51 protein-coding genes and 3 pseudogenes (2 of these 54 running past the window's edge) are annotated in these 55,714 nt (G+C 69.1%); 25 read left to right on the top strand and 29 right to left on the bottom strand.

Annotation, left to right across the window (positions count from 1 at the left end; translation table 11 throughout):
• On the top strand, window positions 1-812 hold the 3' end of the coding sequence (locus tag ACFZDL_RS05610) for an N-6 DNA methylase (RefSeq protein ID WP_353592086.1). Its footprint begins 844 nt before the window's first position; 812 of the gene's 1,656 nt are visible here — the last part of the coding sequence; the start codon falls outside the window, past its left edge; it ends in the stop codon at window positions 810-812.
• Window positions 813-980: 168 nt separating this feature from the next.
• Here the strand turns inward: ACFZDL_RS05610 and ACFZDL_RS05605 are convergent, their stop codons facing one another.
• From ACFZDL_RS05605 to ACFZDL_RS05580, 6 genes are all read right to left on the bottom strand, one after another.
• Window positions 981-2,276, bottom strand: a complete 1,296-nt coding sequence (locus ACFZDL_RS05605) for an McrC family protein (RefSeq protein WP_391190459.1) — start codon at window positions 2,274-2,276, stop codon at window positions 981-983.
• A complete protein-coding gene (locus ACFZDL_RS05600; RefSeq protein WP_353592085.1) occupies window positions 2,273-4,084 on the bottom strand; it encodes an AAA family ATPase in 1,812 nt (603 codons plus the stop codon). The genes ACFZDL_RS05605 and ACFZDL_RS05600 overlap by 4 nt, the downstream gene beginning before the upstream one ends.
• Window positions 4,085-4,672: 588 nt before the next feature.
• On the bottom strand, window positions 4,673-5,419 hold the full coding sequence (locus ACFZDL_RS05595; protein ID WP_353592084.1) for a serine/threonine-protein kinase: 747 nt from the start codon (window positions 5,417-5,419) through the stop codon (window positions 4,673-4,675).
• A 153-nt stretch (window positions 5,420-5,572) separates the two neighbouring features.
• Window positions 5,573-5,869 (bottom strand): hypothetical protein, encoded by a 297-nt coding sequence (locus tag ACFZDL_RS05590; protein WP_391190456.1) that lies wholly within the window; start codon window positions 5,867-5,869, stop codon window positions 5,573-5,575.
• A gap of 398 nt (window positions 5,870-6,267) precedes the next feature.
• The gene (locus ACFZDL_RS05585) at window positions 6,268-7,776 is read right to left on the bottom strand and encodes a DUF4246 domain-containing protein (RefSeq protein WP_353592081.1); all 1,509 of its coding nucleotides are present in this window, start codon (window positions 7,774-7,776) and stop codon (window positions 6,268-6,270) included.
• A gap of 252 nt (window positions 7,777-8,028) precedes the next feature.
• Window positions 8,029-8,427: a RidA family protein gene (locus tag ACFZDL_RS05580; protein WP_353592080.1), complete on the bottom strand. Its 399-nt coding sequence runs from the start codon at window positions 8,425-8,427 to the stop codon at window positions 8,029-8,031.
• A 102-nt stretch (window positions 8,428-8,529) separates the two neighbouring features.
• Here ACFZDL_RS05580 and ACFZDL_RS05575 point away from each other — a divergent pair, with 102 nt between their 5' ends.
• Window positions 8,530-8,913, top strand: coding sequence for a helix-turn-helix domain-containing protein (locus tag ACFZDL_RS05575; protein ID WP_353592079.1), 384 nt, complete (start codon window positions 8,530-8,532; stop codon window positions 8,911-8,913).
• Window positions 8,914-9,074: 161 nt separating this feature from the next.
• On the opposite strand, the gene ACFZDL_RS05570 is transcribed toward ACFZDL_RS05575, so the two are convergent.
• Window positions 9,075-9,377 (bottom strand): helix-turn-helix transcriptional regulator, encoded by a 303-nt coding sequence (locus ACFZDL_RS05570; RefSeq protein WP_353592078.1) that lies wholly within the window; start codon window positions 9,375-9,377, stop codon window positions 9,075-9,077.
• Between the two features lie 66 nt (window positions 9,378-9,443).
• On the opposite strand from ACFZDL_RS05570, the gene map reads away from it, so the two are divergent.
• Complete coding sequence (gene map, locus ACFZDL_RS05565) at window positions 9,444-10,226, top strand: type I methionyl aminopeptidase (RefSeq protein WP_353592077.1); 783 nt, start codon at window positions 9,444-9,446, stop codon at window positions 10,224-10,226.
• Window positions 10,227-10,488: 262 nt separating this feature from the next.
• Here the strand turns inward: map and ACFZDL_RS05560 are convergent, their stop codons facing one another.
• Window positions 10,489-11,505, bottom strand: coding sequence for a WYL domain-containing protein (locus ACFZDL_RS05560; protein ID WP_353592076.1), 1,017 nt, complete (start codon window positions 11,503-11,505; stop codon window positions 10,489-10,491).
• A 159-nt stretch (window positions 11,506-11,664) separates the two neighbouring features.
• Between ACFZDL_RS05560 and ACFZDL_RS05555 the strand changes: the two genes are divergently transcribed.
• The 4 genes from ACFZDL_RS05555 (at window position 11,665) to ACFZDL_RS05540 (ending at window position 15,564) form a co-directional block, all read left to right on the top strand.
• Window positions 11,665-12,087, top strand: a complete 423-nt coding sequence (locus tag ACFZDL_RS05555) for a VOC family protein (RefSeq protein ID WP_353592075.1) — start codon at window positions 11,665-11,667, stop codon at window positions 12,085-12,087.
• Between the two features lie 111 nt (window positions 12,088-12,198).
• Window positions 12,199-13,230: an aldo/keto reductase gene (locus tag ACFZDL_RS05550; RefSeq protein ID WP_353592074.1), complete on the top strand. Its 1,032-nt coding sequence runs from the start codon at window positions 12,199-12,201 to the stop codon at window positions 13,228-13,230.
• Between the two features lie 7 nt (window positions 13,231-13,237).
• On the top strand, window positions 13,238-14,332 hold the full coding sequence (locus ACFZDL_RS05545) for a winged helix DNA-binding domain-containing protein (protein WP_353592073.1): 1,095 nt from the start codon (window positions 13,238-13,240) through the stop codon (window positions 14,330-14,332).
• Between the two features lie 332 nt (window positions 14,333-14,664).
• Window positions 14,665-15,564, top strand: coding sequence for a helix-turn-helix transcriptional regulator (locus ACFZDL_RS05540; protein WP_353592072.1), 900 nt, complete (start codon window positions 14,665-14,667; stop codon window positions 15,562-15,564).
• Window positions 15,565-15,586: 22 nt separating this feature from the next.
• Here ACFZDL_RS05540 and ACFZDL_RS05535 read toward each other — a convergent pair.
• Together ACFZDL_RS05535 and ACFZDL_RS05530 are read right to left on the bottom strand one after the other, a co-directional pair.
• Window positions 15,587-15,679: pseudogene (locus ACFZDL_RS05535) on the bottom strand (ABC transporter ATP-binding protein); the annotation flags it as partial.
• A 187-nt stretch (window positions 15,680-15,866) separates the two neighbouring features.
• A complete protein-coding gene (locus ACFZDL_RS05530; RefSeq protein ID WP_353592071.1) occupies window positions 15,867-16,442 on the bottom strand; it encodes a CGNR zinc finger domain-containing protein in 576 nt (191 codons plus the stop codon).
• An 82-nt stretch (window positions 16,443-16,524) separates the two neighbouring features.
• On the opposite strand from ACFZDL_RS05530, the gene ACFZDL_RS05525 reads away from it, so the two are divergent.
• Complete coding sequence (locus ACFZDL_RS05525) at window positions 16,525-17,697, top strand: epoxide hydrolase family protein (RefSeq protein WP_353592070.1); 1,173 nt, start codon at window positions 16,525-16,527, stop codon at window positions 17,695-17,697.
• Between the two features lie 65 nt (window positions 17,698-17,762).
• Here the strand turns inward: ACFZDL_RS05525 and ACFZDL_RS05520 are convergent, their stop codons facing one another.
• Window positions 17,763-18,800, bottom strand: coding sequence for a YihY/virulence factor BrkB family protein (locus ACFZDL_RS05520; RefSeq protein WP_353592069.1), 1,038 nt, complete (start codon window positions 18,798-18,800; stop codon window positions 17,763-17,765).
• 197 nt (window positions 18,801-18,997) lie between these two features.
• Window positions 18,998-20,128 carry an aromatic acid exporter family protein gene (locus ACFZDL_RS05515; RefSeq protein ID WP_391190449.1) on the bottom strand — a complete coding sequence of 377 codons (1,131 nt, stop codon included), beginning with the start codon at window positions 20,126-20,128 and terminating at the stop codon, window positions 18,998-19,000.
• Window positions 20,129-20,230: 102 nt separating this feature from the next.
• Between ACFZDL_RS05515 and ACFZDL_RS05510 the strand changes: the two genes are divergently transcribed.
• Complete coding sequence (locus tag ACFZDL_RS05510; RefSeq protein WP_353592068.1) at window positions 20,231-21,025, top strand: SigB/SigF/SigG family RNA polymerase sigma factor; 795 nt, start codon at window positions 20,231-20,233, stop codon at window positions 21,023-21,025.
• Between the two features lie 25 nt (window positions 21,026-21,050).
• Here the strand turns inward: ACFZDL_RS05510 and ACFZDL_RS05505 are convergent.
• Window positions 21,051-21,599 (bottom strand): annotated as a pseudogene (locus ACFZDL_RS05505) (CocE/NonD family hydrolase C-terminal non-catalytic domain-containing protein); the annotation flags it as partial.
• A 14-nt stretch (window positions 21,600-21,613) separates the two neighbouring features.
• Entirely contained in the window at window positions 21,614-22,291 is a 678-nt protein-coding gene (locus ACFZDL_RS05500) for a GntR family transcriptional regulator (RefSeq protein WP_353592067.1), read from the bottom strand.
• A gap of 132 nt (window positions 22,292-22,423) precedes the next feature.
• Between ACFZDL_RS05500 and ACFZDL_RS05495 the strand changes: the two genes are divergently transcribed.
• From ACFZDL_RS05495 to ACFZDL_RS05475, 5 genes are all read left to right on the top strand, one after another.
• Entirely contained in the window at window positions 22,424-25,372 is a 2,949-nt protein-coding gene (locus ACFZDL_RS05495) for an AMP-binding protein (RefSeq protein WP_353592066.1), read from the top strand.
• 110 nt (window positions 25,373-25,482) lie between these two features.
• Window positions 25,483-25,902 (top strand): malonate transporter subunit MadL, encoded by a 420-nt coding sequence (gene madL, locus ACFZDL_RS05490; protein ID WP_353592065.1) that lies wholly within the window; start codon window positions 25,483-25,485, stop codon window positions 25,900-25,902.
• A gap of 1 nt (window position 25,903) precedes the next feature.
• Entirely contained in the window at window positions 25,904-26,668 is a 765-nt protein-coding gene (gene madM, locus ACFZDL_RS05485) for a malonate transporter subunit MadM (RefSeq protein WP_353592064.1), read from the top strand.
• A 165-nt stretch (window positions 26,669-26,833) separates the two neighbouring features.
• Window positions 26,834-27,118 (top strand): CBS domain-containing protein, encoded by a 285-nt coding sequence (locus tag ACFZDL_RS05480; protein ID WP_353592063.1) that lies wholly within the window; start codon window positions 26,834-26,836, stop codon window positions 27,116-27,118.
• Window positions 27,115-28,413 (top strand): ArsB/NhaD family transporter, encoded by a 1,299-nt coding sequence (locus ACFZDL_RS05475; RefSeq protein WP_353592062.1) that lies wholly within the window; start codon window positions 27,115-27,117, stop codon window positions 28,411-28,413. The genes ACFZDL_RS05480 and ACFZDL_RS05475 overlap by 4 nt, the downstream gene beginning before the upstream one ends.
• A 141-nt stretch (window positions 28,414-28,554) precedes the next feature.
• Here ACFZDL_RS05475 and ACFZDL_RS05470 read toward each other — a convergent pair whose 3' ends face one another.
• The 3 genes from ACFZDL_RS05470 to ACFZDL_RS05460 all read right to left on the bottom strand — a co-directional run bounded on the left by ACFZDL_RS05470 (window position 28,555) and on the right by ACFZDL_RS05460 (window position 30,805).
• Window positions 28,555-29,220 (bottom strand): DUF4142 domain-containing protein, encoded by a 666-nt coding sequence (locus ACFZDL_RS05470; RefSeq protein ID WP_353592061.1) that lies wholly within the window; start codon window positions 29,218-29,220, stop codon window positions 28,555-28,557.
• Between the two features lie 312 nt (window positions 29,221-29,532).
• Window positions 29,533-30,024, bottom strand: coding sequence for a MarR family transcriptional regulator (locus ACFZDL_RS05465; RefSeq protein ID WP_353592060.1), 492 nt, complete (start codon window positions 30,022-30,024; stop codon window positions 29,533-29,535).
• Window positions 30,025-30,082: 58 nt separating this feature from the next.
• Window positions 30,083-30,805: a glycosyltransferase family 2 protein gene (locus tag ACFZDL_RS05460; protein WP_353592059.1), complete on the bottom strand. Its 723-nt coding sequence runs from the start codon at window positions 30,803-30,805 to the stop codon at window positions 30,083-30,085.
• On the opposite strand from ACFZDL_RS05460, the gene ACFZDL_RS05455 reads away from it, so the two are divergent.
• Window positions 30,713-31,180, top strand: coding sequence for a winged helix-turn-helix domain-containing protein (locus tag ACFZDL_RS05455; protein ID WP_391190444.1), 468 nt, complete (start codon window positions 30,713-30,715; stop codon window positions 31,178-31,180). The genes ACFZDL_RS05460 and ACFZDL_RS05455 overlap by 93 nt on opposite strands.
• Before the next feature lie 71 nt (window positions 31,181-31,251).
• Here the strand turns inward: ACFZDL_RS05455 and ACFZDL_RS05450 are convergent, their stop codons facing one another.
• Window positions 31,252-31,833 carry a TetR family transcriptional regulator gene (locus ACFZDL_RS05450; protein ID WP_353592058.1) on the bottom strand — a complete coding sequence of 194 codons (582 nt, stop codon included), beginning with the start codon at window positions 31,831-31,833 and terminating at the stop codon, window positions 31,252-31,254.
• Window positions 31,834-32,084: 251 nt separating this feature from the next.
• On the opposite strand from ACFZDL_RS05450, the gene ACFZDL_RS05445 reads away from it, so the two are divergent.
• The 3 genes from ACFZDL_RS05445 to ACFZDL_RS05435 all read left to right on the top strand — a co-directional run bounded on the left by ACFZDL_RS05445 (window position 32,085) and on the right by ACFZDL_RS05435 (window position 35,242).
• The gene (locus ACFZDL_RS05445; RefSeq protein WP_353592057.1) at window positions 32,085-32,435 is read left to right on the top strand and encodes an antibiotic biosynthesis monooxygenase family protein; all 351 of its coding nucleotides are present in this window, start codon (window positions 32,085-32,087) and stop codon (window positions 32,433-32,435) included.
• 293 nt (window positions 32,436-32,728) lie between these two features.
• A complete protein-coding gene (locus tag ACFZDL_RS05440) occupies window positions 32,729-33,157 on the top strand; it encodes a DUF4267 domain-containing protein (protein ID WP_353592056.1) in 429 nt (142 codons plus the stop codon).
• 573 nt (window positions 33,158-33,730) lie between these two features.
• The gene (locus ACFZDL_RS05435) at window positions 33,731-35,242 is read left to right on the top strand and encodes a carotenoid oxygenase family protein (RefSeq protein WP_353592151.1); all 1,512 of its coding nucleotides are present in this window, start codon (window positions 33,731-33,733) and stop codon (window positions 35,240-35,242) included.
• 113 nt (window positions 35,243-35,355) lie between these two features.
• Here the strand turns inward: ACFZDL_RS05435 and ACFZDL_RS05430 are convergent, their stop codons facing one another.
• The 5 genes from ACFZDL_RS05430 to ACFZDL_RS05410 form a co-directional block, all read right to left on the bottom strand.
• Window positions 35,356-35,964 (bottom strand): SUKH-4 family immunity protein, encoded by a 609-nt coding sequence (locus ACFZDL_RS05430; protein WP_353592055.1) that lies wholly within the window; start codon window positions 35,962-35,964, stop codon window positions 35,356-35,358.
• A 168-nt stretch (window positions 35,965-36,132) separates the two neighbouring features.
• Window positions 36,133-38,883, bottom strand: a complete 2,751-nt coding sequence (locus ACFZDL_RS05425) for a bifunctional YncE family protein/alkaline phosphatase family protein (protein ID WP_353592054.1) — start codon at window positions 38,881-38,883, stop codon at window positions 36,133-36,135.
• 6 nt (window positions 38,884-38,889) lie between these two features.
• Window positions 38,890-40,266, bottom strand: coding sequence for an ABC transporter permease (locus ACFZDL_RS05420; protein ID WP_353592053.1), 1,377 nt, complete (start codon window positions 40,264-40,266; stop codon window positions 38,890-38,892).
• Window positions 40,263-41,204 (bottom strand): ABC transporter ATP-binding protein, encoded by a 942-nt coding sequence (locus ACFZDL_RS05415; RefSeq protein ID WP_353592052.1) that lies wholly within the window; start codon window positions 41,202-41,204, stop codon window positions 40,263-40,265. The genes ACFZDL_RS05420 and ACFZDL_RS05415 overlap by 4 nt, the downstream gene beginning before the upstream one ends.
• A 380-nt stretch (window positions 41,205-41,584) precedes the next feature.
• Window positions 41,585-42,478, bottom strand: a complete 894-nt coding sequence (locus ACFZDL_RS05410) for an NAD-dependent protein deacetylase (RefSeq protein WP_353592051.1) — start codon at window positions 42,476-42,478, stop codon at window positions 41,585-41,587.
• Between the two features lie 667 nt (window positions 42,479-43,145).
• On the opposite strand from ACFZDL_RS05410, the gene ACFZDL_RS05405 reads away from it, so the two are divergent.
• Window positions 43,146-45,593: an FHA domain-containing protein gene (locus ACFZDL_RS05405; RefSeq protein ID WP_353592050.1), complete on the top strand. Its 2,448-nt coding sequence runs from the start codon at window positions 43,146-43,148 to the stop codon at window positions 45,591-45,593.
• A 254-nt stretch (window positions 45,594-45,847) separates the two neighbouring features.
• Entirely contained in the window at window positions 45,848-46,009 is a 162-nt protein-coding gene (locus tag ACFZDL_RS05400) for a hypothetical protein (RefSeq protein WP_353592049.1), read from the top strand.
• A gap of 152 nt (window positions 46,010-46,161) precedes the next feature.
• Here ACFZDL_RS05400 and ACFZDL_RS05395 read toward each other — a convergent pair whose 3' ends face one another.
• Both ACFZDL_RS05395 and ACFZDL_RS05390 read right to left on the bottom strand, forming a co-directional pair.
• A complete protein-coding gene (locus ACFZDL_RS05395) occupies window positions 46,162-46,791 on the bottom strand; it encodes a flavin reductase family protein (protein WP_353592048.1) in 630 nt (209 codons plus the stop codon).
• Window positions 46,792-47,141: 350 nt separating this feature from the next.
• Complete coding sequence (locus ACFZDL_RS05390; protein WP_353592047.1) at window positions 47,142-47,726, bottom strand: XRE family transcriptional regulator; 585 nt, start codon at window positions 47,724-47,726, stop codon at window positions 47,142-47,144.
• Window positions 47,727-47,848: 122 nt separating this feature from the next.
• On the opposite strand from ACFZDL_RS05390, the gene ACFZDL_RS05385 reads away from it, so the two are divergent.
• The 4 genes and pseudogenes from ACFZDL_RS05385 (at window position 47,849) to ACFZDL_RS05370 (ending at window position 50,220) form a co-directional block, all read left to right on the top strand.
• On the top strand, window positions 47,849-48,685 hold the full coding sequence (locus ACFZDL_RS05385; protein ID WP_353592046.1) for an EamA family transporter: 837 nt from the start codon (window positions 47,849-47,851) through the stop codon (window positions 48,683-48,685).
• Between the two features lie 103 nt (window positions 48,686-48,788).
• Window positions 48,789-49,496 (top strand): phenylalanine--tRNA ligase beta subunit-related protein, encoded by a 708-nt coding sequence (locus ACFZDL_RS05380; RefSeq protein ID WP_353592045.1) that lies wholly within the window; start codon window positions 48,789-48,791, stop codon window positions 49,494-49,496.
• 54 nt (window positions 49,497-49,550) lie between these two features.
• Window positions 49,551-49,937, top strand: a pseudogene (locus ACFZDL_RS05375) (hypothetical protein); the annotation flags it as partial.
• On the top strand, window positions 49,903-50,220 hold the full coding sequence (locus tag ACFZDL_RS05370; RefSeq protein WP_353592044.1) for a DUF1080 domain-containing protein: 318 nt from the start codon (window positions 49,903-49,905) through the stop codon (window positions 50,218-50,220). The pseudogene ACFZDL_RS05375 and the gene ACFZDL_RS05370, both read left to right, overlap by 35 nt.
• Before the next feature lie 6 nt (window positions 50,221-50,226).
• Here ACFZDL_RS05370 and ACFZDL_RS05365 read toward each other — a convergent pair whose 3' ends face one another.
• Genes ACFZDL_RS05365 through ACFZDL_RS05355 form a run of 3 tightly spaced genes read right to left on the bottom strand, consistent with a single transcriptional unit; the run spans window position 50,227 to window position 53,388 of the window.
• Window positions 50,227-51,477: a sugar ABC transporter permease gene (locus tag ACFZDL_RS05365; RefSeq protein WP_391190438.1), complete on the bottom strand. Its 1,251-nt coding sequence runs from the start codon at window positions 51,475-51,477 to the stop codon at window positions 50,227-50,229.
• Complete coding sequence (locus tag ACFZDL_RS05360; protein ID WP_353592043.1) at window positions 51,474-52,295, bottom strand: ATP-binding cassette domain-containing protein; 822 nt, start codon at window positions 52,293-52,295, stop codon at window positions 51,474-51,476. The genes ACFZDL_RS05365 and ACFZDL_RS05360 overlap by 4 nt, the downstream gene beginning before the upstream one ends.
• Before the next feature lie 28 nt (window positions 52,296-52,323).
• Window positions 52,324-53,388, bottom strand: coding sequence for a sugar ABC transporter substrate-binding protein (locus ACFZDL_RS05355; protein WP_353592042.1), 1,065 nt, complete (start codon window positions 53,386-53,388; stop codon window positions 52,324-52,326).
• 311 nt (window positions 53,389-53,699) lie between these two features.
• On the opposite strand from ACFZDL_RS05355, the gene ACFZDL_RS05350 reads away from it, so the two are divergent.
• Window positions 53,700-54,515 carry a DeoR/GlpR family DNA-binding transcription regulator gene (locus ACFZDL_RS05350; protein WP_353592041.1) on the top strand — a complete coding sequence of 272 codons (816 nt, stop codon included), beginning with the start codon at window positions 53,700-53,702 and terminating at the stop codon, window positions 54,513-54,515.
• Here ACFZDL_RS05350 and ACFZDL_RS05345 read toward each other — a convergent pair.
• On the bottom strand, window positions 54,512-55,714 hold the 3' portion of the coding sequence (locus tag ACFZDL_RS05345) for a PQQ-binding-like beta-propeller repeat protein (RefSeq protein WP_353592040.1). Its footprint extends 909 nt past the window's final position; the window shows 1,203 of its 2,112 coding nt (coding positions 910-2,112); its start codon lies off the right edge, out of view; it ends in the stop codon at window positions 54,512-54,514. The two genes, ACFZDL_RS05350 and ACFZDL_RS05345, sit on opposite strands and share 4 nt — an antisense overlap.

Here is a 55,714-nt window from a genome sequence, read left to right as displayed (position 1 = left end):
AGCCCGGCGGGCAGGTCGTCATGGTCATGCCGGCCTCGGTCGCCTACCGCAAGGCAGGCCGCCGCATCCGGTCAGAACTCGTACGCCGGGGCATCGTGCGCCAAGTGGTCGCCCTGCCGCCGGGGACGGCGACCTCTCACGCTCTGCCCATCCACCTGTGGTGCCTGCGGCGTCCCGAGAGCACAGCACATGCGGATACGAACCACACCGTGCGCATGGTCGACCTGACCGACAACAGCCCCGACGGCCCCCTGGAACCACGCCCCGACCAGGTCGCCGACGTGCCCCTGATCGAGCTCCTCGACGACACCGTCGACCTGACCCCCGGCAGCCATCTCCGGTCCCGGCACCGTGACTATCCCGGTGAGTACGCCGCCCTGCGCAAGGAGCTGGAGGACCAGATCCGCCGGCTGGCCGCACTCCTGCCCGAGCTCACGGCGGGCGGCGGACCGGGCTCACTGGACACCTCCACCACCAGTGTCGCGGAGCTCGCCCGCGCCGGACTCGTCGCGTACGACGGTCAAGAACCGATCTCGGCCAGCGAACAGCTCGACACGGACTATCTGCAGGGATTCCTGCGCAGCTCCGTCAACGCCCGCCGATCCACCAGCGCCAGCGGGACCTACCGTCTTGACGGCAGAGGTTCACGCATCCCCCGCATGGGCATCGACGAACAGCGTCGGTACGGCTCTGCCTTCCGGGCCCTGTCGGCGTTCGAGGAAGGCATGCGCAAGGTCGACGACCTGAGCCGACGGCTCGCCGAGGTCGCCCGTGACGGCCTCGCCACGGGGGCCCTGGCGCCGGAGGGGTGAGACCTGCGCGCGGCACCCCGGGTGCCGTGCACTGGCGCGGACACCGCGCGGAACTCCAGATCTCGTGGGGCGCGAGACCTTCGGCGAGCAACGCACGGACCCGGCCCACCAGGGCCTCGGTCAGGCGAGCCGGGGCATGAGGCCTCTCCCTTTCCGCCTGACGGCGTTTCATGACCGTGAACGCGGGGCGGCCGCGGCCAGCCGTCCCGCGACGTCCTGGACGGACGCCAGGATGTGTCCGGGGTCGCGGGACAGATCGAGGCTGTGCTGGTACAGCCGCATTCCCCGGCCGTCCGCACGTGTCGTGGTTCCGCGCACCTCGTGGAAGCGTTCCGGCTGCCGTCCGGCCGCGTACACCAGGTGTGCCTCGCGCAGGCCGAGGACGGTGGCGTAGGCGAGCGCCTGGTACAGGTCGGCGTTCAGGAGTCCGTCGGCCTTCTCGACCTTGTACTTGGCGTCCACGACGGCGACCGGAGTGCGGCCGTCACCGGTGCGGACGACCAGGTCCGGGCGCATCCGTATGAGACCGGCGGTGTCGAGGTGGTGGGGGTCCTGGAGGCGCGCGGTCAGGGCGTGCGCCCGAAGGGCCTCACGCAGGGCAACCGTGACGAAGTCCTCGAACAGCTTGTTCATGTCGAGCAGGAAGCCGTCCACGGCGAGCGGGGCGGCCCCGGGTGGCCGGTGCTCCGGCGAGGTGCCGCGCAGGACGGCCTCGGCCAGCCGCAGCGCGGGCTGGTAGCGGGAGTTCAGGCGTGACGGCTGCCAGCGCGGCAGTTCCTGCCCCCGTATCAGCGGCAGGGCGTCGGCCAGGCGTACGCGCTGATGGGCGAGGCGCCGCCGGACGGGACCGGGAACGCCTGGCAGCCGCAGCAACCGTTCGGCGGCGGTGCGCAGGATGCGGTTCTCGGCGGTGTCGGCGGTGTACGCGTCGTAGGCGATCTCCACGGGCGGCGTTCGGCCGAAGTGCCGCCGGATCTGCTCGGCCTCGCGCAGCCGCCCGCGCACGACCAGCGCGGACTCCTCCACCTCCCGGTAGCCCTGGAGGACCCCCTGCCGCAGTGCCGCGTCGATCTGTCGTTCCACCGCGTGCGCGAGCGCGGGGACGACGTCGTCATGCGCGCCGGTGTCGACGGTGCCCTCCCGGCGCTCGCGCCAGGCGCGGGCCGGGTCGAGGCTGAAGCCGAGGAGGAAGAACAGCCGGCTCACGGGGGTCTTGGGCATGATCCGTACTACCGGGCCGCCGGGCGTGCGGACGGCGCCGACCCGGCTGCCCGCCCGCAGCAGCCAGTGCCCGCCGCGGTCGGGGTCGGGGACCGCGCTCTGCAGGATGCCGGAGGCGGCCAGGGCCCGCCCGGCCTCGGCGCCCAGCGGAACGGAGACGGCGGGCCCGTACTCGCGCAGCGTCACCTCGGGCATGGCTATGGGCATGGGCATGGGCATGGGCATGGGCATGGGCACGGTCATGGGCGCTGCTCGCGCAGCGAGTCGAGGCCGTAGCGCGCGGTGACGTCGAGGCCCTCGCCGTAGTGGTGCTCCTGGAGCAGCGGCAGGATCTTCGTGCGCCAGGTCCGTTCGAGCCCGCCGTCGCGGTACACGCCTGGCTTCATCAGGTACGAGGGGCCGATGGCGAAATCGGCGTCGTCGATGCGGGCGTTGAGGGCGTCGAGGAGCCGGGCGGGCTCCGGGTCCCTGCCCTCGCGCCTCAGCCAGCGCGCGAGCAGCCCGGCGGTCGGCTCGCTGCGCGGGGACAGCTCCACGAACGCGAAACGGCGCCGCATCGCCGCGTCCACCAGCGCGATCGACCGGTCGGCGGTGTTCATCGTGCCGATCACGAAGAGGTTGGGCGGTAGGGGGAAGTCGTCTCCGGAGTAGGTGAGACGGACGGACCGGTCCCGGTACTCCAGGAGGAAGTACAGCTCGCCGAACACCTTCGCCAGATTGGCGCGGTTGATCTCGTCAATGATCAGGAAGTGGGGGATGTGCCGGTTGCCCTCGCGGGAGGCGAGGTCGGCGAGCTCCCGCAGCGGGCCGGCCGTCAGCCGGAACGCCACCTCCCGCGTCTCGGGATCCTCCATGGGCCGGAACCCCTCGAAGAAGTCCTCGTAGGAGTACGAGGGGTGGAACTGCACGATCTTGACCTGCTCCGGGCCGCCGCCGAAGTGTTCGGCCAGCTTCATCGCCAGATACGTCTTGCCGGTGCCCGGCGGACCGTAGAACACCAACTGCTTCTCGTCGATGAGGAGTTCCCGCATCTCCTCCAGCCAGGCGCGGTCGTGGACCAGGAGGTCGGCGGCGAGTTCCCCGCTGACCTCCGGCAGCGTCAGCTCACGCTGCGTCGGCCGCTCGCCAGTGTCCCCGGTCTCCGCCGGGTCCGTGCGCTCCGACTGCCCGGTGAGCCCGTCCAGCGCGTCCAGGACACCGGTCAGATCGACGACGTCGTGCTGCACGGACAGTTTCTGCTGCACTTCCCCCGGCAGCTCCTCGTACGCGTGGCTGTCCGCCCGCCAGGCGACGGCCCGGCGCAGATTGGACAGCCCACCCGGCGAGGCGCTCTGCGCGGCCTCCCCGGTGATCCGCCCGACATGCAGTCGGCCGTCGTCGAAGGTGGCGACCGTGTCGCCGACGCGCATCTGGGTCAGAAAGGCGTGCAACTCGTCGATGAGACCCTGCTTCTGGTTGTACGAGGCCGCCCCCTCGTACCCCTCCTCCACGAAGCGGCGCAGCGTGCTCTTGGTTGGATCGGTCTCCTCCAGGGGCGGCAGATGTGCGGCCGCGAGCGAGACGAAGTCCTCCTTCAGCCACAGCTGCCGCACCAGGTTGTGCCCGGAGACATTGGAGCCGCGCACCAGCCAGGCCTTGCGCGGGGCGCGCCAGCCGGTGGTCAGGTAGTCGGCGAGCGGGTGGCCCTCCGCGGTGCGCCAGGACTCCGGGCCGGAGGCGTCGTAGCCGTACACCAGCGCGGCGGCGGCCGAGGACGAGTTGCACTCGATGTCCCGGGCCGCCACCCAGCGCGCCGGTGCCTCGGGCCGGGCGGGGTCGGCGGGGGCGTCGGCGAACCCGCCGCTCGCGCGCAGTTCCGCACGCAGTCGGCGCGCGTGGTCGCCGAGCCCGGGCCATGCCTGGGCGGCCACGGTCGAACCCGCCAGCAGAAGGAACTTGTGTGTGCCGTTGCCGCCGAACTCGGTGAGCAGGTGTCCGTGTGCTTCGCCGCCGTCCTTGGGGAGCCTGATGCGGAAGTCGGGCGTGCCAGGGAGGCGGTCGAGCTGCGGCATGGGTCACCTTCCGAGTGCTGCGAGGCCTGCACGGACGCCGCATAGCTTACCTGTTGACGGTGTCAAGTGACCCTTCAATGTCAATAAGCAACGCGGAACAGTGTGTTGACGATGTAAACAGGTAGGTCTTAGGGTGTGGAATGTGTCGGGCCGGACCTCTTGGGTCGAACCGGCGCTTGAACGCTGATTTGGGGGGGGCGTTATGGGTGGGGAGCCGATGGCCGAGGCCAAACGGCGCGCGATCGAAGCGGAGCTGCCTTCCGTCATCGAGAGACTGAAACGGTGCGCGTCTCCTGCGGGCGTTGTCAGCCGCCGGGTCTTCGCGGTGGAGGCGGACCGGCTCGGGCTCACGAGCGACGAGCAGCAGCGAAGGCTCCGCACCGGGCTCGCCGCCGTCGGCATTCACGTGAAGCCCCCGCGCCGCCAAGGGTGTCGGACGTCCGCCACGAGATCTGCCGTCATGTCCGGGCCGGCATCCGCCGCGGGCGAAGGTCCGGCGGGCGCACAGCGGCGCGCGGCCCCGGGACCCGGGCCCGTCCCCTCCGAGGCGGCGGGATGCCTGGCCCAGGCCCGGCGGATGCTGGCCCGCTACGCCGATGCCGCAGGCACCGTCAGCAGGCTCGCCCACGACGTTCTGGCGGCGAACGGCGGCCGTCCGATCAGCAGCTCGTACAGGATGCAGCCGAGCGCGTAGAGGTCGGCCGACGCGGAGACCCGCTCGGCACGGAACTGCTCGGGCGCCATGTAGCGCGCCGTGCCGACGCTGACGCCCGTGCTGGTCAGCCTCGTCTGGTCGGGATCGTCGACGACCGAGCCCATGCCGAAGTCGAGGACCTTGACGGTGCCGTCGCGGGTCAGCATCGCATTGGCCGGCTTCAGATCGCGGTGGACTACCCCGGCGGTGTGAGCGGCGGCGAGACCGGCGGCGATCTGCGCCCCGATGGCGGCGACCCAGGAGACGGGCAGCTGAGGCTCCTCGTCGATGAGGTCCGCGAGCGGATGGCCATCCAGCAGTTCCATGGCCAGGTAGGGCAGGCCACTGCCGCCCGGCGCCCGGTCCACGCCGCCGTCGATCAGCAGGGTGAGGTTGGGATGCCCCTGGGAGAGCATGCGCATGATCCGCACTTCGCGCAGGAAACGGTCGATCTCTTTGCTCGGCCCCGACGCGTCGACGGCGACTCCGGTCCGGGCACGGAGCACGGTCTTGACCGCGACTTCCTGGTGCGGGGAGTCCGGGGCGGCCTGAAGGTCCTGGGCCCGGTGCACCTCGCCCATGTTCCCGCGCCCCAGAATCCCCGTGATCCGGAACCGTCCGTCGACCGTCTCCAGGTTCACTGGCCCTCCCACTTCACCCGTCGCATACAAGGTGGGTACATTCCGTAGGGAGCGTATACCTTCACCTGTTGACGAGAGTCACACACTCACGTTGACGTTGTCAACGCATCCTCTTGGGGGTTCCCCGGCGGCGCCGCCGAAACAACACCCGCTCTACTCCGCCGGGAAGAGCCGCAGCTTCGCGGTGTCCCCCACGATGGCGAGAACGGCGATCGACAGCTCGTTGACGGTGGAGGGCCCGCCCTGGTCGGGGCGCTGCCCGAGCAGGTTGGAGGTGAATCCGCTCGCGTCGACCGAGCTCAGGTCCACGCCCTCGGCGCCGACGGCGCTCACCGTGAACGGTCCCGCCCGAAGGCCGGCGACGCGCGGGATCTCGGTGCCCTTCGTCACGACGACCGTGCAGCTTCCGTCTGCGCATGCCCGCAGCTCGGCCGGGGTTGACGGCTTCATCGGCTTCATCGGCTTCACTGCGGTCGGCGACGGCGATGGGGAGGGCTTCGTGGGCGTTGGCGAGGCGGGCGACGGTTCGGCCGAACGCGAGGGGGCGGCTGGCGCGGGCGCCCCCGCGTCGTCGCCCGAGTCGGAGCCGCAGCCGCTCAGCGCGGCGGCGAGGGCCAGGGCGCAGACGGTCCCCGCCGCGCCGCGCGCCGCAGACAGCCTGGCCCTACGGCGGCGGGCCGATGATTCAGATGTGGTCATGGGGCCGTTCTATACGCGGGTGCCCGGGACGGGTCCCGCGCGCCCGTCCCCTCGGCTGCGGCGGGCCAGATGCTCCACCCGCCGCAGCGGCGCCCTCGTTCAGGCCGTCCGCACCCTCCTGGCCCGCGCGTATTCAGGACAGAAGAGGTTCAGTGCTCGCAGAGGGAGAATTCTCGTTCGTAGAGCTGCTCGTTGTGTTCGTCGACGAAGAACTTGCGTTCCTGCATGAGTTGTTCGCGGTAGTTCTTGGCCTGTTCAAGCGTCATGGTGGAGGTGTCGGACCATGGTTGCTGCGGTGGCACATCGGATGTCGAGACGATCTGTTCCGACGGGTCGACCAGGAAGAACGCGAGAATTTTGCGATATCCCGGGCGGGTGGGGTCCGCGAGGCGGAATGAGCCGACGCGGTGTTGCAGGATGTTCGGGAACGCCAGGCAGCGGCCCGCTGGGGTAGGTGCCGATCCCAGCATCTGGTTCAGTGCGTCTTCGTTCTCCAGGCCGTAGACCTCGCGCAGGCCGTTGTCGTCGTTCTGTTCGTAGTCCGGGTCGTCGAGTGCCGCCCGGAAACTCAGCCGGCTTTCGGTGATGTTCTCGCTGTCCCAGTAGTAGATGCCGGTCGAGACGATCCGCTCGTTCATCATCCCCTCGACATGCCAGGAACCGCCGGGGTACTCGGGCTTGTCCGGGGTGAGATGAATGGTGGCGAGCTTGACGATGACCTGGAGACGGCGACCGCGAAGGTCGACTCGGGCGGATTCATCGGGCAACTCGGGCGGGGTGAAGGCCGGGGCGTCCGGGATGGTCGGGCAGCGGTCTTCCCACCAGGTGTCCTGGGCCACTTCCCATGCTTCGACGGCTTCTGCGTAAGCCTCATCATCACTGTAGGAGGACTTGTCCGGGTACTCCGGCTTCGAGTCGTACCACCCGTAAGGATCGGCCTCGATACGCAGGGGCCGCGGATGGCGCAGATCGGTGAGCACGTTCTCCAGCAGCGGGCGAAAGCGCGCGAACAAGTCGGGGAGGACGGAGACCAGTTCGCGATGAGTCTCGGGGTGGACGTTGTTGACGTACGAACGGAAGGCGACATCGCCGTCGTCACTGATGTCGACGTCCGTGGGCAGCCACTGGAATTTCTCCGAGAATTCGTACTTCGAGTAGCGGTCCGTCGGGTTCTGCCAGGCCCGCTCGGGCCCACCGCTCACCTCTCTCACCAGGCAGAACAGTGAGGGATGAACCAGATCCAGTACCTGGCCGTCGGATCCGGGATGCCAGTCCTGTTCTGATTCGGGGACCTGTTCCAGAACCCGAACCGCCTCGCGCAGCCGAGTTCTGAGCTTGTCGTCGACCAGTGTGTCCGACTGCCACACCCCGTCGACGGCGGACACCTCGACGCCGGTTCGTCCGTCCCGCAGCGCGGCGTAATGCTGGAGTTCGGCAAGCACGTAACGAACCTGCGCTTCGGTGAGGCCCTGGGCGACCGCTTCCTGTGTCCACCTGGCGACGATGTCGGCGTCGTTCATCTTGTCGAACCACCCCGGCTTCGCCCGAATGTGGGCACTGCACTGCATCATCTGGAGTTCCCGCAGCGTTCGGGGTGTCGCGAACGATATGGAACGGGAAGCATGAAAGGGCAGCGGGAAAGCAGACAGGCCAGTCAATTCTCTTGGTCCTCCCAGTCGGTGTGCGGTGGCCGGAAGGATACTTCAGCGGACTGACAGCAAGTTCACCGCCGCGTTCGGCTGTGAGCCCCCGACGACGGCCCGAACGTCATCCCCCTGCCCGCTGCCGGGGTCAGGCGTCGCCAGGTACGTGGCGGACTGCTCAGCGAGTACCACCACACGTCGCCCCGGCTGCCTCACCATCCACGGGAAACGCCCGCCTCAGCAGCCCCAACGGGGTATGGACACCCGTCAGGGCAGTTTCGTGTCGACGACGAAGCTGATCTCGATGACCTGGCCGGGGAAGGTCAGTTCGGTGACACCGACGACCGTGCTGGCCGGGCGGTGGTCGCCGAAGTAACCCAGGTTGCTCTCCGCCGTCGCCGCGGCGTTTTGCCGCAGGTTGACCACGTACAGGGTCTGCGAGACGACCTGGTTGCGGGTGACGCCGTAGTGGTCCAGGACCTTGTCCATGTTGACGTAGGTCTGCTTGAGCTGGGCGGCGAAGTCGTACGCGTATCGGAACTCGCCCCCCTCGTCGAGCGAGAGCTGTCCGGAGGCGTGGATCAGATCGCCGGACTTGATCGCCTGCGAGTAGCCGAAGTCGCTCTCGGCCGGCACGTTGTGGTTGAAGACATCGATGGTGGCCAACGGTGCTCGCCCTTCTCGTTTGCTCTCTTGCGGTTACTCAGAAACCGTAGGAGAGTGACAGCCGACCTGCAAGAACGCACTTTTCCGTTACTGAGGAACCCAATGGTTACCAAGCAGCAGCTCAAGGGCCTGCCCGAGAACGCAGACCTGAGGCGCGTGGACTCGCTGGCGCGGGAGATCTTTTCGGACGTCGCCAACAAGTGGGCGCTCCTGATCATCGAGGCGCTCGGCGAGCGCACCCTGCGCTTCAGTGAGCTGCGAAACGAGGTCGAGGGCGTCAGCCACAAGATGCTCACGCAGAACCTGCGCATGCTGGAGCACAACGGCCTGGTCGATCGGAGGGTGCACCCCACCGTGCCGCCGCGGGTCGAGTACACCCTTACCGAGCCGGGCCGGGCCCTGCGCACCGCGGTCGACACCATCTGCGGCTGGACCCACCAGTACCTCGGTCACATCGAGGACGCGCGCCGTCGCTTCGGCGTCTGACGGGCACGCAGCACCACGCCGTCGCACCGTGCGGAGGAGGTCCTGCGGCTGTTCTCCGCTACCGGCATCCGCTGCCGGTGTACCGATCGGGGGCAGTGGGCGAGAGCGGGACCGGGGCGTTCTCTCGTGTCGACGCTCCGGCGCAGCTTTGGGATGGAGGCTTACGCGGTCAGCTGCTCACGTGCGCTGTGACCGGCGTTCGCCGGTCTGGCGTCGCACTCGGACTGGCTGATCTCGGCCCACACGGCATCGAGGGAGAGGCCGAGGACGTCGGCGATCGCCGCGATGGTCGGGAAGGCAGGGGTGGCCACGCGGCCTGACTCGATCTTCCTGAGTGTCTCAGGTGAGACACGTGCGTCGAGCGCGATCTCGAGCATCGAGCGTTCCCCCCGGGCCCGACGCAGGAGGGCGCCGAGGCGCTGTCCGCGTGCGACCTCTGCGGGAGTGAGCGGCAGTCTGACCATGACCCCGATTCTAGTACCGGTATAGTATGGCCGGTATAGTTATTGGTTCCATGAGGAAAGCGGCGCATGATCGAGATCCTGAACCCCACCCAGCTGGCCCGAGCAAAGGACACCGGTGCCCTGGTCGCCGACATCCTGCAGACACTGAAGGGCCGTAGCACGGTCGGCACGAACCTTCTGGACATCGACCGGTGGGCCAAGGCCATGATCGTCGAGGCGGGAGCGCTGTCCTGTTACGTCGACTACGCGCCATCCTTCGGACGCGGCCCGTTCGGCCACTACATCTGCACGGCCGTCAACGACGCCGTGCTCCATGGACGGCCCTTCGACTACACGCTCGCCAACGGCGACCTGCTTACACTTGACCTTGCCGTCTCCCAAGGCGGAGTCGCCGCAGACGCCGCCATCAGCTTCATCGTGGGCGACGCTCAACCCCCGGAGAGTGTCGCGATGATCAGTGCAACCGAACGCGCACTGGCCGCAGGGATCGCCGCCGCCGGCCCCGGAGCTCGCATTGGCGACATCTCCCATGCCATCGGCACAGTCCTCAGCCAGGCCGGATACGCGATCAACACCGAGTTCGGAGGACATGGCATCGGATCAACGATGCACCAGGACCCGCACGTTGCGAACACCGGACGGCCCGGCCGCGGATACAAACTGCGTCCCGGGCTGCTGCTGGCGCTGGAGCCGTGGATCATGGCGGACACCGCCAAACTCATCATCGACGCCGACGGGTGGACGCTCCGAAGCGCGACGGGCTGCCGGACGGCACACAGTGAGCACACGATCGCCATCACCGAGGACGGAGCCGAAATCCTCACGTTGCCGAAGCCATCGCGGCCGTAAGGTCGAAACCGCGTCACTCGCGCTCCGATGCCGTGCAGGGTCTCGCCTCAGGTGGTGGAGGGCAGCGGCCCCGTCCAGCCTCGGGTTCGCCGGCGGCCACAGGATCGGCACCCCCGCAGGGATGCACACCAGCATCGCCCGCCATGCCTGGGCGGCGTCGGAGTCCAACGGTGGCGTCAGCTCCAACAGCCAGGCGATCGCGGTGGCCGGCTCATGACGGGCCACCACCTGCTCGAACTCCACCCCGCGTTGAGTTTCGTTCTCACGGCGTCGGACCGATCTCTGGTCCTGTGGTGCGTGCGGCGCGAGCGTAGCGGGCGGCGAGGTCTGCGAACGCGGTGGCCAGTTGAGGTGGACCGATGACTTCGATATCGGTGTCGAAGCGGCCGATGGTTGCGGCGAGTCCGGTCCATGACCAGGAGCCGAGGGTGAGTCGGCAGTGGTGAGGGCTGAGTTCCTCCACGACTCCTTCCTCAGCGAAGGGCGCGACATCGGCAGCCGGGAGGTGGAGGATGACTTCACCTTGGCAGGGCCACTCGGTGGTGGTGCCGTCGTTGCCGCGGAATCGGCTGGTGATGAAGGTGGAGACGTCGCCGCCGGGGAGCTCGCGAGGGGTGAAGCGGGGGCCGGTGGGTGTGCGGGGCCGGACGCGGTCGACGCGGAAGGTGCGCCAGTCCTCGCGGTCGAGGTCCCAGGCCACGAGGTACCAGCGATGACGCCAGGTGACCAGGTGGTGAGGCTGTACTCGTCGGGGGGCATCGGCTGAGGTGCTTGGGCCTGGCCCGTAGTCGAAGCGCAGTTCCTCGCGGGCATGGATGACGCGGCCCAGGTCTGTCAGGACCTCAGAATCGACCTGGTGGGTGTCGCCGACCGCAGGCGGTTGGACGGCGGTGATGCGCAGCAGGTCGATGCGGTGACGTAGGCGGGATGGCAGGACCTGGCGCAGGGCGGCCAGGGCGCGGGAAGCGTCCTCGGCGACGGTGGTGCCGGTGGTGCGGGTGGTGCCGGTGGCCACGGTCTGCAGCGCGACGGCCAAGGCGACGACCTGGCCGTCGTCGAACAGCATGGGCGGCATGTGAGTGCCCGCCTCCAGTCGGTAGCCGCCGGCAGGTCCTTTGACGGTTGTGATCGGGTAGCCGAGTTCGCGCAGGCGGTCGATGTCACGGCGCACCGTGCGCGAGGTGATGCCGAGACGCTCGGCGAGGTCCTGGCCGGACCAGTCACGGTGCGACTGCAGCAGCGAGAGCAGCGCGAGCAGCCGTGAGGACGTCTTATGCATGACATCAGTCTCCCCGCAGTAAAGGACACAACCTGTCCTTTACCTGGGTCATAGTGGCATGCGAGCCGTTCGGGAGGCATCGCCCCTGGTCACGGCTGCCGCCACGGGGGCTTTGGCCGGTCGGCGGCATATTCGTCACATCGAAGCGAGGAGCAGGCCGTGTCCGTCACGACCACCACTCACCTGAACTTCCGGGGCACCGCACGTGAGGCGCTGGACTTCTACCAGTCCGTTTTCGGCGGACGTACTGTCGCGGTCACCTACAAGGACGCGGGCGCCGTGCAGAACGAGAGCGAGGCGGACTGGGTGATGTGGGGCGAGGTGGCCGGCGACAACGGCTTCCACGTCATGGCCTACGACGTGCCCTCGCAGCTGCCCTGGAACCAGGGCGAGAACCCGTTCTTCGTCTCCGTACGCGGGGATGACACCGAGGAGATCAGCGCCCTGTGGGGCAGGCTCGCCGAGGGTTCGACCATCGCGCGTCCGCTGGAGCCTGCGCAGTGGGCGCCGCTGTACGGCATGCTCACCGACCGCTTCGGCGTCACCTGGGTCCTGGACGTCACCGCCCCGTACAACGGCTGAACCGGCCGAACCGACATGCCTGCGCCGCCCGCGCCGCCGCAGCCACAAGGGCGGCCCGGGCGGCCCAGGCACGCACCGAACACGTACAGCAGCGGAAGGAAACACGTCACCGTGCGGATGCGGAAGCTGGGACGGACCGGCATCGAAGTCAGCGCCTACTGCCTGGGCACCATGGTGTTCGGCAAGATGGGCAACCCGGATCACGACGACTGCGTGGGCATGATCCACCGGGCGCTCGACGCGGGCATCAATTTCGTCGACACCGCCGACGTCTACGGCTACAGCGAGACCGAGGAGATCGTCGGAAAGGCACTCAAAGGACGCCGCGACGAGGTCGTGCTGGCGACCAAGTTCAACGGTCCGATGGGCGAGGGCCCCAACCGCAGCGGCAGCTCCCGGCGCTGGATCATCCAGGCGGTCGAGGGCTCGCTGAAGCGGCTGCAGACCGACTACATCGACCTTTACCAGATCCACCACCCCGACCCGCACACCGACATCGAGGAGACCCTCTCCGCGCTCACCGACCTCGTGCGCGCCGGGAAGGTCCGCGCGATCGGCTCCTCCAACCTGCCGGCCTCGGAAATCGTCGAAGCTCAGTGGGTGTCCCAACAGCGCGGCCTGCACCGCCTGCGAACCGAGCAGCCCCCCTACTCCATCCTCAACCGCGGCATCGAGCGCGAGGTCCTGCCCGCCTGTCGCCGCTACGGGATGGGCGTTCTGGTGTGGAGCCCGCTGGCCATGGGCCTGCTCACCGGCCGCTACCGCAAGAACACCCCACGGCCCGCAGGCGCCCGCATGCACTGGGTCCCCCGGCACCTCACCGACGAACGCAAGCTTGATGCCGTCGAGCAGCTGCTCATCGTCGCCGAAGAAGCCGGCCACTCCCTCACGCACGTGGCCATGGCCTTCGCCACCAGCCACCCCGACGTCACCGCCGCCATCATCGGCCCACGCACCATGGACCAGCTTGACGACCTGCTCGCCGGCGCCACCCTCACCCTCGGCGACGACATCCTCGACACGATCGACACCATCGTCCCGCCCGGCACCGACATCAGCCCTCTGGACGTCTCCTACACACCCCCCTCCCTCACCCGTACGGACCTACGCCGCCGCCCGACCCACGAGCGAGCCGCAGGCTGAGAGCGCCATGACCGTCCTCGACAGCCGCGCCCTCAACCGCGCCGCCCTCGCCCGCCAGCACCTGCTCACACGCAGCGACACATCCGTGGCCGAGGCGGTGGCCCACCTGTGCGGCCTGCAGGCGCAAGAGCCCCAGGAACCCTTCATCGGGCTGTGGTCCCGCCTGGTCGGCTTCAAACCCGAGCACCTGGACCATGCGCTTACCGGTCGCACGGTGGTGCGCACCCACCTGATGCGCCGCACCGTCCACCTCGTCACCTCCGACGACGCACTCGCCTGGCGAGCCCGCCACGACACCATGCTGCGCCAGCGAGTGCTGGGCACCTACCGGCGCGAACTGGCCGGCCTCGACGTGGAGGAAGTCGCCGCCGCCGGCCGCGCGGCCATGGCCGACCAGCAGCCCCGCACCATGAGAGAGCTCGTACAAGCCCTCGAAGACCGCTGGCCCGGCCCACCACGCCGGGCCCTGGGCGAGCTGCTCGTCGCAGCCATCATCCCCATGGCCCAACTCCCGCCCCGCGGCCTGTGGCGCCAGACCGCCGGCGTACGCAACCTGCGGTTGGCCACCTGGCTGGAACGGGACATCGACCCCCTGCCCGCGGGGGACAGCGATCCCGTCGGGCAGCAGCTGCTGCGCCGCTACCTCGCCGCTTACGGGCCCGCCGCCAGCGCGGACCTACGCGCCTGGTGCGGCCTCGCCGGGCTTCCCGCCGCCATCAAAGCCGCCCGGGAAGAACTCGTCGTGTTCCACGACGAACGCGGCCGAGAACTGCTCGATCTGCCCGATGCTCCTCGCCCCCACCCCGATACCCCGGCCCCCGTCCGGTTCCTCCCGGCCTTCGACAACGCCATCCTCGGCTACCACGATCGCAGCCGCATCATCGACGCTCCCCACCTCGGCCTGTCCGTCGCGGGCCACCGCACCGTCCTCGTCGACGGGCGCGTCACCGCCACCTGGACCGTGCGCGACCACCGACTCCACATCAGCCCCCTCCGGCCCCTCACCGCCCCGGAACAAGAAGCCGTCCACGCCGAAGCACAGGACCTGAGCGCCTTCCTGGACGAAGACATCGAGCACATTCAACTCGACACCGAGAGCTGAGCCGTACGGGGATTTCTCGACTCCCCGGTGCCAGGGCCCACGGCCCTGACGAGGAGAACCACCAGCACTATGCCGGCCCAGGTCAGCCGAGCTCAGTGGGAACGACCGGCGCTGTCCGCCTCGTCGAACGGCGCTCCGAGCATCACCCCCGCGTTGGCGACGACCAGGTCGGGCCGGCCCAGGGTGGCGCGGATCGTCGACGCGGCGGCGGTTAATGCGGCGGGGTCTCATGAGGCCGAGCATGTTCGTCGGGCCACAGGTCAACCAGGGCGGGCTTGTCCAGGGTGCGCCACACCCAGGTAACCAAGCGCATGCGCGCCTATCGTTGCGGTATGGACAGTGGCAACCCGCTGGGCGAGTACCTCCGCGCCCGGCGAGAGATGACCAGCCCGGCCCAGGCCGGGCAGCCCTGGTCGGGTCGGCGCAGGACGCCGGGCCTGCGCCGGGAGGAGGTCGCCCAGTCGTCCGGAGTCAGCACCGACTACTACGCCCGGCTGGAACAGGGACGGGAAAAGCACCCTTCCGCACAGGTGGTGCACGCCCTGGCCCGCGCCCTCGGACTGAATCCCGAGGAAACGGCGCACCTGCACCGGCTGGCACGAACGGCTCGTGGCCCCGTCCGGCGAGGTGGTGGTGTGCCCGTCGGGCCGAGTCTGCTGCGCTTGATGGACGGCTGGCTGCACACCCCCGCGCTGATCCTCGACCGACGGCTGGATGTGCTGGCCGGCAACCGCCTCGGATGCGCCCTCTTCGCCAGAATGCTGGAGGCGGGCGAGACCAACCTGGTCCGGTTCACCTTCCTGGACCCGGCCGCCCGGGACTTCTACCCCGAGTGGGAGCGGGTCGCCAGGTCCGGGCTCGCGGCCCTGCGCGCGGGCAGCGGCGACCTGATGAACGATCCCCGGCTCACCGAGCTGGTCGGCGAACTGTCGCTGAAAAGCCCGGAGTTCCGCGCTCTGTGGGCCCGGCACGATGTACGGGGCAAGGCTCATGAGGCCAAGTCCTTCAACCATCACCAGGTGGGCGAGCTGACCTTGGCCTACGACTCGTTCACCGTCGACAGCGCGACGGACCAGCAGCTCATCGTGTACCAGGCCGAGCCCGGCAGCGCTTCCCAGCAGGCCCTCGCACTACTCGGCACGGTGGCCGCCGACCTGCCCGCCCGAGGACCCGGCTGGAGGACCACCCCAGGATCCGGCACGAGTTCATCCCGGTCGGCGCCTGCCGGCTGAACATCCAGGCCGGGCCGTCGCCCGCAAAGTGCGTCAGCAGCTCGGCGACCTGCCAGCGGCGGTGGTCGTGCCAGGACTGCAGGGCCAGTCCGATCCGGCCGCGCCAGGCGTCGTCGCGCCACGGGTGGCCCCGTCGACCCCGGGAGTGATGGTGGGCGGGCGGTGGAGCATCTTCGGTGCCCGGGCGTACGGAGACCTGAGGGCTGTCCTGAAGGGTGTCTTTGTCACTGGTGCGTTGGGGTGCACCCAACGCACCAGCTGTCTCGCAGGCGTGGGCCCACTTGGATGTACCGAGGTAACGATCACACCGCTGATCTGGGGTTTTTGCGCTGGTTGGCATTGAAGCGCGCTTTCTTCTGGCGATTCCCACACGTGTTCATGTCACACCATCTGCGCGTGCGACTTTGGCTGGTGTCGAAGAAGGCGGCTTGGCAGGTTGATGATGCGCACAAGGCCAATTTTCCGTCTCGTTCGCCTGCGAGGATGCTGATCGCGTCGGCGGCGATCACGCTGAGGGCGTCTTCCACGCCGGAAGCCGAGCTGAGCTGCCATCGCCGCTTGCCCTCGGGCGTCAGGATCGCCGCGGCCCGACCCTGAGCGCTGCAGTCATTGATGACCTGGACGGCAGACGCAGGGAGGGCGTCCTGGAGCGCGGCCGCTGTCGCGGCGGCGTGAATCGACTCCCTCAGTTCCCGGGCGAGGTCGAGCTGGGCAGTGGTGCAGGAGTCCACGGCAAGGTCGTTCACTGCCAGCCAGTCGATGAGCCGGTGGGGCGTGGGAATGCGCTCCACGGCGGTGCCGTGACGCTCCGACAGAGTCCCCGTGAAGCTGGTGGCCAGCACCTTGCCGAGGCGGAAGTCAGGGAACCCAGCGCGCATGGAACCACCTTAGCAGGTTGCGGCGCGGCCCGGAGGGCTGCTAGAACCGTCTTAGCCGGTTCCGCGATGGCCAGGAGGTCTCATGCCCCGTCCAACCAGCGACGTGCAAGCATTCGAAGCCCGTGCGACTGACGCTGATCTCGACGAGCTGCGCGCGCGACTAGCCGCGGCGCGACTCCCCGAGGCTGAGACGGTCTATCGCGCCGCGCCCGACCCTCGCCGATGGGAACAGGGCGTACCTCTCGCCGACCTCGTCGAGGTCGTGAACTACTGGCGCACCGGGTACAACTGGCGGTCGTTCGAAGAGCGCCTTGACCGTATCGGCCAGTTCCGCACGACCATTGATGGTCTGGGAATCCACTTCCTGCACCGTCGATCCACGCGCGCGGATGCCACTCCTCTGATCTTGACGCACGGCTGGCCGGACAGCATTGCTCGGTTCATCGATGTAGTAGACGAGCTGGCAGATCCGAAAGACGCAGACGCGCCGGCGTTCCACGTCGTGATCCCGTCGCTACCAGGCTTTGGTTACAGCGACAAGCCGGCCACCACCGGGTGGGGAACCGAAAAGATCGCGGCCGCATGGGTGGAACTGATGGGAAGGCTCGGCTACAGCACGTTCGCAGCCCACGGCGGCGACTGGGGAGGCAATATCACCACGGTTCTCGGCGGCAGGTTCCCGGCGCACGTTCTCGGCATCCACAGCACGTTCGCGGAGGGACCGCCCGGGTTGACAACGGACGGGCTGACGGCGGTCGAGCGCGAGTGGACCGAGGAAACCCGCGATTTCTGGAGCCACCGCGCGGCGTACGCGAAGCAGCAGGCGACCCGACCGCAGACCATCGGCTACTCGCTCGTCGACTCACCGGTCGGGCTTCTCGCCTGGATCCTTGACAAGTTCGCTGAGTGGAGCGACACCGAAGACAGTCCGTTCGAGAGGATTTCCAGGGACCGCGTTCTTGACAACGTCACCCTGTATTGGCTGACGCGGACCGGCGCATCGGCGGCCCGCATTTACTACGAAAGCCACAACTCGCTGGACCCCGAACTCCGGGTCGACGTCCCGTCAGCACTCAGTATGTATCCCCGCGACGTCGAGAAGTGTCCGCGCCCTTGGGCGCAGGAGCGGTACCGGCAAATCGTCCGATGGAGGTCGCCCGAAGCCGGGGGGCATTTCCCGTCGCTGGAGGTTCCCGAGTATTTCGTCAAAGATCTGCAAGAGGGCCTCGCGGCAGTGCTGGCCGCTCATGGGTGAACGCGGCTGCCACACCCAAGTTCAGCCATGAGCCTGCCGTGCGGCGCCCCCGCGCCTGCTGGTGTTCACTCCAGGCGGCGGCGGTCTTCCTCGTCCCACTTGCGGGTGTCACGCGGTTCTACGTACGGCTCTTCCTGGGGCGGATATCCGCCGGCGACGGCGCGCTGGCGGGCGGTCTCGGCGTCGAACTCCAGGCCCAGCAGGATCGCGATGTCGGTTATCCACAGCCACACCACGAAGATGATCACGCCGGCGAAGGTGCCGTAGGTCTTGTTGTAGGAGGCGAAATTCGCCACGTAGAACGCGAACCCGGCCGAGGCGATCATCCAGATGACCAGGGCGAGAAAGCTGCCCGGCGTGATCCACCTGAATCCGCGGACCTTCGCGTTGGGGCTGGCCCAGTACAAGATCGCGATCATGAGGGTGACCAGGACGACCAGGACCGGCCACTTCGCGATCGACCAGACGGTCAGTGCGGTGTCGCCGATCCCGAGCACATCGCCGGCCCGGCGGGCCAGGGGGCCGGTGAAGACCACGATCAGTGCGCTGAGGGCCGAGAGGATCATCAGCACGACGGTCAGGGCCAGTCGCAGCGGCAGCACCTTCCACACCGGGCGGCCTTCGGGCATGTCGTAGACGGCGTTGGAGGCGCGGATGAACGCCGCCACGTAGCCGGACGCCGACCAGACGGCCAGGGCCAGGCCGAGGATCGCCATGGCCGACCCGGTGCCGACGTTGCCCTGCAGCTGCTGCACCGTGCTACGGATCACATCGCGGTCGACGCCCGGGGCGAGCTGCTGGACGTTTTCCAGGACCGCGTTGGTGGCCGACTGCCCGCCGATGCCCAGCAGGGAGACCAGCACCAGCAGCGCGGGGAACAGCGACAGGATGCCGAAGTAGGTCAGGGCTGCCGCACGGTCGGTCAGCTCGTCGTCCTTGAACTCCCTGAACGTCCCGCGCAGCACCGCCCCCCACGACTTCTTCGGCAGCTCGCTGGGAGCATCCGGCGCTTTGCGCTCGACTTCCGGGCCGGGACCGAACCTCTCCGGCTCGTCCGCGCGGCCGTGGGAATCGGCGCGGCGTCCTGGCTCGTCGGCCTCCATGTCGGGTAAGTGGCCTCGGCCATGGCGAGTGTCCTCACCCTTGTGTCCCAGTCTCATGAGCTTCGCCATACGAGACGAGTAACCACGAAACGCGCGGTCACTCGGCCCGCGCCCATCGGGAGGCGTACGGCGTCACGCAGATCGACAACGCCATCGAAGGCGACACCGGTCGCCGACCCGCGGGGTCCGCGCACGGGTCAGCGCCTGACCAACTGGTCGGCCAGGCGGCGCGCCTGGGCCAGCAGCATGCCGTACGTCGCCAGTGCGTCGGGACCCTCGGGCACCGCGCCCGGCAGCCTCTGCCGCAGATCCTCCAGCGTGCGGCCCAGGTCCTCGACGACCTCGCGCAGCTCCTGGTCCACCTGCCAGTCCTTGCCGGCCGGGGAGAACCGGCTTCGGGTGTAGAGCTGGATGGCGCGGGCGCTGCCGCGCAGGAACTCCGCGTACGCCATGGCGACGGGCGGGCCCGGCCGCGGTTCTTTCCGATCGTCGTCGCAGGCCTCCAGCACCGCCCGGGTGACGCCCGTGGTGTGGACAGCCACGTAGTCCAGGACGGTGACCGCGTCGTCGTAGTCCTGGCCGGGAGGCGACACGCCGCCGCTGCGGCGACGCGGGTTGGCGCGCAGGCTCTCCCGGCTCCGACCGACCGCGGAGCGGGCCTGATCCACCAGCCTCCCCAGGAGCAGGGCCCGTTCATGCAAGGAACCGGCCGCACGGGCATCCCACTCGTCGCAGGCCAGCCCGTCGGCGACCGCGTCGAGGACCTCCTGTGCCTCGCAGGCCGCGTCCTCCAGCGCGGCGCGGGTGCTGCGCAGGTACACCGGGGGCCGGATCAGCGCATTGACCGCGATGCCCATCGCAGCGCCGAAGACCGCCTCGGTGACCCGGGCCGCCGACGAGGGAATGCTGACCGGGTCGCTGGTCAGGACGAACAGGGCGCCGGTGGCCGCATAGACGCCCTGGCCGCCCAGGCCCTGCCAGCTGCCCAGCAGCACCGCCACCGGCAGCACCAGGCTCATCGCCGCCATCGTGGAATCGAGCGTCAAAGCCGCACCAGTGGCCACCACCGTCCCGGTGGCGATGGCCGCCACCTGCTGCAACCCGTGCGCGATCGACCGGTACACCGTCGACTCCACCAGCATGATCGCCACCCACGGCGCGACGAACGCCATCGGCGCCTTCAGCCACCAGCCCGCAACCGCCCACGCCAGGCACGCGGCCAGGGCCGCCTTGAAGGCAAGGACCCGCGCAACTCGGCAGGTGGCTGGTGTTTGCGGGTAGGCGCCCCGGGCAGGCGAACGTCGTGCTTCGGACCGGAGGCACGCCACGAGAGCGGTTCGGCTGCTCAGGGGCGTGCTGTGTCCTGCGCCCACGCAGTCGCACGTGTCTCCCGCGGTGCACCGACCACGCGAAGAGGGAGAGATAGGCGCATGACCGTCGTCCGCACACGCAGCAGGCATCCGCACGACGACGCCCCCGACACCACCGCCGAGTTCCGGCGCATCGCCGCCCTGCCCGACGGTCCCAAGAAGGAGGCGCTGCGGCAGGAGGTCGTGTGCGCGTGGATGCCGATGGCGGAGCGGCTGGCGCGGCGGTTCCACAACCGCGGTGAATCCGCCGAGGATCTGCGCCAGGTCGCGATGCTGGGCCTGGTGAAGGCCGTCAAGCGCTACGAGCCGGACCGCGGCAACGCCTTCGAGAGCTTCGCCGTGCCCACGGTCGTCGGGGAGATCAAGCGTCACTTCCGGGACCACATGTGGGGCGTACACGTGCCGCGCCGCGTGCAGGAGCTCCGCAACCGCGTGCGCGCCGCCGTCCAGGACCTCACCCGCACCCCGGACGACCGTTCCCCCAGCGTGTCGGAGATCGTCCGGCACACCGGCATGAGTGAGGAGGACGTGCTGCTGGGGCTGGAGGCGATGGGCAGCTTCTCCGCGCTGTCACTGGACGCCGAACTGCCCGGAGCCGACGACGGATACTCCCTCGCCGACACTCTCGGCACCACGGAGCCCTCCTACGACCGCGTCATCCAGCGGGAGGCACTCAAGCCCAAGCTGCGCGCCCTGCCCGAACGCGAGCAGCACATCCTCTACCTGCGCTTCTTCCGCGAGGAGACGCAGACCCGGATCGCCGAACAGCTCGGCATCTCGCAGATGCACGTCTCACGCCTCATCAGCCGGACCTGCGCCCGGTTGCACGACCAGATCGAAGCCCGGGCGGTGTGACGCTCGCCCCGAACCAGCCGTCAGCTCACAGGCCGTCGCGTGGCACCGACTCGTTCCACGTCCGGGAGAACACCCGCCGGTCGCCCTCATAGCCGTCGAGGGTGGCGTCCACGACATATCGCTCGTAGGCGCGCCGCCCGACGTCGAGGCCGATGTCTTCGAAGCGCACCGTTCCCCGGTCCTTGACGATCGGCCACGCCGTTGAGGTCGATGGTCGCCCGGTAGCGGCGTCCGGGCTCCAGCGGTTCGGGTTGCCCGGTCTCCCGGTGGTGGGCGAGGCTGAGCAGCCCGTATGTGACGCGGGTGGCCCGCCGTCTGCCACGTCGGAGATGCGCGCCGCGAACACGGCGACCGGCTCCGAGGCCGACAGGCCGAGGTCGACCGTCGGTGAACCGAGGATCTCCACGCGCTCGGTGAGCGGGGCCGTGTCGAAGACCAGGTTCTGCAGCGTGGCCAGGTTGGGTCCGTCCAGGCCGATGACGAAGATGTTCGCGTACGAACTCACAGCGCTCCCTGCTGGGGTGTTCCGGGGGCGCTCAGGTACCCGCTCACGCCGGGTGAATGCCCTCGGCGGCGGGCGGGGCGCGTTCACCCGGCGCTGTGCGTCGACTCCGTCACCTGCCGCCAGGTCCGCATCAGCTGGCTGAATTCCTTGACCTGGACGAGCACATGGTCGCGGGCGGCGTTCTCCGCGGTGTCCGCGTCGCCGCCGGCGATGGCGTCGGCGATCTCTCGGTGCTCGGCCAGCGAGCGCCGCATGCGATCCGGCACGCGCAGCTGCAGCCGCCGGTACGGCTGCAGGGCCCGCTTGAGCGCGTGGGCCTGCTGCCGCAGGTACTCGTTGCCGCAGGAGTCGTAGACGATGTCGTGGAACCAGGCATTGGCGTAGTAATAGCGGTCGGCGTCGTCGGCCGTGGCGTGCTTCACGCACTCCTGCAGGGCTTGTTCGAGCTCGTCCAGCGACTCCCGCTCGATGCGGCGGGCGGAGAGCCGTGCCGCCATTCCCTCGAGCTCGGCCATGACTTCGAAGCGCTCGGCCAGCTCGGAGATGCTCAACTCGGTGACGTACGTGCCGCGTTTGGGGCGGATCTGCACCAGTCCGGAGCGCTCCAGGGCCTGGAGGGCTTCCCGGATCGGCGTGCGCGAGCATCCGTACTCCCGCTCGAGCTGGGCCGGATCCAGGCGCTCACCGGGTCGGTAGCGGCCGTCGATGACGGCGTTCTCGAGCGCGTCCCGCACGCGCTGTGATTCCGGGACTCGAGCCATGGACACCTCCGAGCCCAGATTATCCGACCTGGACAGGGGGTGGTGCATCTCACGCGAGCGCTGTTATATACATCAGACGCGTTTATGCATATGTAATGCGTCCGGAGCCGGAGGCGGGACGAAGGAGCAGAGATGGGACGTCATGACGGCTGGCTGCTCACCGAGCTGTTCCAGGCGCTCGGGCGACGGCGTGGCGGCGACCCCGCGGCCGGCGAGCAGTACGACTCCCCGCTGGACCAGCTGCTCGCCGCCTGTGAAGTCCTGATGAGCGACGTGGGCGAAGCCTCGATGCGGGCGGTCGCGGCTCGGGCCCTGACCGCCTACGACGCGCTCGACGACATCGGCAGGCTCGCCTTCTTCACCCACGTCACCCAGACCTACGACGTCGACGCCGAGCAGGTCCGCGCCGCATTCCACCGGTGGGAGGCGGCCAGGAGCTCCGGGTCCGAGGGCGGCGAGGAGCTGGTCCGGCTCTTCGACGTGGTCGAGCCGGCCCGCCAGCAGCTGCTGCGCAGGATGAACCACGCACCCGGCGCCACGCTCGCCCTGGTCCGGATGCGGGCGGACCTGCGTCGGCTGGTGCGCCACCACCCCGAGCTGCGCTCCCTCGACCACGACCTTCACCACCTGCTGACCTCCTGGTTCAACCGCGGCTTCCTCCGGATGGAGGAGATCACCTGGGACTCGCCGAAGGAACTGCACGACCACCTGCTGCATTACGAGAAGGTCCACCCGATGGCGGGCAGGGCCGAGCTCCGCCGCCGTCTGCAGCCCGAGGACCGCCGTGCCTACGCCTTCTTCCACCCGGCCACCGGGGACGTGCCACTGATCTTCGTGGAGGTCGCCCTGGTGCGCGGCATGCCGGAGCGCATCGCCCCGCTGCTGGAGAACGGCCCGGCGATGAGCCCCGCGCAAGCGGACACGGCAGCGCTCTACTCGATCAACAATGCTCTGGACGGCCTGGCCGGAGTCTCCTTCGGCAGCTTCCTCATCAAGCAGGTCATCGAGCAAGTGGGGGAGCAGCTGCCGCACTTGACGCAGTTCGTCACGCTCTCGCCCATCCCCGGATTCCGGCGCTGGCTGGGCGAGCAGGCCGAGCAGGACGCCGACCTGCGGCTGCTCGTCCGGGAGCTGGACGCCGTGGAGGAACCGGCGAACCTCAGCGCGGAGGACGCCGAGCAGATCCGCCCCCGGCTCTTTCCCGCCCTGGCCCGGTACATCGCGGTCGAGCGGCGCGACGACGGGCGCCCCCTCGACCCGGTCGCCCGCTTCCACCTGGGCAACGGGGCCACCGCCTGGCGGCTGAACTGGCCGGCGAACAGCTCACCGGAGGCCTGGCGGCAGTCCTACGGCGCGATGATCAATTACCGCTATGAGCCGGAGAAGCTGGAGCGCCGGCACGAGGACTTCATCCGCAACCGCACCGTGGCGCTCGGCGGGCCGCTGCGCGACGTCCTCCCGGCCGCCCCTACGGCTTCCCCCATCCACGACGCGTCCACCACCCCGGACGGCGAGAGAGGAACACCCCCGATGGCGCCCTTCACGACCATCTACCGGTCCTTCGTCGAGCAGACGGAGCGACGACCGGACAAGGCGCTCTTCGAGCTGCCCGACGGGCAGAGGATCACCTACCGCCAGACCGCTGAGACCGTGCGGCGGATCGCCGCCCGTCTCGTCGCCGACGGCGTCACCCCCGGTGACCGGGTCGCCATGCAGGTGGAGAAGTCGCCGGAGGCCATCGCGCTGTACCTGGCGACCCTGCGGATCGGCGGCGTCTTCCTGCCGCTCAACACCGCCTACACCGGTGCGGAGATGGACTACTTCATCGGCGACGCCCGGCCCCGCGTCCTCGTCTGCTCGCCCGACCGCCTGGCCGACCACGCGCACCGCGCGGAGCAGGGGCTCGTCGTCGAGACCCTCGGCACCGCCGGCGACGGCACCCTCCTCGACGGCGACGGCACCCTCCTGGACGGCGACGGCGACGGCCGGCGCGAGGAGGTCTTCGACGCGTCGGCCGACGACCCGGCGGCGATCCTCTACACGTCCGGCACCACCGGGCGCTCCAAGGGCGCGGTGCTCTCCCACGGCAACCTCGCCTCCAACTGCCGGGCGCTGCTGGAGGCCTGGCAGTACACCGCCGAGGACCGGCTGATCCACGCCCTGCCGATCTTCCACATCCACGGTCTCTTCGTCGCCGCGAACATGACCCTGACGGCGGGCGCCTCCATGTACTACCTGCCGAAGTTCGACGCCGCGACGGTCGTCGGCCTGCTGCCCCGTGCCACGGTGCTCATGGGCGTCCCCACCTTCTACACCCGGCTGCTGAAGGACGACCGGCTCACCCCCGAGGCCTGCGCCTCGATGCGGCTGTTCGTCTCCGGATCGGCTCCGCTGCTCGCGAGCGATCACCAGGCCTTCGAAGCCCGCACCGGCCACGCCATCCTGGAGCGCTACGGGATGACCGAGACCGGCATGAACACCAGCAACCCCTGCACCGGCGGACCGCGCAAGCCCGGCACCGTCGGCCTGCCGCTCCCCGGCACCCAGATCCGGGTCGTGGACGGCACGACCGGACGGCCGCTGCCCGACGGCGAGGTCGGCAGCATCGAGGTCCGCGGCCCGAACGTCTTCACCGGTTACTGGCAGTTGCCCGAGAAGACCGCCGCGGAGTTCCGCGAGGACGGCTTCTTCATCACCGGCGACCTGGGCCGCATCGACGAGGACGGCTATCTGTGCATCGTCGGCCGGGGCAAGGACCTCGTGATCTCCGGGGGCTACAACATCTACCCCAAGGAGGTCGAGGAACTGCTCGACGGCCACCCCACGGTGCTGGAGTCGGCCGTGATCGGCGTCCCCCACCCGGACTTCGGCGAGACGGTGGTGGCCGTCGTCGTACCGGCCCCGGGCCAGCACCCCCAAGAGGCCGAGCTGCTGGACTTCGTCGCCAAGGACCTCGCCCGGTTCAAGCACCCGCGCGCCGTGCGCGTCGTCGCCGCCCTGCCCCGCAATGTGATGGGGAAGGTGCAGAAGGCCGAACTGCGCAAGCGCTACGCCGACCTGTTCGCGGGCGCGGACGCCTGATCCGCCGACCGGCCGCGGACAACGGCGCCGGCCGGCCTCACCTCTGTTCCCCCTCGCAAGTCCCCTGTTTCCCCCATGTCCCCCCGGTGTCTCTCAGTGTGGAGAAGACGATGGTTATCTATGGAGTCGCAGCCCTGGCGGTGTGCGTGCTCGCCGGCACACTCGTCGGTGAACTGCTCGGCGTCGCGGTCGGCGTCGATGCCAATGTCGGCGGAGTCGGCTTCGCCATGATCATGCTGGTGCTGGTCACCCACCAGCTCCGCCGGAAGGGGAAGTTCCCCGAGGTCTCCGAGCAGGGCGTGCTCTTCTGGAGCGCGATGTACATACCGATCGTCATCGCCATGGCCTCCGCGCAGAACGTGGTCAAGGCGGTCACCGGCGGTCCGATGGCGATCCTGGCGGGCCTCGGCGCCGTCGCCGCAGGGTTCGCCCTGGTGCCCGCGCTGGCGCGGATCGGCGAACCGGGCGAACCACTGGAACCACTGGAGACGCCGCAGACACTGAGCGCGGACGAGAAGCAGGGGGCCTGAGATGGACCGGTTCACATCCGTCTTCGAAGACAACGGCCTGCTCGTGGCCTTCGGGCTGGTCGGCGCGCTGATGCTGGCCGGCGGGTGGTTGTCCAAGACGCTGACCCGCGGCCGGCTGCAGGGCTCCGCCATCGCCATCCTCCTCGGCCTGGTCCTGGCCTACTGGGGCGGCACGGTGACCGACGGCGAGCACGGGCTCGCCGACTTCTCAGCGCTCTCCGGGCTGAGCCTGATGGGCGGCGCGATGCTTCGGGACTTCGCGATCGTCTCCACCGCCTACGGCGTCGACCTGAAGGTGATCAAGCGTGCCGGGCTGTCCGGCGGGTTGTCGATCCTGCTGGGCGTGGTCATCTCGTTCGTGATCGGGGCCGTGATCGCCGCCTTCTTCGGCTACACGGACGCCAAATCGCTGGCGACCATTGGCGCCGGTGCGGCCACGTACATCGTCGGGCCGGTGACCGGCACGGCGGTGGGCGCGAGCTCGGACGTGATCGCGTTGTCGGTGGCGGCCGGTCTGGTCAAATCCGTGGTGGTGATGGTGGGGACACCGCTCATCGCCCCACTGATCGGTCTGAACAACCCGAAGTCCGCCATGGCCTTCGGTGGCCTGCTGGGTACGACCTCCGGCGTGGCCGGCGGCCTCGCGGCCACCGACAAGCGCCTGGTCCCCTATGGGGCCATGACGGCCACTTTCTACACAGGCGTCGGCTGCCTGCTCGGCCCGTCGCTGTTGTACATGGTGCTGCGGGCCATCGTCGGTGGGTGAGGCGATCGCCCGTGGGCGTATCGCGTGCTCCACCACCACCCGCAGCAGCACGGTGTGCCGGTCGTCCGTCCCTTCGACATGGAGGATCTTGTGAGGCTCCCGGATGACGATGCGGGTGAGGACAGGGCGAAGTGAGCTGCCGGGGCCGCGCCGCCCGCGGCCCGGATGGAGACGACGCTGGCGGCGGTGGTGGACGAGCCGCACGCGGACCGGCTGTGCCAGGCGCTGGCGGGGCGGCGGGTGGCCGACTGTCTGCCCGGGGAGCGCCGGAAGCCGCCCATCGCGGATCCGGACGACACGGCGCTGGAGGTCGCCGCGCTCATGGCGCGCGAACGCAGTCCGCTGATCGCGATGGTGGGGCGAGAGGGGAGCCGGGAGCACGGTGGCGCCCGGTTGCTCGGCGTGATCACCGCCGCGCATCTGCTGGAACGACTCCTTGGGGTGACATGAGCGACTGGCACAGCTGGGCGGCGATCGCTGTTTTCGTGACCGCCTATGCGGCGATCATCAGCGAGCATGTGCACCGTACGGCCGCCGCGCTGGCCGGGGCGGGGGCCATGCTCGCGCTCGGCGCCACGGACGATGTGGCGGCGTTCTTCGACGAGCACTCCGGGATCGACTGGAACGTCATCTTCCTGTTGCTGGGGATGATGGCGATCGTCGGTGTGCTGCGGCAGACGGGCCTGTTCGAGTATCTGGCGATCTGGGCGGTCAAACGGGCCCGCGGCAGGCCTTTCCGGGTGATGGCGATGCTGATAGTGATCACCGCGTCGGCGTCGGCGCTGCTGGACAACGTCACGACGGTGTTGCTGATCGCGCCGGTCACCCTGCTGGTGTGCGAGCGCCTCGCACTGCCCGTCGCACCCTTTCTGATCGCCGAGGTGATGGCCTCCAACATCGGGGGTACCGCCACCTTGGTCGGCGACCCGCCGAACATCATCATCGCCAGCCGGGGCGGGCTGACCTTCAACGACTTCCTGGTCCATCTGGCGCCGATCGCCGCGATCCTCACCGTCGTTCTGGTGGTGATGTGCCGGCTGATGTTCCGCACGGTGTTCGTGTACGACGAGAAGCGCGCCGCCGAAGTGATGGCGCTGCAGGAGCACGAGGCGATCCGCGACCACCGGCTGCTGTACCAGGGCCTGGGTGTGCTCGCCCTGGTCATCGTCGGTTTTGTGGCACATCCGGTGCTGCACTACGCGCCGAGCGTGGTCGCCCTGCTCGGCGCCGGGCTGCTGATCGCCGTCTCGAAGGTGGAGACGGGGGAGGCGCTGAAGGAGGTCGAGTGGCCGACGCTCGCCTTCTTCGCCGGGCTGTTCATCATGGTGGGTTCGCTGATCGAGACCGGTGTCATCGGGGAGATCTCCCGTGCCCTCGCGGACGCGACCGGTGGCAGCGAACTCGGCGCGACGATGCTGTTGGTGTTCGGTTCCGCGGTGTTGTCCGGTGTCGTCGACAACATTCCGTATGTCGCCACCATGGCTCCCATCACGGCCGACCTGGCGCACGGCTTCGGCGGTGACGGTGTCCACGTGCTGTGGTGGGCGCTGGCTCTGGGGGCCGACCTCGGTGGCAATGCCACCGCCATCGGCGCCTCCGCCAACGTCGTGGTCCTGGGGATCGCCGAACGCAATCGCCAGCCCATCTCCTTCTGGCAGTTCACCAAGTACGGCCTGGTCGTGACCGCGGTGACGGTCACCATCGCCGCCGGATACCTGTGGCTGCGGTACTTCGCCCTGAACTGACGGCCAGTCCACCGAACGGGCCGCCGACCCCACCGCGCCACCGCGAGGAGGGACCGGAGCGGGGGCGGGCGGGGAAGGTTCTCCTCGGCCCCGCCGCTGCTCGTCGGGACGCTCAGGCCTGCCGTGGAAGGCGTGGCGCGGTCAGAAGGTGGAGGCGATGTCGTCGAAGGTGGCCTCGTCGACCAGGCCGGAGTCGTCCAGGACGTTCTGGTGGTCGAGAACGGTGCGGTTGACCTCGGAGGCGAAGCGGCGTATCAGGGAGTTCTTGGTACTGGCGCGGACCTGCGCGATGGTGACGAAGATCTTGCCATGGGTGCCGCGCAGGATGTTGGAGAACTTCTTGTCGAAGTCGGCGCCCTGGGCGTTCTCCAGGGTACGGACGAAGCCGAGCTGTTCTTCGCTGGCCACGTCCGGCAGGGAGACGTTCAGCGCCTCGGCGGTGTTGCGGACGAACTCGTCGAGACTGGCGTGGCCTTCCATGATGTGCAGCCCCGCCCGTTTGACGGATTCGCTTGTGGCGTGGGTCTGGGCGAGCCGTCCGGCTGGCGCCTCCCACAGATTGGCCTGACGCACCTTCTTCAGGAACTCGATGTCGAGCTTGCTCACCGAGCCGGCTGTGGTGACCACGTCGCCGGGCGAGGCCGGTTTGGCGCTCGGGAAGTTCGACGACGCGCCTTCCGTCGCGTTCGCGTTTCCCCGGGTGGCCCACACCACCGCTCCGGCGAGGACGGCCAGGGCGACGAGCACGACGGCCGTGATGGTGAGGTTGCGTGGGCGGCCGTGCAGCGAGCGGGCGTGAGCGGTCATGGTGCCTCCAGGTTCCGGATGCGGGTCCGTCTGTGGGGGGATACGACCCCTGGGTCTCGGGCACTCAGCACGCTAGGCATTTAGACAGTGCAACTTTTGCACTTTGATGGAGTCCGCTGAACGCATGGCGGGTTCTGTGGGCGTCCGCTACAGTCACTCGCTTGCCTGGCGGTGAGGGGAGGCGTGACCGCACGTGGACCGGACGCTGACGGGCATCGCGGGTCACAGGTCGGCGAATATGGTGAGGCCGTGCAAATTTTGCACAGTCTCATTTCCTCGGGTGTTCGTCGACCGTGGCCTGATCGGCCGGGATCACCAGGTCGCGCGAGCGTGCTGGGCGTCCTCGACGGTGGGTTCGCCACCGGCTTCCGTGAACGCCTGCAGTGCCTCGACCAGATGGCGTCGCTGCCCGGCGGGCATGGACTCGACGATGCGTGCGATCTCCTGTCGGCGCCGAGCGGTCGCTTCGGCCACGATCCGTCGGCCGGCCTTGGTCAGTGAGATCACACTGGTGCGCCGGTCCTCCGCGGAGACCCCGCGTGCGACCACGCCCGCCGCGACCAGACGGTCGATCATACGCATCGCGGTCGACGGCTGGACTCCCAGCTCTTCTGCCAGCCCGGAAAGGTTCAGTGGCCCCCTGCTGTCGAGGACGACCAGCATCCGGAACTGAGGCAGCGTCAGCGAATCCTCGACCGCGGCCAGGGACCGGACGGAGATGGCGACCAGCAGACGGGACGCGGTCAGCAGGGCGGTGACCATCGCCTCGGCGTCGGACGCGGGGGTGGGTGAACGGCGCGACATACGCCCTTTTTACCGTCCCGGCGTACCGCGAGTGGCCGGGTCTGCCCTCACCAGCCGGTCAGGAGCAGGCGGTTGAGGAGCCGGGCGAGGCGTGCCTCGGCGATGATGTGGTCGGTTCTGCCAGCACCCGGCGCATGTCGCGCACCGTCTGCCACGTGCCGCGCCAGGTGCCCGTCACCTTGGAGGCGCCGGTGCGCGGCAGGTACGGGACGTCGTGCTCGGTGATCCGCCAGCCCGCGTCGGCGGCCCGCACGACCATCTCCAGCGGATAGCCACTGCGCCGGTCCGTGAGGCCGAGGCCCAGCAGCGCCTGGCGGCGGGCCGCGCGCAGCGGGCCGAGGTCGTGCAGGCGCAGTCCGGTGCGGCGGCGCAGCATGCGGGCGAGCGCGAGGTTGCCGACGCGGGCGTGTGCCGGCCATGCGCCCCGGCCCTGCGGGCGGCGTCGGCCGAGTACCAGATCTGCGGCACCTGCGCGCACCTCGCGCACGAACGGCAACAACAGCGAGGGGTCGAGGGACGCGTCGCAGTCGCAGAAGCACACCACGTCGGCGGTGGCGGCGGTCAGCCCCGCGTGGCAGGCGGCGCCGAAACCACGGCGCGGCTCGTGGACGACCAACGCGCCCAGCTCGCGGGCCAGCTCCGCCGAGCCGTCGGTCGATCCGTTGTCGACGACGAGCGCGCGCCAGCCGTGCGGGATGCGGGCGAGCACCCAGGGGAGGGCGTCGGCCTCGTTCAGGCAGGGCAGGACCACATCGACGTCCGTGGGTGTGGGAGAGGTCATCACGGCTCTCACCCTACGAGCGCGAAAGGTGCGTTCCGGACTTCGGTTCCTTACGAAACACGGACGTCGGCAGCGGGAGGCGGCGTCAGCGGGGATGCGGTGCGAGGCCGGCCGCATGCAACAGCCGTACGAGCGGGCCGCCCTTGCCCATACCGGTCGTCCTCGTCGCCGCGCGCGGTGACGAGGGCGACCGGATCCTGGGTCGCCTTCTTCCTCCAGCACCCTAACCGCGCGTACAGCCGGGAGGACCTGATGCGCGAGGTGTGGGGCCGGGACTTCGGCGACCTGTCGACCGTCACCGTCCATGTCCGCCGACTTGCGAGGGCACCGGCGAATGACGCGGCGTTAGGGCGCGTATCGGGTCGTGATCGATGAGCATCGCAGCTTCCGGGGCGGATGCCCGTCCCGCCGTGACCGAGGTCGCGGTGGGTGCCTGGACGCGTTCTTCAGGGCGTGGGTGCGGTGAGGTACCGCTGGATCGTGGGTCCGAGCCAGTCCACGATCTCCTCGCGGCTGAGCGCCACGCTCGCCGGGAACCGCAGCACGTAGCGCGTCAGCGCGAGCCCCAGCATGGTCGAGACGCACAGTGCGGCCCGCGCCTGCGCCTGCTCCGGCTCGTGGCCCAGCCGGCGGGCCAGCGGGATCATCTGCTCGCGCAGCACGCTCTGCATGCGATCGGCGGCGGCCGGGTCGGTGGCGCCGACCCGCATCAGCGCGGTGAGCTCCTCGTTCTCCTCCCACAGGGTGAGGAAGTGGTGCACGAGCGTGCGGCCGATCTCCTCGCGCGGTTCGAGGGACAGGCCGGGCAGCCCGGGGTCGATCGCGACGGCCGCCGCGAACAGGCCCGCCTTGTTGCCGTAGTAGCGCATCACCATGGACGGGTCGATCTTCGCGTCGCGCGCGATGGCCCGGATGGTGGCTTTCTCGTAGCCGTCCGCCGCGAACCGCTCGCGGGCCGCGGCGAGGATCGTGGCGCGGGTGGCGTCGGAACGCCGTGCGGCCTGCGGGTTCTCCGTGGTGCCGGTCATGCCAACAAGCGTAGGCCAACAGGTGTTGACAGTCCAGAGCTGCGGCCCTACGTTTGCCAACAAGCGTTGACCAACAAGCGTTGGCAAGGCCGCAGTCGCTGAAGCCCCGGTGTCACCGGCGATACCCCTTGAGCGCCCGCCAGATCTCCTCGTGCCACAGGCAGCGAGCGTCGTGAGCGTCGCCGGATCCACTACGGCGGTGGCCGCCCTCAGTGCCGTGGGGCAACCGACAGCGAGAGGAAGTACCGAAGATGGCCAAGCTGCAGAGCCTGGACCCGAATACGCCGATGGTCGCGCAGTTCAAGGAGAAGACCGGACCCATCGTCCTGGCCAACACCTTCGTCGTCCCAAAGGAGAGGACTGAAGCGTTCCTGGCCCTCTTTCGGAGGCAGGCGGAGTTCATGAAGGCTCAGCCGGGATTCATCTCCCTGCAGATGCACAAGGGAACGGCGGACAGCCAGCTTCTGATGAACGTCGCGGTCTGGGAGTCGACCGAGGCTCTCGCCACGGCGCTCGGCAGCCCTGAGTTCCAGCGCATGGCCGCCGAGTTCCCCGACGACATCGTGTCGTACCCGCACATCTTCGAGCAGATCAACGTATGACACGGCAACTGCAGCCGGGGAGGGCAGCGGAGAAGCCCTGCCCTCCCCCCGGCAGTCACACATCCATGCACCATGCCGGGTCGCCAAGGCCGAGCCCGAAGATCGCGGCAAAACCGGCATCGGCGAAGACGAACCGGCAGGCCTGCGCGGTCAGAGACCGAGTGAGGCGATCTTGCCCCCCACTCGCGCCGGCCCGCGTCATCTGCCCCGTCATCAACCGCCCCCGCTATGCCCGCCGCATCCGCCGCTGAACCCCTGCCCCACCCCAGGCTGAACGTCAAAGGAGAAGAACCATGTCGCTGAAGAACGTCAACACCGTCCTGGCCACCGTCTGCGCCCTGTTCGTCCTCTACCTCGGGTTGTCCTTCATCCTGGCCCCGGAGGCGTCCACTCAAGGCGTTGGCCTGCCGACCTGGGCCGCCGGCAACGGCGACGGCTTCCTCATCATGAAGGGCACTCGCGAATTCTCGATGGGCCTGGTCATCGGCATCCTCCTGCTGACGGGCCACCGCCGCGCCCTGGGCTGGGTCCTGCTGATGGAGGCCGTCGCCCCGTTCGGCGACATGATCAACGTCTTGGCCCACCACGGCCCCCTCGCCGCCGCGTTCGGCATCCACGGCCTGACCTCGGCGCTGATCGCGATCACCGGCCTGCTGACCCTCCGGGAGACCAGTAAGGCTCACAAGGCCATCGCCCCGGCGCCCGCCGCACAGCCCGCCTGACAGCTGCATGCCCCCAAGGGGTGGCCCGGCCACATGGCAGGGCCACCCCTGATCCGTCAGCGACCGCCGAGAAGGGTCAGGCAAACGATCTTCTTCCAGCCCGAGCGAGATCAAAGCGACGCGGACGACGTCGAGCGGCACCCTTGTCCGCGCTGCCGGGCCGAGCCCGGCTCGCCCTGCCGCTCGCGCGACCACGCCCCGCACTGCCGGGTCATCCTCACCGTCTACGAGATGAAGCGCCTGGGCCGCGACGCCGCCGAACTCACCGCACTCGCCGACCACCTCACCGCCCACGGCCTGGTCCTCGAAATGCTCGCCGGACCCCTGCCCGGGATGTACGACCCGAGCGGGCCGGGCCGGGGGATGGGCATGGGCGACGGCACAGTCATGCGTTCGGAAGAGCTGGCTCCAGCCGCTTGCCACGACATCCCAGCCACGGGGGTGGTGCCAGCATCACCCCCGATTCGGGGCTTGGGCCAACTGCTTCACGGGCCACCGCGGAGGAGGGTTGATCCCGTCACCAGGAGCGCCGGCCGACGGAGCCGGACGTCGACAACGGAACGGGGACCCATGATGGCCAGTCACGCGCGGCGGAGAATTCTCAAGGGTGCCGCGGTCGCGGCAGTGGGCGGCGCGGTGGGCAGCGGCCTCGGGCCCGGCTTCCTCACGGCTGCGGCTCAGGCGAGCCCCATGGCCGGGAAGAGCGGCGCGACCGGGGCGACCCCGTTCCTGGAAGGGGCCTTCGAACCGGCCACCGAGGAGTTGACGGCCTTTGACCTCAAGGTGACCGGCCGCATCCCGCGTGACCTGGACGGCCGCTACCTGCGCAACGGCCCGAACGCGCTGGGCCTTGAGGACGTCCGCGCCCACCACTGGATGCTCGGCGACGGAATGGTGCACGGGGTCCGGCTGCGCGGCGGGCGTGCGGAGTGGTACCGCAACCGCTGGGTGCGGTCCTCGCAGGTGACGGCCAAGCTGGGGGAGACCTACCCGGGCCAGGCACCACCGGACGACTTCGCGTGCAACACGCACGTGATCCCGTACAAGGGCCGCATCCTCGCGATGCAGGAAGGCGGTCCGCTGCCGTACGAGCTGGACGGCGAACTCAACACCGTGCGCCCGTACGACTTCCGCTCCACGCTGGGCGGCGCGTTCACCGCCCACACCAAGTACGACTCGGCGGCCGACGAGTTGCACGCGATCGCGTACTACCCCACATGGGACCATGTGCGGCACATCATGATCGACCGGACCGGCCAGGTAGCGCGGACCACACGGATTCCCGTCGCGGACGCGCCGATGATGCATGACTTCGCGCTCACCGAGAAGTACGTGGTGATCGTGGACGTGCCGATCACCTTTGACGCCGCCGCGGCGGAAGCGGGCGCGATCGTGCCGTACGTGTGGAACGACAGGCATCCCATGCGCATCGGGCTGTTGCCGCGCACCGGCCGCACCACGCGCTGGTTCGAGATCGCCCCGGTGTACTACTCGCACACCCTCAACGCCTACGACCAGGGTGATTCGGTCGTGGTGGAGTACACAGGGTTCCCCGCGCCGTTCTACGCCGCCGGGCGCGGCATGGGCGGACCTTCCGCGACCGGTGCCCCGACCCTCGACCGCTTGACGATCGACCTGCGCGCCGGCCGCGTCCGCAGCAGCCGGCTGGACGACCGTCCGCAGGAGTTCCCCCGCATCAACGAGTCCCTGGTCTCGCGTCGGCACCGCTACGCCTACACCGCCAGCGCGGCTGAGATGTGGCGTGCGTACGAGACCGTCGACGGGGTGCCGCCGGACGAGAAGTTCACCAACTACCTGGTCAAGCACGACATGCTGCGGAGCAGCAGGCAGCTTCACCGCTTCCCGGGGGGCGCGGCGGTCAGCGAGCCGGTGTTCGTCCCACGGCGCGGCGCGCGGGACGAGGACGACGGCTACGTCCTGTCGTATGTGAACGACCCCGACCGCGGGGCGACTGACCTGGTGATCCTCTCCGCCCAGGACTTCGGCGGCCACCCGCTGGCCCGTGTTCACCTGCCGGGCCGGGTACCGCTGGGACTCCACGGCAGCTGGATCGCGGATGCCTAGCCACGCGCCACTCCAGGCCCCAGGCACGCCTCGATGCCGCCCGGGGCCCGCCCACGTACGGCGTTCCGCGCACCGCGCGCACCGCGTGGTTGGTGGGCGACATCGGCCGGCGATCACCCGTAGAGCGAGCGGGCTCCCGGGCTGTTGCCCTTGAAGCGCTGGCCCATGGCGATCTCCTCGCCGACCACCGACCAGACGGTCTCGTCGTCCTGGAAGGGGAGCGGGTCAATGCTGCTCGTCTCCTGACGGATGCGCTCGACCTCGCCCTCCAGGCGCCCGAAGTCGGCTTCCTCGTCGCCGCTGAAGGTGAACTCCTCGAGCAGGCGCTGGAGCCGGAGGGTGACCTGGACGAGGGAGGAGACGTCCGTGTGGAGTTCCTGCGCGGTCGCCTCGTCGGGGTCGAAGGCGTGCACCTTGCCGGATACGGGGTCGAGGGCGAGGTGGGCGTTGAGCAGCCAGCCGATGACGGGCCATTCGCCCGCGTCCTTGGAGGTGTCCTCGAAGTCCTCGGCGTCGACGACGTCCTGGACGAGGGGCAGCAGGCCGTCGTCCTCGTCGGGCTCACGCAGCCAGAGCGTCCCGGTGGGGACGCCGACGGTCTGCAGGAGGCGGGCGCCCTCGGTGCCCGCGGTGGAGGGCGGGAAGGCGGTGGCGGGCAGGGTCGCGATCCGGTCCTCGCCGAAGATGTCGGCGAGTTCGCTGCGGGTGACGTCGAAAAGCACTGCCAGAACTCCGAACTCGACGGCGGAACAAGCGCCGTGGGACTTTCAGTGGATGGAAGCGGTGACAACAACAGCATCGCGGATCGAGGCGCTTCCGGCGAGCAACGTAACCCCAGGTGGGCCCCTGGTCGGCACCATCGCCGGTCAGGGGCCCAGCTGTGAATGTCGTCAGCCGTCGTTCTCGGACGAAGGGATGAAGGCGCCCGGCACGTCCTGCGGAGCGTAGATCTTCTTCTCACCCGGGTACGGCTTCGCCCAGTTGTGGGTCTCGTACCAGGTGAGATGGTTCATCTGGGCGGGGGGAGCGTAGTCCGGAACGGCGCCTGGACCGGTCAGCCGCTGCTTCGGCTTCCACTGGTCCCACTGGGCGGCGACATCCTTCATGTCCGCCGGCACCGAGGGCGACGGCACGGCCGCTGCCTTCAGGTCCTGCGCCGCGGGGGTGTCCAGACCACAGGACGGCGGGGTCTTCACACCGGCGGTCAGCGAGGTCCGGTTGGGCAGCACCTTGAACGGCGTGTAGTCCGGGCTCTGGGTGAACGCCGAGGCCATTGGGGTGGCCGCGGTGTCCTTCTGGTTCATCGGCTGGATCCCGAGGATCTGCTCGATGGTCCGCACCATCGTGATCTGGGAGTAGTAGTGGCTGTCCACCGTGGAGTGCTTGGCCCAGGGGCTGATGATCTGGACCGGGGCACGGTGGCCGTCGACGTGGTCGAGACCCGCCTGGGAGTCGTCCTCGACGACGAAGATCGCCGAGTCCTTCCAGTACTTGCTGTGCGAGATCTCGTCGACGATCTGGCCCACGGCGAGGTCGTTGTCCGCGACCTGGGAGGCGGCGCTCACCGGGCCACCGGTGTGGTCGCTGGAGAGCCAGAACATGTTCAGGTTCGCCGGTCCGTTCTTCTCGAAGTCCTTCTTCCAGATCTGTGCCCGGTAGATGTCCGGGACGCTGGTGTCGAACTTCGGGAAGCCGTGCACCGACACGTCGTTGAGCGACGGGATCGGCGAGGTCGAGTTCAGCGGGTAGGCGGTGTCCTGACCGGTCGCCGCCATGTTCTTGCTGTCGCAGTACAGGTTCTGCCAGCTGGCGCCCGACGGCTTGGTCAGGAACTGCTGGAACTCACCGAAGTTCCGGACGGACTTGCCGGCCGCCTGCGCACCGGTCCAGATGAAGCCGGTCTTCTGGTGGCCGAGGGCGTCGTCCTCGGTGTCATAGCTGCGGGCGTACTCACCGGCCGAGGACTCGGTGTACTCCGGGTCGTCGGCCTGCATCAGCCAGTTGTGGCCCTCGGCGGAGTTGGTGCCGATGTCGTACGTGTTGTCGTACAGGCCGAACTGCTTGGCCAGGGCGTGCTGGTTCGGCGTGACGTTCTCACCGAACTCGGTCAGCGACGGGTCGCCGTTGCCCTGCGGAATGTCGCCGAAGACCTGGTCGTAGGTCCGGTTCTCCTTGACGAGCAGGAAGACGTGCTTGATCGTCGAGGGGTCGCCGAGCTTGACCGGGACCGGCACCGGCTTGGCCGGGGAGCCGTCGGACTTCTTGAGCGACTCGCCCATCCAGCCGTTCTGCTTGAAGACCTTGCCGGTGTAGGACTTGATCACGCTGTCGTCGGGCAGCGTGAACTTCTGCACGCTCGATGTCGTGTCGTGGGTGCCGTGACCGCCGGTGGCCTTGCGGCGGGCGTCGATGCCACGGGTGTTGGAGACGTACACCTGGTTGCCGGAGGTGGTGATCTCCGAGGGGAAGTAGTCCGTGGGGAGCAGGCCGACGTAGGAGACCGGCTCCTGAGCGGAGGTGTACTTGTAGACGGCGACGGCGTTGGCGCGGCCCAGGGTCACCAGCAGATGACCGTCGTCGGTGAGGGTCACCGCGTCGGGCTCGTAGCCCACCTGGGCCCTGGCCCACGGCTGGGTGGAGATGGTCTGGACGACCTTGTCCTTCGCCGTGTCGATGACCGACACGTTGTTGTCGGCAGTGTTGGTGACGAACACCACGCCGTTCTTGGCGTACACGGCGGTCGGGTGCAGACCGACCTCGATGCCGGCGACCGCGGCGTCCTGGTTCCCCAGGTCGATGACGCTGACCGTGCCGCTGGTGGTGGCGGCGGTCTTCTGGTCGGCGAGTACCTGCGTGCCGTACGAGTTGATCGTGGGCTCGCCGGGCTTGGCCGGACGACCGCCCTCGTTGCTCACGTACAGCTTGTTGCCGACGACGACCATGCCGCGCGGGGCGTTGCCCACGTTCCAGCTCTGCTTGATGGTCCCGGTCGCGGCGTCGATGGCGACGACCCGGTTCTGGCCGTTGACCGCGGAGTACACGGTCTTGCCGTCGGCCGAGAACACCGCCGCGGCCACCAGGGCGTGCTTGGACCCCTGCGCCGGGATGCTGACGGTCCTCGGGCTTGAGACGCTGCCGTCCGCGTTCACGGTGAACACGGTGTAGCCGTCCGGCTGGCCCAGCCACAGCTGCTTGCCGTCGGGCGAGTACGTCGGGCCTTCCTGGCCCACGTTGTTGCTGCTGATGCGGGGGTTCGACGACGCGGCGCTGCTGACGAGCTGCTGCGTCTTCCAGTTCTTCAGGTCCACGATGGCCAGGGCCGCGCCACCGTCGGTGACGGAGGCGGCCATGTGCGTGCCGTCCGGGCTGACCGAGGACGACATGATCTTGCCCTGGTTGATGACAAGACGGTCGCCGTACGGGGCGATGTACTGGTTGCTGGAGACGACCTGGCCATTCTCGGTGACCTGGCCGACCTGGTCCGTGCCGAACTGGTGGGTCTGCGCGAGCGCCGTGCCGGTGGCCACGAGGGCGACAGCGGTGGTGCCCGCCGTCAACAGCGGCATCCGGCGGCCGATGCGTCTGCCGATGAGGTTGATCCGAGCTTCCTCGACGAGCTTGCGGCGGCGAGTGACCTGCATGGGGTGTTATCCCTTCGGGGTGGTGTCGAGCAGTTCGACGTTGCCGTCGAACTGCCACAGCGGGTTCGGTGCGTCCCCGTCGGGGGTGCGCACCAGGAAGTAGCCGTTCACTTCCTTCGGTCCATCGCCATCGGCCATGAACCGCCCGTCCGGAGTGACGTCGAGTTGGTAGATGGCCTGCCCTGTGGCCTCGACGCCGGGAAGGTGCCAGGTCACGACGCAGCGCCAGTCGTTGCCCGCCCCTTGTGCCGCGACCCTGGTGCTTCCCTTGTTGCACGAGGCCGTGGCCTTCAACTGGGCCTCGGTGACGGCGGGCCGGTTGAGCTGGTCGGTCTGCATCCGGTACAGGTGCGCGAACGCCGTGGCGAGCGACCGCTGCACCTTGTCCTGCTCGATCCCGGAGCCCGTCGCCGAGGTCGCCGCGGCGACGACCGCGAACGACGCGGCGGCCACCCCGGCGAGCGGCAGGACACCGACGGTGATCGCGCGGCGGCCCGAACCGTCGTGGGTCAGGTTGGTGAAGTCGCGCCGTACGAAGAGCACATACGCCAGCGCCGTCGCGACCACGGCCCACACGAGGCTGACAACGATGCCGATCAGCAGCGGGCCGAGTTGCTGGGGGCTGGTGAACAGGCCGTTCCAGGAGATGAAGGCGTAGCTCGGCAGGGCGACGCGCACCGCCACCGGAAGCGGCAGCATCTGGGCGACCGCCATCGCGAGCGAGACGAGCACGGGCACCAGCAGCCCCATCGGGGACCGTCCCAGCGTGACCGACCCGAGGAGGCCGAGTGCGGCGAGCGCCAGGGTCGGAGCGAGGGCGCAGACCCAGGAGAGCAGGACCGATACGGCGGCGTCCGACGGTGCCAGGAGGTGGCCGTCGAGCCCCACCAGCGGCTGGTTGCCGACCACGAGGAGGCCGCCGACGGTGCCGGAGACCGCGAGCCCGGCCACGAGCAGCAGCAGGACGGTGAGACTGGCCACCGCCTTCGCCACGAAGATCCGCCGGGGGGAGCGGACCGCCACGAGCAGATGGCGCCAGGTGCCGAGCCGGTCCTCGGAGGCGAACACGTCACCGGCCACGACCGAGGTCAGCAGCGGGAGCGCCCAGGTCCCCGCGAAACCGAGCACCACCAGCGGCCCGGCCCACCCGGAGGCGAGCATCCAGCGCCCGAAGAGGGTGTCGACGGGAAGCGTGCTCTGCCGGCTCACCCCGGCGACGAAGAGGGCGGGAGCGATCCAGCAGGCGAGGACCAGCAGGCGGATTCGCCACTGGGAGACGAGCTTGACGAACTCGAAGCGACAGGCGCGGGTGACGGGGACGCGACGGCCTCCGGTCACCTGTTCCTGTTCCTGTTCCCGGCTGCGGGTGAGGGTCGCAATCATCTGCCCGCCTCCTGCTGCTCGGTGAGGGTCAGAAACGCGGCTTCGAGCGGCGACACGACAGGCGTGAGCTCGCGCGGCGTGACGCCCTTCTCCACGAGCCGCACCACGAATTGGTCGAGGGCGGGCACCAGGGCGCGTACGACGAGCAGTTCGGCGTCCTGCCGCATCCCGGCGTCGTCGACGACCTGGATCCCCGGCGCGTCGTCCGCCAGCCGGCGCGCGGCCTGCGGGTCGGAGGTGATCAGCCGGTAGTCGAGTTCACGGTTCTCGGTGGCCAGCTCGCTCAGCGGTCCGGAGAAGACCACGCGTCCGGCGGCCAGGATGGTCACCTCGGAGCACAGCGCCTCCAGGTCGTCCATGTTGTGGCTGGAGAGCACGACGGCGGTCCCGTCGGCCGCGAGCCGGCCCAGGACACCGTGCACATGCTTCTTGCCCGCCGGGTCGAGGCCGTTGGACGGCTCGTCGAGCACGAGCAGCCGGGGCTTGGTCAGCAGCGCGGCTGCGAGTCCGAGCCGCTGGCGCATGCCGAGGGAGAAGCCGCGGGTACGGTCGTCGGCGACGTCGGTGAGACCGACCTCGGCGAGTACGTCGTCGATCCCCGCGGTGCGCGCGTCGTGGCCGCGGAGCGCGGCCAGTGCGGCGAGGTTCTGCCGTGGGGTGAGCGAGGGGTAGAGAGCGGGGCCGTCCACGAAGCCGGCGACACCGTCGGGAGCGTCGAGTGCCCGCTCGACCGGTGTACCCAGGACCTCCAGGCGACCGCCGTCGGCCACCGCGAGCCCCAGCAGGAGGCCGAGCAACGTCGTCTTTCCGGCGCCGTTCGGTCCGACCAAGCCGTGGATCTGACCCTGCGTCACATCGAGATCGATGCCGTCCAGGGCGACGACATCGCCGAAGCTCTTCGTGATACCGCGAGCCCGGATTGCGCGGAGTTCTTCCATGGGTCCCTTCCTTCAAATGCCTCAAGGACCCTATGGATTGATCATGCCGCTCATGGGAATGGAGAGTTGAATGTATGTAGAACATGAAGCGACTTGGCATTCTCGACGTCACCGGTGAGCGGGCGCAGCCCGCGTTTTGACCTGCATCTTTGCCATTGCTTGGGTAAAGCTGGATGCTTTCATGAATGAGTTGCAATGGTGAATGCCGCGGTGAATGGCAACTGGGCGCGGAGCAGAATTGGGCTGCGCCCTCGTAGCCCCTGCGAGGTTCGGCGTCCATGGGGTGCCGTGGATTTACTCGCTCGGCGTTGTTCGCGGCGGGCGATCGGCGCAACAAGAGGGATGGCCCCCGCCCCCGGCTCCCTCACGCCTGCTCCGCGTCAGGCCTGTGCCGACTGTGCGATGCCCAGTCGGCCGGCCACGGCGGTGAGGGCCGTTCCCAGCGGGAGCGCGACCCGGGTGGCGGCGTGCCGGTCGCCCCGGGTCGGGTCCAGGTTGACGATCAGCACCGGCTTCCCGGCCTGGGCGGCCTGGCGGACGAACCGGAGCCCGGACATCACCGTCAGTGATGAGCCAAGGACCAGCAGTGAGGTCGCCTCGCGGACCAGCTTCCGGCAGTGCTCGACCCGCTGCGGCGGAACGGCTTCGCCAAAGAACACCACGTCCGGTTTGAGAATGCCGCCGCAGACCGTACAGGGCACCACGCGGAAGTCCCCGACCTGCTCGTCGGTGAGGTCGGCGTCACCGTCCGGGTTGATCCCGGCGGCCACCGGCTCGAAGCCCTCATTGGCCTCCTCCAGCCGCCGGGCGAGCTCGCGGCGCGGGCCGAGGGCGCCGCAGGAAAGGCAGACGACCCGGTCCAGGCTTCCGTGGAGTTCCACGACGCCTTCGTTGCCGGCGGCCTGGTGAAGGCCGTCGACGTTCTGGGTGATCAGACCCGAGAGCAGGCCATGCCGAGCGAACGCGGCCACGGCCCGGTGCCCGGCGTTGGGGCGGGCGCGGCCGAAGGTGCGCCAGCCGAGGTGGCTGCGAGCCCAGTATCGGCGCCGGGCCTGGGCGTCGGCCATGAAGTCCTGGTAGGTCATCGGGGTGTGCCGGCTCAGGCTCCCGCCCTCGCCCCGGTAGTCGGGGATGCCCGACTCCGTGGAGATGCCCGCCCCGCTGAGTACCAGCACACCACCGGTGCTCAGCGCTTTGGCGACCGGTTCCAGATCCGTGCTGCCCGGTGGCAGGTCCTCGGTAGGGGTCCAGCTCAACGTGGGACGCATGCGCATGCCGCCAGAGTACGGAAGAGGCTGCCACCCCCGCTTCCGCCGCCGATGGCACCATCCGGGCGTTCACCGGCCCGGCGCATGGGGCGGGAAGGTCGCCGAGGCCGGGCCCAGCGCCGTTTGCCTGGGGTGTCGGGGTCCCGGACGGGATCGACTCGGCGGACCGGGTGGCGCCTGACTGACGCGCCCCGCCAACGGCCCCGACGACCCGGTTCACCGCACTGTCGGCGGTGCGGTGCGCGGTCCGGATTCCCGGATCCGTGCCGTGACGCGCAACCTCCGGATGTCCCGTGCCCTCTTCCACACCGGCCATGATCGTACGCGCCGATGTGCTCCGGTTCGGGCCGCACACCGGCTGACCAACTCCGACTCCGGCCCCGACCCCGACCCCGACTCCACAAGGACACACCACCGTGATGCCCGACGAACACTTCGACCGCCTCGCCGACGATCTCATCGATGGTCCGCGCGCAGCCCGTTGCGTTCGTCGGGAAACGCACAGCCAGTTCCCGGGGAATCGGCTGGTGGTTCGCCACCTCGCGCCGCGAACCGTATGACGCTCATCCGCACCCGGGACGTCCGGGCGCACGCCGGAACCGCAGGAACCGTCCGAGCCGTCGTCTGTCCTCGTACAGACGGCCTCGGCGCACACGATCGACTTGGGGCAGACATGCCGGACCTTGTACTGCATGCCAGCGGACGCACCTGGACGCTGGACGCATCCCGGAGCTACACCATCGGGCGCGACCAGCAGGCCGACATCTCGTGCATCGACCGCCGAGTCTCCCGGCAGCACCTCATGATCCGTTGCGACGGCGGGACATGGGTCATCGAGGATCTCGGCAGCGCGAACGGCACGTTCGCCGAAGGGCGCCGTATTCATCGGATCGAGATCGGCCACGGTTCGATCGTCCGGCTGGGAGACGTCTCCACCGGCATGCGGCTGGACTTCACCGAGGCCTCCGCGGCGGAGAATGACGATCAGGTGCGTGCTGACGTTCGGATACGCGCCGGGCTGCCCCGGGGCGAGGCCCGTCCCGAGGCCCAGGGTGCCACGGATCGGGACACGTCGGATGGAGCCGCCGCGGCCCTTTCCATCGACCGGGACCCCTCGGGCGTCTACCCGCTCGTCCTGGGGCAACGGCTGCGTATCGGTCGCGCGCAGGACAACGAACTCGTGGTGGAGGGACCGTATGTCTCCCGCTATCACGCGGAGTTCCGGCCCCTGCCCGGTGGCCGCTTCGAAATCGTCGACCTCGGCAGTCACAACGGCACCTATGTCAATGGGCAGCCCGTGGACCGCCGGCTCATCGGCCCGTACGACATCGTCGGTGTCGGCCACTCCACCTTCCGTCTCGCCGGAGACCGGCTGGAGGAGTTCGTCGACACCGGTGAGGTCTCCTTCACCGCCCGCAACCTGACAGTGACCGTCGGGCGCGGGAAGACCATCCTGGACGACGTCTCCTTCGGCGTCCCCGAGAAGTCGCTGGTCGCGGTGATCGGGCCGTCGGGCTCCGGGAAGTCCACCCTTCTGCGCGCACTCACCGGCTACCGGCCCGCGGACCGTGGTCGGGTGTTCTACGACCACCGCGATCTCTACGCCCACTTCGCCGAGTTGCGCCACCGTATCGGCCTCGTCCCGCAGGATGACATCCTGCACAAGGAGCTGACCGTCGACGTCGCTCTGAAGTACGCCGCCAGGCTCCGCTTTCCCGGCGACACCAAGGCGGCCGAGCGCAAGGCCCGTATCGACGAGGTGCTCCAGGAGCTCAGACTCGACGTTCACCGGGGCAAGAAGGTCTCCTCGCTCTCCGGCGGTCAGCGCAAACGGGTGTCCGTTGCCCTGGAACTGCTGACCAAGCCCTCCCTGCTCTTCCTCGACGAGCCCACCTCCGGTCTGGACCCGGGCCTGGACCGTAATGTCATGAAGCTGCTGCGGGAGCTCGCCGACGATGGCCGCACCGTGCTGGTGGTGACGCACTCGGTCGCCGAACTGTCCCTGTGCGACCGGGTGTTGGTCATGGCGCCCGGTGGCTCCGTGGCGTACTTCGGTCCCCCGGGCGAGGCCCTGGACTTCTTCGGTCACGACAGCTGGGCCGATGTCTTCTCCGCCTTCGAGGACCATCGCGACGACGACTGGGGCGGGCGCTGGCGGGCTTCCCGGCAGTACGACCGGTGCGCCGCGGAGATCGACTCGACCGTCCCGCCGCAGCAGCCGGACGCCCCCGCGACGCAGCCGCCCGCGCGAGCTCTGCGGCCCAAACCACAGGGCTGGATCGGCCAGTTGTGGACGTTGATGCGCCGCTATGTGTCGGTCATCGCATCCGACAAGGGCTTCATGGCGCTGATGCTGCTGCTCCCGGCCGTGCTGGGCGGAGTGAGCTGTCTGGTTCCGGCGACATACGGACTCGCCCCGCCACCGCCCGACAGCCGTTTCCGCTACAACCAGGAGTCCGGAACCATTCTGCTGGTGCTGGTCGTCGGAATGTGCTTCTCCGGCGCGGCCAACTCCGTACGTGAATTGATCAAAGAACGGGTGATCTACGAACGGGAGAGAGCCACGGGGCTGTCCCGGTCGGCGTATCTGATGTCGAAGGTGATCGTCCTCGGTCTGATCACCGCGATGCAGGGTGTCGTGATCTGCGCGATCGGCTTCTCGGTCCGTCAACTGCCCGCCGAGGGACTGCTCATGCCCACGGCCGTCGAGGTCTGCGTGGTCATCAGCGCGCTGGGTTTCACCACCATGATGTTCGGGCTGGTCATCTCCGCGCTGGTGAGGACCGCGGAAAAGACCATGCCGCTGCTCGTGATGTTCGCCGTCGTCCAGGTCGTCTTCACCGGGGTCCTCTTCAAACTGTTCGACTCTCCGGGCATCGAACAGGTCGGCTGGCTGATGCCCGCCCGCTGGGCGGTCGCCGGCGCCGGGACCACGCTCGACCTCGCGCACACCATGCCGCCCTGGAATCTCGACAAGCCGGACGATGTCGACCCGCTGTGGGCCCACACCGTCACCCAGTGGGGCATCGACCTCGGTATGCTCCTGGCGATCGGGCTGGTCTGCGGCTTCGCGGTGGCCCGCCTGCTGCGCCGACACGAACCCGAGGTCATGCGGGACTGAAGGCTGCCATCTCCGCATCGTCAATGGCGACTCCGGTCGGACAGGTGTGGGTGTCGCCGTCCTGACCGCGGCCGCCGCCCTGACGCTGACGGCCTGCAACGGCGACGAGAAGGCAGTGCCACGGGTGAGGGCGCGCTTCCGGTGCCGGAGGAGAGCGCGGGCGGCGCGACGACCGCCACCATCGTGCTGATGAACAAGGGCACCAGCTCCTGCAGGATCGGCGGCTTCCCCGGTGTGGACCTGACCTCGATCGAGTGGCCGAGCCTTTCCGAAGTCGCCTCCTGCCCGCGCAGGGGCCCACGGCCACGGGGGCCACAGAGCACCCCACGGTCCGGCGCGCCAAATGGCTGCGCGTCTACCGCAACACCTGGGGTTTCGTCTCCTTGGTCCTGCGCCGGACACCCGACTCCGCCTGACCCGACCCGCGTGCCCCTGGACGTCACCGACGACCATGCCCCGCATCATGCGGGGCATGGATCTGCGCTCGGAGCTGCTTCCGCCACCGTCCGGACCGCGCGACCGCCTTGTGACAACCCCTGCGAGAGGCCCAGGGGATCGCTTGGGCAGGTCACCCGATCCGCGCGGAGACCTTGGCCGTCTCTGAGCGGAAGCCGTGGCCGACCTCGGGAGCGAGCCCGTGGTAGTGGCGGAAGTTGTAAATGAGCGGGCTCCACGCTCCGGGGTCGACGTGGTGCGTGCCGGGGACGACGATCCGCTCGTGGGCGTGGACACGGACCACCTCGCACTCGACGGAGAAGAATCGGCCCTCTCCGCCCGGGTTCAGCGCGACGGCCCTCGCCTCCAGATGGAGGGGCGATTCGGCGACGCGGGGCGGCCGTACGAGGTCGGACGGCCGCGGGGTCAGCCCGGCGGCGGTGAACTTGTCGGACTCGTACCGGTACACCGCTCGCTTGCTCTCCGGCACCGGATTGGCTCCGGTCAGCGGCGCCAGGCGCTCGACCTGCTCCCACAGATCGGGGGAGGCAAGGTTGATCACCACGTCCGGCCGCGCGGTCAGGTTGCGCACCGTCTGGTTTTCGCCGCCCAGACCCAGGACGACGTTGTGTCCCAGGGCCCAGGCGGACGAGATGGGAGCGAGGTTGAAGGTGCCATCCTCATTCTCCGTGGTGAGCAGGACCACCGGGGTTCCGAAGTAGAGGATGTTCGGACGTATCACTCGATGCGTGTCAGTCGTCATGCAGAGAACGCTAGGCGCACCACCTTTCGACGGGTGCCGAAGTGTCGGCCACCGACCATAGACCTGTGACCAGCACCGACGTGTACACCGCAGAGCCGGATCTCGCTGCTCTGGCAGCCCTTCCGGCCGACCGCACGTGCGCTGCTGGCCGAGGAGCGAAAGGGCCGCAACCGATGTGTCCGGATCGCCGGCCCGGGCATCGCCGAGATGATCGAAGCACTTGCCTCACGGGCTTCCGACCGTCGCGCCTCTGGAGCCTTCCCGGACCGTCTGAGCTCCGGAACCGACAGGAGCCGTACCGGGACATGGCCGGCCGGCAGGAAGAGGTGGAGCCGTGTGTGCCGCGCAGGTCAGGTCGCGGAGGCGGGGCCGGGCGGCAGATGGACTGTCATGATCAGATGACACGCTTCGGTGCCGGCGCCGCGGTAGGTGTGAGCGGCGTCGCCGTCGAAGGTGGCGGTCTGGCCCGCTTCGACGGGGTGCTCGCTGCCATCGACGACGAGGACCATGCGGCCGGAGGTGACGCTGACGGTTTCCACCACGCCGGCCTGGTGGGGGTGGCTCGGGTATTCCTCGCCCGGTTCCAACCGCCAGCGCCACACCTCGACCGGGGCGGGGCCCGAAGTCGTCAGCATGAGCCTTGCCTCGCTGCCGTGCTCTCCCTTCCACAGCGGCATCACGGCGTCGGCCGTCACGACGCGGACACGGGCCTCGCTCGGGCCTTCCATCAGGGCCGAGACGGAGACGCCGAGGGTGTCGGCCAGTCTGACCAGGGTGGCGAAGTTCGGGTTGCCCTGAGCCTTCTCCAGGCCGACCAGGGCGCCCTTGCTGACCTTGGCGCGCTGGCCGAGCTCGTCCAGGGACAGACCGGCGCGGTTGCGGGCCGCCCTCACGTTGCGCGCGAGTGTGCGCAGGGCTGTCTCTGTCTCGGCCATCCGATCACCATCCTCACCAGTGGGTCATTCCATTGCACCGTCCGGTCGTTTGGTTGACAAGCGACGGTCGATCTGTTGTACGGTTCGGTCGTTCCACTGAAATAGTAAGGGATGTACGTGCCGTGATCGCTCTGCTGCTGGCCCTGGGCAGCTCCCTCGCCTACGGATGCGCCGACTTCCTCGGCGGCCTCGGAGCCCGCAAGGCGCATGTGCTGCGCACCGTGGTGATCGCGGCCCCTGCCTCGCTCGCGGTCGAGTTGTCGCTGTGGCCGTTTCTCGGTGCCTCGTTCAGCGGCGGCGCTCTCGCGTGGGGTGCCGCGTCCGGTGTCGCCTCCGCCGCCGCGTTCGCCCTGCTCTACCGCACTCTGGCGATCGGCCCGATGAACGTGCTCTCACCCGTCACGGCCCTGGTCTCCGCGATGCTGCCCGCGGGCGTGGGGCTGCTCCAGGGTGAGCACCTGGGCCTGGCCGGGCTCGTGGGCCTGCCGCTCGCACTGGCCGCGGTCGTCCTGGTCAGCGCCGGCCACGGCGCGGGGTCGGCCCGTCCCTCGCGTACGGCGCTGCTGTCGGCCTTCGGCGCGGGCGCGGCGATCGCGCTGCAGCTGGTCTTCCTGCACCAGGCGCCCGCCGACAGCGGTGTCGCACCGCTGATCACGGGCCGCGCCGTCTCCTCGGCCATCACCCTCGCCGCGCTCGGTCTGATGCGCCGCAGGCTGGGCACCGAGCGGCCCGCGTACGCGATGTCGGCCGCGGCAGGCGGGCTGGACGCCGTGGCGAACCTGCTGTTCCTGCTCGCCGCCCGCAGCGGCGACCTCGCCGTCGTCGCCGTCGTCACCGCTCTGTACCCGGCCGGCACGGTCCTGCTCGCCCGTGGGGTGCTCTCCGAGCGCATCCACCGCGGCCAGCTCGTCGGCCTGGGCACGGCCGCCGTCGCCGTCGGTCTCCTCGCCCTCCCCTGACCCCACCGCGTTCCCCGCGCCCCACTTCACGAGGAGCCCAGCATGTTCATCCAGCCCTGAACCTCCTCCCCTCCGACGCACGCACAGAACGGAAACCCCGCACATGACCGTCTTCCGCCTCGCCCCCACCGTCACGGAGGCCTTCCCCGACACCCTCATCGCCCTGGTCACCGCCACCGGCCTGCGCGGCCACGAGCCGTGGCCCGACACCGCCGCCGCCATGGATGACCTGGAGCTGCGGCTCGCCGACGGCACCTGGCGGCCCGCCGACGAGAGCGACCCGCGCATCGAGGCGTGGCACGCCGCCTACCGCTCCTTCGGCACCAACCCCCGTCGCATCCGCCCCAGCGTCGACGCGATCGGCCGCCGCTTCGCCAAGAAGGGCACCCTGCCGCGCATCAACCCGGCCGTCGACTCCTACAACTCCGTCTCCGTCCGCCACGGTCTGCCCGCCGGTGCCTTCGACCTCGACCACGTCACCGGTGACGTCGACATCCGCCACGCCGACGGCACGGAGGAATTCACCCCGCTCGGCGAACCCGACACCGTCGAGAACCCCAAGCCCGGCGAGATCATCTACACCGACGCCGGCGTCGTGCTGACCCGCCACTGGAACCACCGCGACGCCCACCAGACCCGCGTCACCGAGGACTCCCACCACGTCGCCTTCGTCCTCGAAACTCTCCACGCCACCCGAGACGGCCACCTCCTCAAGACCGCCGCCGTCGAACTCCGGGACCTGCTCGCCCCGCACACCGAGCAGACCACCATCCACTACCTCAGCTCCGCGCAACCCGAGGCCACGGCCTGAGCACTTCGCCGCCCCTCCCCAGGCCTGCCCCCAGGGGACTTTCGACTTGTTGATGAGTGCGAGGGCAGCTATGACACCCCCGGCGACGGCCTCCCGTTGACCTCGGTCAACCCCGGCTACACCCTCACCGATCTGCGTCCCGAGGCCTTCGAGCCGCAGGTCTCCGCGATGGACTGGCTGCCGGGCGGCAAGCTCGCCGTGACGACGTGGGGCGGCAGTACCAAGACGGAGGGGGAGGTGTACGTCCTCGACCACGTCACGGGCGACACCGGCCCGGAGAAGGTCACGTACAAGAAGATCGCCGGCGGCCTGAAGGAGCCGATGGGGATCAAGTACGTCGACGGAAAGCTCTACGTCTCGGAGAAGCACCGGCTCACCGAGTTGTCCGACACCGAGGGCGACAAAAGTGGAGAAACTCGCCCCGAACGAGGCCGCATCCATTTACGACAAGAAGGCCGCCGACCTGAACGCCGCCACCCCACCGGAAAGCTGGCAGACGTACGACATCGACTTCCGTGCGGCCCGCTTCGACACCGCGGGCCGGAAGACCGATGACGCCAGGATCACCGTGGTGTGGAACGGCAGGAAAGTCCACGACAACGTGGCGGTGGACGGCCCGACCGCCGCCGGCGACGCCGAATCGGCGGCAGCGGGCGCGATCCGGCTCCAGGACCACGGCAACAAGGTCCGCTTCAGGAACCTCTGGATCGAACCGCTGGACTGACCGGGTTCACCCCCGGCCGTGGGCCTGCCGCGACCGGCGGGCTACGGCGTCCAGGCCCACGGCGATGAACAGGACCAAGCCGGTGATCACGAACCGGTAGGACGAGTCGAGGTTGAGCAGGGTCAGACCGCTGGAGATCGACTGGATGACCAGAGTGCCGAGCAGGGCGGCGAAGGCCGAGCCGCGGCCGCCGAACAGGCTCGTGCCGCCGATCACCGCCGCGGCGATGGCGTTGAGATTGACGTCTCCGCCGCCGGCGCTCTGGTTCGCCGCGGCGAGCCGCGACGCGGCCAGGACTCCGCCGAGCGCGGCCAGGCCGGAACAGATGACGAACACCGAGGTGTACACGCGCCGCACGTTGATACCCGCCCTGCGGGCGGCCTCAGCATTGCCGCCGACCGCGTAGACGGACCGCCCGTACTTGGTCCGGGTGAGCACATAGTGCAGCGCCAGCACCAGGGCGACGAAGAGGACGAACATCCAGGCGACGCCACGGGTGCGGCACAGGTAGGAGACCATGAACAGCAGTGCGGCCAGCAGCAGCAGCGACTTCGCGACGAGCCACTGCGGCGACTGCGCCGTAAGTCCCGCGCGGCGCCGCGTACGGGCGCGCACCCATCCGGCGGCGGAGAACCCCGCCGCCGCCGCCACTGCCAGCGTGTAGGCCAGCCAGTCGGGGACGAACCACAGCTGCGCGAACTTGACGAGGGTGGAGTCGAAGGGGAGGTTGATCGCGTTCTCGCCCCGCAGCACCAGCAGCTGCACCCCGAGGAAGGCCAGCAGACCGGCCAGGGTGACCACGAAGCTGGGCACCCCCACGCGGTTGAGCCCTTGGCCGTAGAGCCACCCGATCAGGCAGCCGGCGGCCACGGCCGCGAGGACGGCCAGCCAGGTCGGCTGCTCGAACCGGACCATCACGACGGCGGTGATCGCCGCCGACAGGCCGCTGACCGATCCCACGGAGAGGTCGATCTGGCCGACCAGCAGGACGCACACGATCCCCAGCGCGATGATGCCGATCGGAACCATGTCGAAGGACAGGTTCACCAGATTGGTGCTGGACAGGAACGTGGGGTTCAGCACCTGGAAGATGGTCCAGATCACCACGATGCCCGCGATGACGGGCAGCGCGCCCAGGTCTCCGTCCCGGACCCGGCGCACTCCCGCCCGAATGTGGTCGGCGATGTCCCGTGGGGTCGCGAGACGCTCGTCCCGCGGATCGGCGGGCGGCGCCACCCGATTGGCCTCAGTACTCACGGCTGTTCCTTCTCTTCCCGCTGGGCGAGCGTGTGGCGGGCGGCCCGCCGTGACACCACGTTGTCGGCCGCGCCGGTGATCGCGGCGACGATTTCCTCGGAGGAGACGTCCCTGGCGTCGAACACGCCGTTGTTGCGGCCGAGCCTGAGGACGGCGACACGGTCGGCGACCGCCCTGACGTCCTCCATGTTGTGGCTGATCATCACCACGCCGAGTCCGTTGTCCTTGAGCCGCTCGACCAGGTTCAGCACCTCGGCCGTCTGCGCGACGCCCAGGGCCGCCGTCGGCTCGTCGAGCAGGACGACCTTGGGGCTGCTGAGCAGGGAGCGCGCGATGGCGACCGTCTGCCGCTGGCCGCCCGAGAGAGCGGCCACCGGCACGTCGAGTGTCGGGATCTTCGCCGACAGCTCGCGCAGCAGTTCCCACGAGCGCTTCTCCATGGCGACCTCGTCCAGCATCCACGGCCGGAGTTCCTGGCCCAGGAACAGGTTCGCCTTGACATCGAGGTTCTCGCACAGCGCGAGGTCCTGGAAGACCGTGGCTATTCCCATGGCGTGGGCCTCGGCGGGCGAGCCCAGGGAGACCTCGTCGCCGTGAAAGAAGATCTTCCCCGCGTCGGCCGCGTGGACTCCGGAAAGGACTTTCACCAGCGTGGACTTGCCGGCACCGTTGTCCCCGACGATGGCCACCACCTCGCCGGCCGCGACATCGAGGTCGATGTCGGTGAGCGCGGCGACCGCGCCGAAGTGCTTGCATATGCCCCGTAGTGACAACGCGGTGTCCGTGTTCTCGCGGGGAACCGCTGTGCCCGTACTCATGGCCCGCTCTCCTCCAAGGCGAAGACCGCTACTGGATGCCCAGTCGGCGGCAGTCGGCGGCGTACTGCCGGGTGCACACGTCCTTGGTCTTGAGCACTCCGTCGGGGCCGAAGATGACCTTCTTGAGGTTCTCCTGCGTCACGACGGTCGGCTGGAACAGCTGGGAAGGCGTGTCGAACAGCGTGGTGTCGGCCTTGGGCTTCTTCCCTCGCATCAGCTCGTAGGCGACGTTCGCGGCGGCCTCGGCTACGGTCTTGATCGGCTTGGAGATGGTGTTGTACTGGTCTCCCGCGATGATGCGCTGCACCGCCGCCAGCTCGGCGTCGTTGCCCGTGACCGGCGGGACCCGCACATCCGCCGCCTTGAACGCGGCGATCGTGCCCCCGCCGGTGCCGTCGTTGGCCGCCACCACGCCGGCGATCCGGCCCTTGTACTGTGCGATCTGGCCGCTCACCCACTGCTGTGCCTTCTCCGGCGACCACTTCGGCGCGTCGTACTCGGCGAGCAGATCGAACCCGCTGTCGTCGACGGCCTTGTGAATGCCCTTCTTGATCAGTCCGGCGGCGGCGTCGGTGGGGGACCCGTTGACCTCGAGCAGGCCACCCTTGGCCTTGGTCGCCTTCAGGTGATCGATCAGCGACTGCCCGATCGACGTGCCGATCGCCTCGTTGTCGAACGAGACGTAGAAGTCCGCCGGCTTCGCGACAACAGGTCGGTCGTAGGCGACCACCTTGACGCCCTGGGACTGTGCCGTCTGCACGATCGTCGCCGCCGCGGTCGAGTCGACCGGGTCGAGGACTATCACCTTCGCGCCCTGGGTGATGGCGGAGTTGGCCTGCTGCTGCTGAAGTGAGGCGTCGCTGTTGGCATTCTGGTAGATCACCTTGCAGCCCGAGCACAGTTCGGCCATGCGCTTCTTGAAAAGCGGAGCGTCGTACTGTTCGTAGCGGGTGGAGGCGAGGTCGGGCATCAGGAAAGCGACCTTGCCCGTCGTGCCCTTCCCCTGGGTGGCCTTGGTCGGTTCCTCAGCGCATGCGGTGAGGACACTCAGGGCGATGACGCCGATGAGAACACCATGGGCCGGTCTCCTCATGTTCCACTCCTTGATCCGGGGCCGCGAAGCGATAGCTGTGCCACAACGCACAAAGACGTCGCGCACAAGTAATGTGACGGTCATCGGAAGTGTCAACAGGCAGCCGGAAACGAACATGAGTTGCTGGCAATTCGATCGTCTGGAGTGTTTGATTATTCAGCCTGGCTGAACAGCGGCGCACCGAACTCCCCAGGGGAAAACAGGGCATGTCCGGCTGAAGCAGCCTCTCTCCAGGGGGAAGTCCGGTAGCCGGCAGGTGGGGTCCGGGGCGCGCGGGGATGTTCTCTTCACATCAATCGAACAGGGGTCTCATGGAGGCAAACGAACACCCGGCCGCCGACGAAGGCGGACGAGGGCCGAGCGACAGGCGGGAGCGGATCAAGACACGCGTTGTCGACGAAGGCTTCGTCCGCATCGAGCAGCTCGCGGACGAGTTCGGCGTCACGCCGATGACCATCCGTCGCGACCTCGACTACCTCCAGGGCAAGGGATGGCTCAGAAAGGTGCGTGGCGGGGCGACCGCACAGCCGTCGACGGCATTCCACGGTGACGTCCGGCACCGCACCCAAGCCATGGTGGCGCAGAAGAGCATGCTCGCGCGTGCCGCGCTGACCTTCGTCAAACCGGGTCAGTCCCTCGTCATCGACGACAGCACGTCTGCCCTCGCCCTCGTCGGGCTGCTCCCGCAGCGGGCACCGCTGACAGTCATCACCAACTTCGTGCCCGTCACCCAGCTTCTCGCCGGCAGCGCCGGAATCGATCTGATATCACTGGGCGGCCTGTACTACCCGGCCTACGACGCCTTTCTCGGCATCCGGACCGTCGACGCCGTGAGCACCCTGCACGCCGACATCCTGTTCGCCTCCACAACCGCCATCACCCGCGGTCACTGCTACCACCAGTCCCAGGAGACGGTGGCGGTCAAGCGAGCCTTGATGGAGGCATGCGACCGGAGGGTCCTCCTGGTCGACCACACCAAGTTCCGACGACGTGGGCTGTACCAACTCGCTCCCGTCACCGCCTTCGACCTCGTCATCGTCGATGCCGACATCCCGGAGCCGGACCTCGACTCGCTGCAGAGCAAAGGGGTGGAAGTCCTCGTTGCGCGACCGGACTTGACGGCCTAGGACACCGAGAAGCAGAAGAGCTTGCCGGACCAGCCGGCGAAGAGATGGTCGTCGATGGGGATCGCCGACCAGGAGCCGGAGCCACCGCTGACGGGGTGGTGCCAGACCTGTCGGCCGGTGCCGGCGTCGAAGCCGTAGAGCCCTTTCTTTCCCGAGAGGAGGAAGAGGTCGCGTACGGCGCCCAGGAACTGCGGCTCGCCGAGGCCGGAGCCCGCCGTCCAGCGCTTCGCCCCGGTCCGGGCGTCGACCGCGTGCAGGACCCGGTCGAGGTAGCAGACGGTGTCACCGGACCGGTCGTAGCCCCGCATCCCCCGGGCCGCGGTCCGCACGCTCCACAGGGTCTTGCCCGTCTTCGGGTCGAAGGCGGCGAGCAGCCCGCCGGTCGCGCCGGCGGCCCCGGTGGCCGGGTAGCAGAACAAGGTTCCCTGGAGCAGGTTCAGGGAACCCTGCCAGCCGAGGATCGCACTGTTCGTCGGTGGGAGACCGGTGGGCCTGCTCCAGAGCGTCTCGCCGTCGGCGGGCTTGAGGGCGAGCAGCCGCATATCGCCGTCGATGGCGTAGAGCACCTCGCCCTCGGACGGCGCACAGAGGGTGACGAGATCCTTGGACCACAGGCGGTCGCCCGTGTCCGACGCGATGACGGTGTATCCGTTGAGGATCGCGGTCGTGGACGTTTTCGACGCGCGGCCCCAGACGACCAGATGGCCCGCCCGGGTGGCGCCGTCGACCGTGGGTCCGCCCATGTCCGGCGTCTGCCACCGCACCTCACCGGAAGACGCGTCGATGCCCTGGAGGCGCCCGTCGCTTCTGGTCACGAGCAGCGGGCCGTCTGCGAACTCGATCTCCGGCGCGCCGGCCCCGCTCGGGGACGCGGCCCACAGCTCCTTCCCGGAGCGGCCGTCGAACGCGTGGACCTTCCCGTCGGTGCGTACGGTGTAGACGCGCTTGGCGTCGGCCATGGCGTCGGTGTTCTGGCCGCTGAGGTCCTTCCACAGGAGCTTGCCGGTGGCCCGGTCGACGCAGACCCCCGAGGTCTCCCCGGCGCACAGCAGGGTGGACGGTGTCACCGCGAGGAGGGACATGCCGGGCTGCGGGAGGTCAGCGGTCCAGGAGAGTTCGGGGATGGCGGTCGCGTCCCCGCCTGGCGACCGGAGGATCAGCGCGGTGCCCGTGGCGGCAGCGGCGACGGCGAGCACCGC

It is taken from the genome of Streptomyces sp. NPDC007917, from assembly GCF_042959105.1.
Lineage (GTDB): Bacteria > Actinomycetota > Actinomycetes > Streptomycetales > Streptomycetaceae > Streptomyces.
This window is presented reverse-complemented; position numbering and strand designations above follow the sequence as displayed.

What these genes read in the sequence shown, in the direction of transcription:
- ACFZDL_RS05350 (WP_353592041.1), top strand. Translation starts at nt 53,700, where the DNA reads ATGGAGGCAAACGAACACCCGGCCGCCGACGAAGGCGGACGAGGGCCG.
- ACFZDL_RS05520 (WP_353592069.1), bottom strand. Translation starts at nt 18,800, where the DNA reads ATGGAGGCCGACGAGCCAGGACGCCGCGCCGATTCCCACGGCCGCGCG.
- ACFZDL_RS05415 (WP_353592052.1), bottom strand. Translation starts at nt 41,204, where the DNA reads ATGGAAGAACTCCGCGCAATCCGGGCTCGCGGTATCACGAAGAGCTTC.
- ACFZDL_RS05355 (WP_353592042.1), bottom strand. Translation starts at nt 53,388, where the DNA reads ATGAGGAGACCGGCCCATGGTGTTCTCATCGGCGTCATCGCCCTGAGT.
- ACFZDL_RS05425 (WP_353592054.1), bottom strand. Translation starts at nt 38,883, where the DNA reads ATGCAGGTCACTCGCCGCCGCAAGCTCGTCGAGGAAGCTCGGATCAAC.
- ACFZDL_RS05480 (WP_353592063.1), top strand. Translation starts at nt 26,834, where the DNA reads ATGGAGACGACGCTGGCGGCGGTGGTGGACGAGCCGCACGCGGACCGG.
- ACFZDL_RS05395 (WP_353592048.1), bottom strand. Translation starts at nt 46,791, where the DNA reads ATGACGACTGACACGCATCGAGTGATACGTCCGAACATCCTCTACTTC.
- ACFZDL_RS05410 (WP_353592051.1), bottom strand. Translation starts at nt 42,478, where the DNA reads ATGCGCATGCGTCCCACGTTGAGCTGGACCCCTACCGAGGACCTGCCA.
- ACFZDL_RS05600 (WP_353592085.1), bottom strand. Translation starts at nt 4,084, where the DNA reads ATGCCGCAGCTCGACCGCCTCCCTGGCACGCCCGACTTCCGCATCAGG.
- ACFZDL_RS05435 (WP_353592151.1), top strand. Translation starts at nt 33,731, where the DNA reads ATGGCCAGTCACGCGCGGCGGAGAATTCTCAAGGGTGCCGCGGTCGCG.
- ACFZDL_RS05500 (WP_353592067.1), bottom strand. Translation starts at nt 22,291, where the DNA reads ATGGCTCGAGTCCCGGAATCACAGCGCGTGCGGGACGCGCTCGAGAAC.
- ACFZDL_RS05445 (WP_353592057.1), top strand. Translation starts at nt 32,085, where the DNA reads ATGGCCAAGCTGCAGAGCCTGGACCCGAATACGCCGATGGTCGCGCAG.
- ACFZDL_RS05530 (WP_353592071.1), bottom strand. Translation starts at nt 16,442, where the DNA reads ATGCGCGCTGGGTTCCCTGACTTCCGCCTCGGCAAGGTGCTGGCCACC.
- ACFZDL_RS05545 (WP_353592073.1), top strand. Translation starts at nt 13,238, where the DNA reads ATGACCGTCCTCGACAGCCGCGCCCTCAACCGCGCCGCCCTCGCCCGC.
- ACFZDL_RS05420 (WP_353592053.1), bottom strand. Translation starts at nt 40,266, where the DNA reads ATGATTGCGACCCTCACCCGCAGCCGGGAACAGGAACAGGAACAGGTG.
- map (WP_353592077.1), top strand. Translation starts at nt 9,444, where the DNA reads ATGATCGAGATCCTGAACCCCACCCAGCTGGCCCGAGCAAAGGACACC.
- ACFZDL_RS05590 (WP_391190456.1), bottom strand. Translation starts at nt 5,869, where the DNA reads ATGAAGCCGTCAACCCCGGCCGAGCTGCGGGCATGCGCAGACGGAAGC.
- ACFZDL_RS05605 (WP_391190459.1), bottom strand. Translation starts at nt 2,276, where the DNA reads ATGACCGTGCCCATGCCCATGCCCATGCCCATGCCCATGCCCATAGCC.
- ACFZDL_RS05405 (WP_353592050.1), top strand. Translation starts at nt 43,146, where the DNA reads ATGCCGGACCTTGTACTGCATGCCAGCGGACGCACCTGGACGCTGGAC.
- ACFZDL_RS05525 (WP_353592070.1), top strand. Translation starts at nt 16,525, where the DNA reads ATGCCCCGTCCAACCAGCGACGTGCAAGCATTCGAAGCCCGTGCGACT.
- ACFZDL_RS05465 (WP_353592060.1), bottom strand. Translation starts at nt 30,024, where the DNA reads ATGTCGCGCCGTTCACCCACCCCCGCGTCCGACGCCGAGGCGATGGTC.
- ACFZDL_RS05450 (WP_353592058.1), bottom strand. Translation starts at nt 31,833, where the DNA reads ATGACCGGCACCACGGAGAACCCGCAGGCCGCACGGCGTTCCGACGCC.
- ACFZDL_RS05380 (WP_353592045.1), top strand. Translation starts at nt 48,789, where the DNA reads ATGACCGTCTTCCGCCTCGCCCCCACCGTCACGGAGGCCTTCCCCGAC.
- ACFZDL_RS05390 (WP_353592047.1), bottom strand. Translation starts at nt 47,726, where the DNA reads ATGGCCGAGACAGAGACAGCCCTGCGCACACTCGCGCGCAACGTGAGG.
- ACFZDL_RS05575 (WP_353592079.1), top strand. Translation starts at nt 8,530, where the DNA reads ATGGTTACCAAGCAGCAGCTCAAGGGCCTGCCCGAGAACGCAGACCTG.
- ACFZDL_RS05360 (WP_353592043.1), bottom strand. Translation starts at nt 52,295, where the DNA reads ATGAGTACGGGCACAGCGGTTCCCCGCGAGAACACGGACACCGCGTTG.
- madL (WP_353592065.1), top strand. Translation starts at nt 25,483, where the DNA reads ATGGTTATCTATGGAGTCGCAGCCCTGGCGGTGTGCGTGCTCGCCGGC.
- ACFZDL_RS05475 (WP_353592062.1), top strand. Translation starts at nt 27,115, where the DNA reads ATGAGCGACTGGCACAGCTGGGCGGCGATCGCTGTTTTCGTGACCGCC.
- ACFZDL_RS05510 (WP_353592068.1), top strand. Translation starts at nt 20,231, where the DNA reads ATGACCGTCGTCCGCACACGCAGCAGGCATCCGCACGACGACGCCCCC.
- ACFZDL_RS05460 (WP_353592059.1), bottom strand. Translation starts at nt 30,805, where the DNA reads ATGACCTCTCCCACACCCACGGACGTCGATGTGGTCCTGCCCTGCCTG.
- ACFZDL_RS05495 (WP_353592066.1), top strand. Translation starts at nt 22,424, where the DNA reads ATGGGACGTCATGACGGCTGGCTGCTCACCGAGCTGTTCCAGGCGCTC.
- madM (WP_353592064.1), top strand. Translation starts at nt 25,904, where the DNA reads ATGGACCGGTTCACATCCGTCTTCGAAGACAACGGCCTGCTCGTGGCC.
- ACFZDL_RS05540 (WP_353592072.1), top strand. Translation starts at nt 14,665, where the DNA reads ATGGACAGTGGCAACCCGCTGGGCGAGTACCTCCGCGCCCGGCGAGAG.
- ACFZDL_RS05570 (WP_353592078.1), bottom strand. Translation starts at nt 9,377, where the DNA reads ATGGTCAGACTGCCGCTCACTCCCGCAGAGGTCGCACGCGGACAGCGC.
- ACFZDL_RS05470 (WP_353592061.1), bottom strand. Translation starts at nt 29,220, where the DNA reads ATGACCGCTCACGCCCGCTCGCTGCACGGCCGCCCACGCAACCTCACC.
- ACFZDL_RS05560 (WP_353592076.1), bottom strand. Translation starts at nt 11,505, where the DNA reads ATGCATAAGACGTCCTCACGGCTGCTCGCGCTGCTCTCGCTGCTGCAG.
- ACFZDL_RS05440 (WP_353592056.1), top strand. Translation starts at nt 32,729, where the DNA reads ATGTCGCTGAAGAACGTCAACACCGTCCTGGCCACCGTCTGCGCCCTG.